Origin of the sequence: Nonomuraea sp. NPDC049684 (assembly GCF_044465345.1) — a bacterium.
Taxonomy (GTDB): domain Bacteria; phylum Actinomycetota; class Actinomycetes; order Streptosporangiales; family Streptosporangiaceae; genus Nonomuraea.
Genome location: NZ_JBITLO010000026.1, coordinates 1 through 55659, shown reverse-complemented (window position 1 = coordinate 55659; position 55659 = coordinate 1). Strand labels below are relative to the sequence as shown.

General features: G+C 71.0%; 56 protein-coding genes, 1 tRNA gene, 1 pseudogene and 1 riboswitch (1 of these 59 only partly in view). Of the genes and pseudogenes, 28 read left to right on the top strand and 30 right to left on the bottom strand.

Annotated elements, in window-relative coordinates; all coding sequences use genetic code 11:
- Both ACIBST_RS47195 and ACIBST_RS47190 read right to left on the bottom strand, forming a co-directional pair.
- Nucleotides 1-112: the 5' end (the start) of a hemolysin family protein gene (locus tag ACIBST_RS47195; RefSeq protein ID WP_397179992.1), read on the bottom strand. It extends 935 nt beyond the left edge of the window; only the first 112 of its 1047 coding nucleotides appear in the window; its start codon is at nt 110-112; its stop codon lies beyond the left edge, outside the window.
- Nucleotides 109-1455 carry a hemolysin family protein gene (locus tag ACIBST_RS47190; RefSeq protein ID WP_397179991.1) on the bottom strand — a complete coding sequence of 449 codons (1347 nt, stop codon included), beginning with the start codon at nt 1453-1455 and terminating at the stop codon, nt 109-111. Before ACIBST_RS47190 ends, ACIBST_RS47195 begins: the two co-directional genes overlap by 4 nt.
- A 244-nt stretch (nt 1456-1699) precedes the next feature.
- Here ACIBST_RS47190 and ACIBST_RS47185 point away from each other — a divergent pair, with 244 nt between their 5' ends.
- A complete protein-coding gene (locus tag ACIBST_RS47185; RefSeq protein ID WP_397179990.1) occupies nt 1700-2962 on the top strand; it encodes an LCP family protein in 1263 nt (420 codons plus the stop codon).
- Nucleotides 2963-3008: 46 nt separating this feature from the next.
- Here ACIBST_RS47185 and ACIBST_RS47180 read toward each other — a convergent pair whose 3' ends face one another.
- Nucleotides 3009-3659: a GPP34 family phosphoprotein gene (locus tag ACIBST_RS47180; RefSeq protein WP_397179989.1), complete on the bottom strand. Its 651-nt coding sequence runs from the start codon at nt 3657-3659 to the stop codon at nt 3009-3011.
- Between the two features lie 22 nt (nt 3660-3681).
- Here ACIBST_RS47180 and ACIBST_RS47175 point away from each other — a divergent pair, with 22 nt between their 5' ends.
- The 4 genes from ACIBST_RS47175 to ACIBST_RS47160 all read left to right on the top strand — a co-directional run bounded on the left by ACIBST_RS47175 (nt 3682) and on the right by ACIBST_RS47160 (nt 7081).
- Nucleotides 3682-4287, top strand: coding sequence for a TenA family protein (locus tag ACIBST_RS47175; protein WP_397179988.1), 606 nt, complete (start codon nt 3682-3684; stop codon nt 4285-4287).
- Nucleotides 4288-4324: 37 nt separating this feature from the next.
- Complete coding sequence (locus ACIBST_RS47170) at nt 4325-5203, top strand: Fpg/Nei family DNA glycosylase (RefSeq protein WP_397179987.1); 879 nt, start codon at nt 4325-4327, stop codon at nt 5201-5203.
- Between the two features lie 26 nt (nt 5204-5229).
- Nucleotides 5230-5553, top strand: coding sequence for a rhodanese-like domain-containing protein (locus ACIBST_RS47165; protein WP_352363287.1), 324 nt, complete (start codon nt 5230-5232; stop codon nt 5551-5553).
- Between the two features lie 86 nt (nt 5554-5639).
- Nucleotides 5640-5753: riboswitch (TPP riboswitch) on the top strand.
- Nucleotides 5744-7081 carry a purine-cytosine permease family protein gene (locus ACIBST_RS47160; RefSeq protein ID WP_397179986.1) on the top strand — a complete coding sequence of 446 codons (1338 nt, stop codon included), beginning with the start codon at nt 5744-5746 and terminating at the stop codon, nt 7079-7081. It overlaps the preceding riboswitch by 10 nt.
- Here the strand turns inward: ACIBST_RS47160 and ACIBST_RS47155 are convergent.
- Nucleotides 7067-7639 carry a methylated-DNA--[protein]-cysteine S-methyltransferase gene (locus tag ACIBST_RS47155; protein WP_397179985.1) on the bottom strand — a complete coding sequence of 191 codons (573 nt, stop codon included), beginning with the start codon at nt 7637-7639 and terminating at the stop codon, nt 7067-7069. The two genes, ACIBST_RS47160 and ACIBST_RS47155, sit on opposite strands and share 15 nt — an antisense overlap.
- Nucleotides 7640-7734: 95 nt before the next feature.
- Here ACIBST_RS47155 and ACIBST_RS47150 point away from each other — a divergent pair, with 95 nt between their 5' ends.
- Both ACIBST_RS47150 and ACIBST_RS47145 read left to right on the top strand, forming a co-directional pair.
- Nucleotides 7735-9603 carry an ATP-binding protein gene (locus ACIBST_RS47150; RefSeq protein WP_397179984.1) on the top strand — a complete coding sequence of 623 codons (1869 nt, stop codon included), beginning with the start codon at nt 7735-7737 and terminating at the stop codon, nt 9601-9603.
- A 151-nt stretch (nt 9604-9754) separates the two neighbouring features.
- Nucleotides 9755-10180 (top strand): ATP-binding protein, encoded by a 426-nt coding sequence (locus tag ACIBST_RS47145; protein WP_397179983.1) that lies wholly within the window; start codon nt 9755-9757, stop codon nt 10178-10180.
- Here ACIBST_RS47145 and ACIBST_RS47140 read toward each other — a convergent pair.
- From ACIBST_RS47140 to ACIBST_RS47130, 3 genes are all read right to left on the bottom strand, one after another.
- Nucleotides 10177-10818 (bottom strand): YidC/Oxa1 family membrane protein insertase, encoded by a 642-nt coding sequence (locus ACIBST_RS47140; RefSeq protein WP_397179982.1) that lies wholly within the window; start codon nt 10816-10818, stop codon nt 10177-10179. The genes ACIBST_RS47145 and ACIBST_RS47140 overlap by 4 nt on opposite strands.
- Nucleotides 10819-10894: 76 nt before the next feature.
- Nucleotides 10895-11095 (bottom strand): DUF6412 domain-containing protein, encoded by a 201-nt coding sequence (locus ACIBST_RS47135; RefSeq protein WP_397179981.1) that lies wholly within the window; start codon nt 11093-11095, stop codon nt 10895-10897.
- The gene (locus ACIBST_RS47130; protein WP_352363275.1) at nt 11092-11265 is read right to left on the bottom strand and encodes a hypothetical protein; all 174 of its coding nucleotides are present in this window, start codon (nt 11263-11265) and stop codon (nt 11092-11094) included. The genes ACIBST_RS47135 and ACIBST_RS47130 overlap by 4 nt, the downstream gene beginning before the upstream one ends.
- 106 nt (nt 11266-11371) lie before the next feature.
- Between ACIBST_RS47130 and ACIBST_RS47125 the strand changes: the two genes are divergently transcribed.
- Nucleotides 11372-12070: a response regulator transcription factor gene (locus tag ACIBST_RS47125; protein WP_397179980.1), complete on the top strand. Its 699-nt coding sequence runs from the start codon at nt 11372-11374 to the stop codon at nt 12068-12070.
- Nucleotides 12067-13191 (top strand): sensor histidine kinase, encoded by a 1125-nt coding sequence (locus ACIBST_RS47120; protein ID WP_397179979.1) that lies wholly within the window; start codon nt 12067-12069, stop codon nt 13189-13191. Before ACIBST_RS47125 ends, ACIBST_RS47120 begins: the two co-directional genes overlap by 4 nt.
- Nucleotides 13192-13274: 83 nt before the next feature.
- Here ACIBST_RS47120 and ACIBST_RS47115 read toward each other — a convergent pair whose 3' ends face one another.
- Entirely contained in the window at nt 13275-13700 is a 426-nt protein-coding gene (locus ACIBST_RS47115; protein WP_352318255.1) for a hypothetical protein, read from the bottom strand.
- Nucleotides 13701-13860: 160 nt separating this feature from the next.
- On the opposite strand from ACIBST_RS47115, the gene ACIBST_RS47110 reads away from it, so the two are divergent.
- From ACIBST_RS47110 to mptB, 3 genes are all read left to right on the top strand, one after another.
- A complete protein-coding gene (locus ACIBST_RS47110; RefSeq protein WP_352318253.1) occupies nt 13861-14208 on the top strand; it encodes an STAS domain-containing protein in 348 nt (115 codons plus the stop codon).
- Complete coding sequence (locus ACIBST_RS47105; protein WP_397179978.1) at nt 14205-14936, top strand: glycosyltransferase family 2 protein; 732 nt, start codon at nt 14205-14207, stop codon at nt 14934-14936. Before ACIBST_RS47110 ends, ACIBST_RS47105 begins: the two co-directional genes overlap by 4 nt.
- Before the next feature lie 122 nt (nt 14937-15058).
- Nucleotides 15059-16675 (top strand): polyprenol phosphomannose-dependent alpha 1,6 mannosyltransferase MptB, encoded by a 1617-nt coding sequence (gene mptB, locus ACIBST_RS47100; RefSeq protein WP_397179977.1) that lies wholly within the window; start codon nt 15059-15061, stop codon nt 16673-16675.
- Here the strand turns inward: mptB and ACIBST_RS47095 are convergent.
- Nucleotides 16560-19010, bottom strand: coding sequence for a hypothetical protein (locus ACIBST_RS47095; protein ID WP_397179976.1), 2451 nt, complete (start codon nt 19008-19010; stop codon nt 16560-16562). The two genes, mptB and ACIBST_RS47095, sit on opposite strands and share 116 nt — an antisense overlap.
- A gap of 123 nt (nt 19011-19133) precedes the next feature.
- On the opposite strand from ACIBST_RS47095, the gene ACIBST_RS47090 reads away from it, so the two are divergent.
- The 4 genes from ACIBST_RS47090 to serS all read left to right on the top strand — a co-directional run bounded on the left by ACIBST_RS47090 (nt 19134) and on the right by serS (nt 23156).
- Entirely contained in the window at nt 19134-20324 is a 1191-nt protein-coding gene (locus ACIBST_RS47090) for a glycosyltransferase 87 family protein (protein ID WP_397179975.1), read from the top strand.
- Between the two features lie 22 nt (nt 20325-20346).
- Nucleotides 20347-20769: a DUF4446 family protein gene (locus ACIBST_RS47085; RefSeq protein WP_397179974.1), complete on the top strand. Its 423-nt coding sequence runs from the start codon at nt 20347-20349 to the stop codon at nt 20767-20769.
- A gap of 73 nt (nt 20770-20842) precedes the next feature.
- On the top strand, nt 20843-21763 hold the full coding sequence (gene pheA / locus ACIBST_RS47080) for a prephenate dehydratase (protein ID WP_397179973.1): 921 nt from the start codon (nt 20843-20845) through the stop codon (nt 21761-21763).
- A 130-nt stretch (nt 21764-21893) separates the two neighbouring features.
- The gene (gene serS / locus ACIBST_RS47075) at nt 21894-23156 is read left to right on the top strand and encodes a serine--tRNA ligase (protein WP_358290963.1); all 1263 of its coding nucleotides are present in this window, start codon (nt 21894-21896) and stop codon (nt 23154-23156) included.
- On the opposite strand, the gene ACIBST_RS47070 is transcribed toward serS, so the two are convergent.
- Complete coding sequence (locus ACIBST_RS47070) at nt 23120-24487, bottom strand: hypothetical protein (protein WP_397179972.1); 1368 nt, start codon at nt 24485-24487, stop codon at nt 23120-23122. The genes serS and ACIBST_RS47070 overlap by 37 nt on opposite strands.
- A 377-nt stretch (nt 24488-24864) precedes the next feature.
- Complete coding sequence (locus tag ACIBST_RS47065; RefSeq protein WP_080043977.1) at nt 24865-25068, bottom strand: cold-shock protein; 204 nt, start codon at nt 25066-25068, stop codon at nt 24865-24867.
- A 250-nt stretch (nt 25069-25318) separates the two neighbouring features.
- Here ACIBST_RS47065 and ACIBST_RS47060 point away from each other — a divergent pair, with 250 nt between their 5' ends.
- The gene (locus ACIBST_RS47060) at nt 25319-26098 is read left to right on the top strand and encodes an HAD family hydrolase (RefSeq protein WP_397179971.1); all 780 of its coding nucleotides are present in this window, start codon (nt 25319-25321) and stop codon (nt 26096-26098) included.
- Here ACIBST_RS47060 and ACIBST_RS47055 read toward each other — a convergent pair.
- Together ACIBST_RS47055 and ACIBST_RS47050 are read right to left on the bottom strand one after the other, a co-directional pair.
- Nucleotides 26089-26601, bottom strand: a complete 513-nt coding sequence (locus tag ACIBST_RS47055; RefSeq protein ID WP_352318235.1) for a bacterial proteasome activator family protein — start codon at nt 26599-26601, stop codon at nt 26089-26091. The genes ACIBST_RS47060 and ACIBST_RS47055 overlap by 10 nt on opposite strands.
- Nucleotides 26602-26606: 5 nt before the next feature.
- Nucleotides 26607-27563, bottom strand: a complete 957-nt coding sequence (locus ACIBST_RS47050) for an NAD(P)H-quinone oxidoreductase (protein ID WP_397179970.1) — start codon at nt 27561-27563, stop codon at nt 26607-26609.
- 114 nt (nt 27564-27677) lie between these two features.
- On the opposite strand from ACIBST_RS47050, the gene ACIBST_RS47045 reads away from it, so the two are divergent.
- Nucleotides 27678-29819, top strand: coding sequence for an AAA family ATPase (locus ACIBST_RS47045; RefSeq protein WP_397179969.1), 2142 nt, complete (start codon nt 27678-27680; stop codon nt 29817-29819).
- 1 nt (nt 29820) lies between these two features.
- On the opposite strand, the gene ACIBST_RS47040 is transcribed toward ACIBST_RS47045, so the two are convergent.
- A tRNA-Ser gene (locus ACIBST_RS47040) sits at nt 29821-29907 on the bottom strand.
- A gap of 36 nt (nt 29908-29943) precedes the next feature.
- On the opposite strand from ACIBST_RS47040, the gene ACIBST_RS47035 reads away from it, so the two are divergent.
- The gene (locus ACIBST_RS47035; RefSeq protein WP_397179968.1) at nt 29944-30279 is read left to right on the top strand and encodes an STAS domain-containing protein; all 336 of its coding nucleotides are present in this window, start codon (nt 29944-29946) and stop codon (nt 30277-30279) included.
- Here ACIBST_RS47035 and ACIBST_RS47030 read toward each other — a convergent pair.
- Genes ACIBST_RS47030 through ACIBST_RS47005 form a run of 6 tightly spaced genes read right to left on the bottom strand, consistent with a single transcriptional unit; the run spans nt 30276 to nt 34859 of the window.
- Nucleotides 30276-31130 carry an NUDIX hydrolase gene (locus ACIBST_RS47030; protein WP_397179967.1) on the bottom strand — a complete coding sequence of 285 codons (855 nt, stop codon included), beginning with the start codon at nt 31128-31130 and terminating at the stop codon, nt 30276-30278. The genes ACIBST_RS47035 and ACIBST_RS47030 overlap by 4 nt on opposite strands.
- A gap of 11 nt (nt 31131-31141) precedes the next feature.
- Entirely contained in the window at nt 31142-31876 is a 735-nt protein-coding gene (locus tag ACIBST_RS47025) for a M15 family metallopeptidase (RefSeq protein WP_397179966.1), read from the bottom strand.
- Between the two features lie 29 nt (nt 31877-31905).
- The gene (locus ACIBST_RS47020; RefSeq protein ID WP_397179965.1) at nt 31906-32391 is read right to left on the bottom strand and encodes a universal stress protein; all 486 of its coding nucleotides are present in this window, start codon (nt 32389-32391) and stop codon (nt 31906-31908) included.
- Nucleotides 32392-32404: 13 nt separating this feature from the next.
- Nucleotides 32405-32641, bottom strand: coding sequence for a hypothetical protein (locus ACIBST_RS47015; protein ID WP_397179964.1), 237 nt, complete (start codon nt 32639-32641; stop codon nt 32405-32407).
- Nucleotides 32638-33063: a hypothetical protein gene (locus ACIBST_RS47010; RefSeq protein ID WP_397179963.1), complete on the bottom strand. Its 426-nt coding sequence runs from the start codon at nt 33061-33063 to the stop codon at nt 32638-32640. Before ACIBST_RS47010 ends, ACIBST_RS47015 begins: the two co-directional genes overlap by 4 nt.
- Nucleotides 33060-34859 carry an MDR family MFS transporter gene (locus tag ACIBST_RS47005; RefSeq protein WP_397179962.1) on the bottom strand — a complete coding sequence of 600 codons (1800 nt, stop codon included), beginning with the start codon at nt 34857-34859 and terminating at the stop codon, nt 33060-33062. Before ACIBST_RS47005 ends, ACIBST_RS47010 begins: the two co-directional genes overlap by 4 nt.
- 99 nt (nt 34860-34958) lie before the next feature.
- On the opposite strand from ACIBST_RS47005, the gene ACIBST_RS47000 reads away from it, so the two are divergent.
- From ACIBST_RS47000 to ACIBST_RS46990, 3 genes are all read left to right on the top strand, one after another.
- Nucleotides 34959-35519 carry a TetR family transcriptional regulator gene (locus ACIBST_RS47000; protein ID WP_387672102.1) on the top strand — a complete coding sequence of 187 codons (561 nt, stop codon included), beginning with the start codon at nt 34959-34961 and terminating at the stop codon, nt 35517-35519.
- Nucleotides 35520-35674: 155 nt separating this feature from the next.
- Nucleotides 35675-37009 (top strand): glycoside hydrolase family 6 protein, encoded by a 1335-nt coding sequence (locus ACIBST_RS46995; protein ID WP_397179961.1) that lies wholly within the window; start codon nt 35675-35677, stop codon nt 37007-37009.
- Nucleotides 37010-37139: 130 nt separating this feature from the next.
- Nucleotides 37140-38135, top strand: a complete 996-nt coding sequence (locus ACIBST_RS46990) for an LLM class flavin-dependent oxidoreductase (RefSeq protein ID WP_397179960.1) — start codon at nt 37140-37142, stop codon at nt 38133-38135.
- On the opposite strand, the gene ACIBST_RS46985 is transcribed toward ACIBST_RS46990, so the two are convergent.
- The 3 genes from ACIBST_RS46985 to ACIBST_RS46975 all read right to left on the bottom strand — a co-directional run bounded on the left by ACIBST_RS46985 (nt 38132) and on the right by ACIBST_RS46975 (nt 40125).
- Nucleotides 38132-38590: a hypothetical protein gene (locus ACIBST_RS46985; RefSeq protein ID WP_358290937.1), complete on the bottom strand. Its 459-nt coding sequence runs from the start codon at nt 38588-38590 to the stop codon at nt 38132-38134. The genes ACIBST_RS46990 and ACIBST_RS46985 overlap by 4 nt on opposite strands.
- Nucleotides 38574-39281 carry a PAS domain S-box protein gene (locus tag ACIBST_RS46980; RefSeq protein WP_397180044.1) on the bottom strand — a complete coding sequence of 236 codons (708 nt, stop codon included), beginning with the start codon at nt 39279-39281 and terminating at the stop codon, nt 38574-38576. Before ACIBST_RS46980 ends, ACIBST_RS46985 begins: the two co-directional genes overlap by 17 nt.
- A 265-nt stretch (nt 39282-39546) precedes the next feature.
- Nucleotides 39547-40125, bottom strand: a complete 579-nt coding sequence (locus ACIBST_RS46975) for a shikimate kinase (RefSeq protein ID WP_397179959.1) — start codon at nt 40123-40125, stop codon at nt 39547-39549.
- A 74-nt stretch (nt 40126-40199) separates the two neighbouring features.
- Between ACIBST_RS46975 and ACIBST_RS46970 the strand changes: the two genes are divergently transcribed.
- Both ACIBST_RS46970 and ACIBST_RS46965 read left to right on the top strand, forming a co-directional pair.
- A complete protein-coding gene (locus tag ACIBST_RS46970) occupies nt 40200-41225 on the top strand; it encodes an ATP-binding cassette domain-containing protein (protein WP_397179958.1) in 1026 nt (341 codons plus the stop codon).
- Entirely contained in the window at nt 41222-42058 is an 837-nt protein-coding gene (locus ACIBST_RS46965) for an ABC transporter permease (protein ID WP_397179957.1), read from the top strand. The genes ACIBST_RS46970 and ACIBST_RS46965 overlap by 4 nt, the downstream gene beginning before the upstream one ends.
- Nucleotides 42059-43738: 1680 nt before the next feature.
- On the opposite strand, the pseudogene ACIBST_RS46960 reads toward ACIBST_RS46965, so the two are convergent.
- Together ACIBST_RS46960 and ACIBST_RS46955 are read right to left on the bottom strand one after the other, a co-directional pair.
- Nucleotides 43739-44977: pseudogene (locus tag ACIBST_RS46960) on the bottom strand (ATP-binding protein); the annotation flags it as partial.
- Between the two features lie 374 nt (nt 44978-45351).
- The gene (locus ACIBST_RS46955) at nt 45352-45711 is read right to left on the bottom strand and encodes a bacterial transcriptional activator domain-containing protein (protein WP_397179956.1); all 360 of its coding nucleotides are present in this window, start codon (nt 45709-45711) and stop codon (nt 45352-45354) included.
- A gap of 87 nt (nt 45712-45798) precedes the next feature.
- Between ACIBST_RS46955 and ACIBST_RS46950 the strand changes: the two genes are divergently transcribed.
- Nucleotides 45799-47460 carry an FAD-dependent monooxygenase gene (locus ACIBST_RS46950; RefSeq protein WP_397179955.1) on the top strand — a complete coding sequence of 554 codons (1662 nt, stop codon included), beginning with the start codon at nt 45799-45801 and terminating at the stop codon, nt 47458-47460.
- A 33-nt stretch (nt 47461-47493) separates the two neighbouring features.
- Here ACIBST_RS46950 and ACIBST_RS46945 read toward each other — a convergent pair whose 3' ends face one another.
- Nucleotides 47494-48114 carry a DedA family protein gene (locus tag ACIBST_RS46945; protein WP_397179953.1) on the bottom strand — a complete coding sequence of 207 codons (621 nt, stop codon included), beginning with the start codon at nt 48112-48114 and terminating at the stop codon, nt 47494-47496.
- Between the two features lie 277 nt (nt 48115-48391).
- Entirely contained in the window at nt 48392-49102 is a 711-nt protein-coding gene (locus ACIBST_RS46940) for a hypothetical protein (protein WP_397179952.1), read from the bottom strand.
- Between the two features lie 69 nt (nt 49103-49171).
- Between ACIBST_RS46940 and ACIBST_RS46935 the strand changes: the two genes are divergently transcribed.
- Entirely contained in the window at nt 49172-49978 is an 807-nt protein-coding gene (locus ACIBST_RS46935) for a TetR/AcrR family transcriptional regulator (RefSeq protein WP_397179951.1), read from the top strand.
- Between the two features lie 409 nt (nt 49979-50387).
- Here ACIBST_RS46935 and ACIBST_RS46930 read toward each other — a convergent pair whose 3' ends face one another.
- Nucleotides 50388-51233 (bottom strand): hypothetical protein, encoded by an 846-nt coding sequence (locus tag ACIBST_RS46930; protein ID WP_397179950.1) that lies wholly within the window; start codon nt 51231-51233, stop codon nt 50388-50390.
- Nucleotides 51234-51733: 500 nt separating this feature from the next.
- Nucleotides 51734-52138: a hypothetical protein gene (locus tag ACIBST_RS46925; protein ID WP_397179948.1), complete on the bottom strand. Its 405-nt coding sequence runs from the start codon at nt 52136-52138 to the stop codon at nt 51734-51736.
- Nucleotides 52139-52310: 172 nt separating this feature from the next.
- Here ACIBST_RS46925 and ACIBST_RS46920 point away from each other — a divergent pair, with 172 nt between their 5' ends.
- Nucleotides 52311-52766, top strand: coding sequence for a hypothetical protein (locus ACIBST_RS46920; RefSeq protein ID WP_397179947.1), 456 nt, complete (start codon nt 52311-52313; stop codon nt 52764-52766).
- A gap of 658 nt (nt 52767-53424) precedes the next feature.
- Here the strand turns inward: ACIBST_RS46920 and ACIBST_RS46915 are convergent.
- A complete protein-coding gene (locus tag ACIBST_RS46915; protein ID WP_397179946.1) occupies nt 53425-54141 on the bottom strand; it encodes a hypothetical protein in 717 nt (238 codons plus the stop codon).
- Nucleotides 54142-54732: 591 nt separating this feature from the next.
- Between ACIBST_RS46915 and ACIBST_RS46910 the strand changes: the two genes are divergently transcribed.
- Entirely contained in the window at nt 54733-55422 is a 690-nt protein-coding gene (locus ACIBST_RS46910; protein ID WP_397179945.1) for a hypothetical protein, read from the top strand.
- Nucleotides 55423-55659 lie beyond the last annotated feature (237 nt).

Here is a 55659-nt window from a genome sequence, read left to right as displayed (position 1 = left end):
CCGAGGCCATCTCCTCCAGACGGTGCCGCCTGGCGGAGACGAACGCGAACTCGGCGGCCACGAACAGCGCGTTGAACAGCAGCAGCGCGAGGCTGACCAGGATCATCGTCATCGGGACGCCTCCGCGTGCTGCACGGGCGCGAGCCGCACCCATTCGGGCACCCGGCGGTTGAGCGACATGACGGTCAGCTCGGCCAGGTGCTCGGCCGCGTCGTCGGCGAACGGGTCGGCGTCGCCCTCGATCGGGACGGTCACCACGTCGCCGGGGTCGGGCATCCGGCCCAGCCGGGCCAGCACCAGGCCGGCGAGGGTGTCGTAGTCGTCGCTCTCCGGCAGCGCGACGCCGGTCGCGCGCTCGACCTCGTCCAGCCTGAGCCAGCCGGGCACCTCCCAGACGCCGCCGGGCCGCTCGACGGCGCCGGCCGGCTCCGGGTCGTTCTCGTCGACGAGCTCGCCGACCAGCTCCTCGGCCAGGTCCTCGACGGTGAGCACGCCGGCCAGGCCGCCGTACTCGTCGATGACGCAGACGATGTCGTCGTCGGCCGCCCGCATCCGGTCGAGGACGGCCGGCAGCGGCAGCGAGTCGGGCACCAGCAGCGCGGGCCGGGTGATGCTGCCGACCAGGCCCTCGTCCAGGCCGGACGCCAGCAGTTCGCGCACGCCCGTCACGCCCACCACGTCGCCGTCGTGGCCGATGACGGGGTAGCGGGAGTGGCCGCGTTCGCGCATGACCTCCAGCAGCTCGGAGATGGGCTGGGAGTCGCGCAGCGCCACCACGCGGGGGCGCGGCACCATGATCTCCTCGGCGCTGTGGTCGCCGAACTCCAGGGCGCGCTCCAGCAGCTCCGACAACCTCGGGGGCAGCTCGCCCGCCTGGGTCGACTCCTCGATGATCCGGGAGAGCTCCTCGGGGGTGGCCCCGTGCTCGACCTCCTCGACCGGCTCGATGCCGACGCGGCGGAGCAGCCCGGTGGCGGCCGAGTCGAACAGCTTGACCACCGGCCCCACGACCGCCAGGTAGACCAGCGTGGACCCGGCCAGGAACTTGGCCACCGGCTCGGGCCTGGCGATGCCGAGGTTCTTCGGCGCCAGCTCGCCGAGCACCATCTGCACCACGGTCGCCACGAACACGCCGGCGGCCACGGACAGCCCCGTGATCGCCGCGTCGGGCAGGCCCGTGCCGTCGAGCCAGGGCCGTACCAGGACGGAGATGGCCGGCTCGGCCAGGAAACCGACGAGCAGGGCCGTGACGGTGATGCCGAGCTGGGCGCCCGAGAGCATGAACGAGAGCCGGGAGGTCACCTGGAGCGCCTTTTCGGCCTGGGCGTCACCGGCGGCGGCCTGCTCGCGCAGGAGGCCCCGGTCGGCGGCGACGAAGGCGAACTCCTGGGCGACGAAGTACCCGGTGGCGGCGGTGAGGAGGAAAAGGGCCAGCAGGCCGAGATAGGCGCTCACCGGGGTGAGCCCTCAGAGGAACCCGTGCCGAGGCACGGGCCAAGACTCCACGAGTCCGGAGCGGACACGATCATCCCTTCGATAGAGGTCGTCCATAACGCTAACGACGCAGTCCGCGTCTATGTTTCCGCAGTGACTCTCAGCTAGTTGTGTGTACTTGTCCGTGGGAGAAACTTGGTGAGATGTCTTCACTGCCAGGGGGTTGGACGTAGCGTCTATGGCATACCGAAGGGAAGAAGGCGAAGTGTCTGAGGACGACCGTACGCGGGCCATGCGCTCGCCGGGCGACGGCCGCCCGCTGCCACCGAGGCCCGGCGACGGGCAGCGCTCCGGTGGCGCACCCGCCCACCGGGTCCCGCCGGGCGTGCCGAACGCGGCCACGTCCAAGCTGCCCGCCTACTCCGACGAGCAGCAGTCGCCGCCGCCTCCACCGCCTCCCCGCTCGGGCAAGGTCTACGGACGCGAGCGCGCCGGGAACACCCCGGTCAAACCGCTCAGGGCGGCGGGCGAGCCCGCGCCGAAGGAGCCGCGCGGGCCCAGGGGGCCGCGGGTGCGCGGCCGGACCGTCCTGAAGATCGTCGCGGGCCTGGTCGCGCTGCTCCTGGTGGCGGCCGTGGGCCTGTTCTTCTGGATCAACTCCAGGCTGGCGGGCATCGACGGGGTGCTCGACGAGTACGCGGGCCGGCCCGCCGACACCCCCGGCACCAACTGGCTGCTGGTCGGCTCCGACAGCCGCAAGGGCCTGACCGCGGCCGAGCGCAAGAAGCTGGCCACCGGGCGCGCGGTCGGGCAGCGCACCGACTCGATGATGCTGCTGCACATCTCCGACAACGGCGACAAGCCCACCCTGGTCAGCCTTCCGCGCGACTCGGCGGTGACCATTCCGGGGCGCGGGCGCGACAAGCTCAACGCGGCGTACGCGGCCGGCGGGCCGAAGCTGCTGGTCCGCACGGTCGAGACCGTCACCGGCGTGCACGTCGACAACTACATGGAGATCGGCTTCGCCGGCTTCGTGGACATCGTGGACGCGATCGGCGGCGTCGAGATCAACGTGCGGGCCGACGTCGACGACCCCAAGGCCGGGCTCAAGCTCAAGAAGGGCAAGCAGGTGCTCAACGGCTCCCAGGCCCTCGGCTACGTACGCACCCGCAAGGGCGGCGCGCTGCCGGACTTCGAGCGCACCAAGCGGCAGCGGCAGTTCCTCGGCGCGGTGGTGAAGAAGGCGGCCAGCCCGGGCGTGCTGATCAACCCGTTCACCTCGATCCCGCTGGCCATGAGCGCCACCGACGCGGTCGAGGTCGACTCCGGCACCGGCGCGTTCGACATGCTCTCGCTGGGGCTGGCGATGGGCGACAGCCCGGTCACGACCGTGGTGCCGTTCGGCGGGAACGAGATCGTGGCCGGCGGCGGCGCGGCGATCAAGTGGGACCGGCTCAAGGCGCTGGCCCTCTTCGACGCGCTGAAGGCGGACAAGCCCGTGCCGAAGGAGATCGTGGACGCCGGCTGACCTGCCCCGCGAGGCGCGAGCCTCGCGGGGAGCGCCCGTGCCCGGCTCAGGTCGTGGTGGCGGCGACGACCGCGGCGGTGGAGGCGGTGACGGCGACGGCGGCGGTGATGGCGGCGATGGTCTTGGCGACCGCCTGGCCGGCCCACTCGCCCTCGGCGATCTCCTTGACGCGCTCGCGGTCGGCGCCGGGGAAGGCTTTGCGGTCGAGCTTCGCCGCGTGCATGATCGCGATCAGCGTGGCGGTGCGCTCGTCGGGGTCGGCGCCGGCGAGGACGGCCGTGACGCGCTCGCGCACGTCGGCCTCCACCTGGGGGTCCGCCTCCGGCCAGCGCGTGGTCGGGAAGATCCCCAGGATCCGGCCGCGCTCCTCGGTCAGCACGCCCGCCTCGGCGAGCCTGGTGAGCAGGCGCCTGCGCAGCTTGTCCGACTGCAGCCGCTGCACCCACCACGCGGGCTTCCTGGCCTTGCCGTCCTCGGCCATGCGGGCGAGGGCGGCGTCGAGCTCCGCGTCGCCCAGCGGGGTGGGGTCCTTCACCGTCACCTTGTCGTCGGCCAGCTCGACGCGGCCCGCGGCGGCCAGCTCGGCGAGGATCGCGCCACCGAGCGCGGGGTGGAGCTGGACGCCCCCGATGAGCTGTTTGCCTTCTTCCTCGTCGTGGGCGAGGAGGAGGAGTTCTTCGGCAATCGTCACGGTCATGTCCCGACACTAACCTCCCAGCATGAGCATTTCGGAAAGACTTCACGCGATCGGCCGCCCCCTGCTCCAGGCGCAGCTCGACCATCCCACGGTGGCCGGCATCGGGCGTGGCGACCTGCCGGAGCCGGTCTTCCGGTCCTGGCTGGAGCAGGACTACCTGTACCTGCTCGACTATGTGCGGGTGTTCTCCAGACTGGCCTGGCAGGCGCCGGACGGGCATCTGGGGGACCTGGTGGATCTGGCGTACGCGACGTACCACGACGAACTGCGTCTGCATCGGTCGTTGTCGGCGGAGTTCGGGGCCGATCTGGACAATGCGGTGAAGGGGCCGGCGTGCGTGGCGTACACGACGTTCCTGCTGGAGGCGGCGGGGTCCTACGGGGAGGGGTTGGCCGCGCTTTATCCGTGTATGTGGGGATATTCGAGTCTTGGGAAGATCCTCGCCGAGAACCCGCCCGCCGAGCCGCGGTACCGGGCCTGGGTGGACACCTACGCCGACCCGGCGTTCGCGGCGCTGACCGTACGGATCGGGCAGATGATCGACGAGGCCGACCCCGACCCCGTACGGGCGGAGGCGCTGTTCGCCGAGGGCATGGCACACGAGCTCGCCTTCTGGGACGTGCCGTAGTCGCGTGCCGGCCCGGCGCTCGCCATACCCTGGGGGCATGCCGGAACTTCCCGAGGTGGAGTCGCTCACCAACTTCCTGCGCGAGCGGGCGGTCGGCCGTTCGATCGCGGGCGTCGACGTCGTCGGCTTCCAGGCGCTCAAGACGTTCGATCCGCCGGTCACGGCGCTCGGCGGGCTCACCGTCACGGGCGTGTCGAGGCACGGCAAGTTCCTCGACCTCGACTGCGACGGCCTGCACCTGATCATCCATCTGGCCCGCGCCGGCTGGCTGCGCTGGCGCGACGACCTGACCGGCGCGCGGCCGGTGCGGCCGGGCAAGGGGCCGCTGGCCGTCCGCGTACGGCTGGCGCCCGGCGACGACGGCCTGGCACCCGGGTTCGAGCTGACCGAGGCCGGCACGCAGAAACGGCTGGCCGTCTACGTCACCGACAAGCCGGAGGACGTGCCCGGCATCGCCGCCCTGGGCCCCGACCCGCTCGACGACGCCTTCACCGTCGAGGCGCTCAAGCGCATCGTGGGCGGCAACCGCACCCAGATCAAGGGGCTGCTGCGCGACCAGAAGGTGATCGCGGGCATCGGCAACGCCTACTCCGACGAGGTGCTGCACGCGGCGAAGATGTCGCCGTTCAAGATCGCCGCGACGCTGACCGACGCGCAGATCGCCGACCTGCACGAGGCCATCGTGACGACGTTGCGCGACGCCGTCGAACGGGCGCACGGGCTGGCCGCCAAAGACCTCAAGGCGGAGAAGAAGTCCGGGCTGCGCGTGCACAACCGGGCCGGACAGCCGTGCGACGTGTGCGGCGACACGATCCGCGAGGTGTCCTTCGCCGACTCCGCGCTCCAGTACTGCCCCACCTGCCAGACGGGCGGCAAACCGCTGGCCGACCGGCGGATGTCGCGCCTGCTCAAGTAGGGTCCCGGGCGCGGGATGATGGAGGCATGACCGTTCCAGAGATCGACGTCACCGCCGTTCCCGACGACGCCTACCTGCTCGACGTCCGCGAGCAGGACGAGTGGCTGGCCGGCCACGCCCCCGAGGCCGTGCACATCCCCATGTCGCAGATCCAGGGCCGGGTCGAGGAGGTGCCCGCCGACCGCACGGTCTACGTGGTGTGCCGGGTCGGCGGCCGGTCGATGCAGGTCACGGCGTGGCTCAACCAGCTCGGGCGCGACGCCGTCAACGTGGGCGGCGGCATGCAGTCGTGGGAGTTCGCGCGCCGTCCGATGGTCAGCGAGACCGGCCAGGAGCCCTTCGTGGCCTGAATGTCCGCCTGGATGTCCGTCTGAATGCCCCCCGAATGCCTCACTGTGGCGGTTCCGCCGCCATTGAGGCATGATGAGGGCGCCAACTGCATAGTCGCGGGAGCTCGGGGTGCCGGGCTGAGAGGGCAGCAACACAGCCGCTGCCGACCGCCTGAACCTGTCCGGGTAATGCCGGCGTAGGGAGTGTGCGATGACGCATGTCGTCGACGAAGTTCCGCTGACCCTTGACGGCGCGCCCCCCAAGACCCTCGGCGTCCTCGACCAGGGCGCGCTCTGGGCCAACCTCGGTGTCAGCCTCCTCGGCTTCTCCGGCGCGCTCGTCCTGATCGATCCTCTGGGCAACGCGCCGCTCAGCCTCGTGGCCGCGCTCACGGCCGCCGTGGTCGGCAGCCTCATCGGCACGGCCATGGTCGGCCTGTCGGCCATCCCCGGCACGCAGACCGGGCGGCCGGCGATGGTGCTGCTGCGCGGGCTGTTCGGGGCGAAGATGTCGTACGTCCCGTCCGTGCTGAACATCGTGCAGATGCTCGGCTGGGGGGCCTTCGAGCTCTGGGTGATCGCCAAGGCCGCGAACGCGATCTTCGGGAGCGTCCCGTACCAGGTGTGGGTGGTGGTGGCGGGGGTGCTGACCACCGCGCTCGCCGTCTGGCCGCTCGGGTCGATCAGGCTGCTGCGCCGGTACGTGACCGCGGGCGTGATCGTGTCGCTGATCTGGTTCACCGTGTCGTTCATGGGCGAGGCGCCGACGTACACGGGCGGGTCGTGGACGGCCTTCGCCCCGGCCGTCGACTACGTCATCGCCCTGTCGGTGTCGTGGGTGCCGATGGCCGCCGACTTCGCCAGGCACTCGCGCTCCAGCCGGGCCGCCTTCACCGGCGTCGTCGGCGGCTACACCGTCGCCCAGGTCGCCTGCCTGGCCCTCGGCGTGTACGCGGTGGCCATCGCGGGCGCCCAGGCGGTCCAGGCCGACGGCATGGTGGTGTTCCAGCCGTTCGTCGCGGCGCCGCTGGGCGCGCTGTTCTTCGGCATCCTGGTGCTGCGCGAGACCGACCAGTCCTTCGCCAACGTCTACTCCACCACCGTCTCGCTGCAGAACCTGATGCCGAAGGTCGACCGGCGGATCGTCTCCACGGCGATCGGCGTGCTCACCACCGCGATCGCCCTGGTCGTGGACGTCACCTCATATGGCGCGTTCCTCGGGGTGATCGGCGCGGTGTTCGTGCCGATGTTCGCGGTGCTGGCCGTCGACTACTTCGTGCTCGGCGGCGCCGCCCGCTGGAACACCGCCGAGGACGCGCCCTCGCGCTGGCTGATGCTGCTGCCGTGGGCGCTGGGCTTCGCCGCCTACTGGTTCACCACCTCGACGCCCACGGTCGCCGGCTGGGACGACTTCTGGGCCTCCGCCCGCGACGCCGTCGGCTTCACCCGGGAGCCGTGGATGAACGGCGCGCTCGGCGGCGCGCTGGTCGCGGCCCTGGTGACGCTGCTCATCGGCGTGCTCGGCCGGCGCCGCTCAGCGGCCCGCTGAGGCCCGGCGTTCGACGTTGAGCAGGTGCTGCTTGGCGGCCACGCCTCCGGCGTAGTCGCCGAGCTCGCCGTCCTCACGGACCACCCGATGACAGGGCACGATCACGCACACGGGGTTGGCGCCGACCGCGTTGCCGACCGCGCGAAGGGCGCGCGGCCGTCCGATGCTCGCGCCGATCTCCTCGTACGTCGTGGTCGTGCCGTAGGGCACGGCCATGGTCTTCTGCAGCACGGTACGGGCGAACGGCGTGGCCAGCGCGAGGTCGACCGGCGTGGCGAAGGTGCGCAGCCGGCCGGAGAAGTAGGCGTCGAGCTCCCGGCGCACCGGGTCGAGGCGGCGGGCGTCGGGCCCGATGAACGTGCCGACCTCCTTGGCCACCCGCTCGAACACGGTGTTCTCGGCCTCGAAACTGCAGGCCGCGATCCCCTTACCGGTCACCGCGAGCACCAGCCTGCCCACCGCGCCGTCGTAGGTGCCGAACGCGATCTGCGGCGGCCCCTCGCCCTTGTAGGTGCTGGAGGTCACTCTCAGCAGGGCATCGAGGTCGCTGCTCGACATGCCTCTCACCCGTTTCAGCCACCGGAATCTTCGTGAGCGCAGCGTATCGGACGGATCGCCCGTCAGACCCACCACGCCACGTGCACTATGGAGGTGTGGGATACGCATGGGTCGGCAGTGACGAGGAGATCGCTCGCGCCGTGCTCGCCGGGTCCCCCAACGCCGTGGTGGCGCTCGACCGCGACCAGAGCGTGCTGGTCTGGAACGCGGCGGCCGAGCACCTGTTCGGCTGGACGGCGGACGAGATGCTGGGGCGCCGGGCGCCGATCGTCCCCGACGAGCTGGCCGCCGAGCACAACGCGGTGCTGGAGCGCGTGCGCACCGGGGGCCAGGTGTCGCTGCGCACCAAGCGCGTCCACAAGGACGGCAGGTCGCTCGACCTGCGGGTGGACATCAACGCCCTGCGCATGGGCAACTCCGTGGTCGGCTACGTGCTGGCCCACCATCCCGCGCGGGCCGACGAGGTCGCCGGGCTGCGCATGGAACGCCGGGCCCGGCTGGTGCGCCGGCTCACCGACGTGGTCGGCGACATCAACTCCGAGCTGGAGCTGCCGGCCGTGCTCGACCGCATCTCGGCCAGCCTCACCGAGCTGACGGGCGCGGACGCGGGCGGGTTCGTGCTCATCGAGGGTGAGCGGCTGCGGCTGGTCAGCACGTACCGGCTGCCGGAGACGCTCAGGGGCACCACCACCGGCCTGCGGACGAGCCTGGTGGACAAGCTCTTACGCACGGGCAAGACCGTCATGCTGGAGTCCCAGGGGCTCGGCGACCTGGTGTGGGCAAGGCTCAACGGGCTGCACACGATCGCGCTCGGCCTGGCCGCGGTCGGCGGACGCCCCTACGGCGCCCTCTACGCGCTGTTCGCCGGCCCCGCCCCCGGCCACCTGGAGCTGGAGCTGCTCGAACTGCTGGCCGGGCACGCCGGCATCGCGGTCGGCAACGCGGTGGCCTACCAGGAGGCGGTGCGGCAGCGGGCGCACGAGCGGGCCGTCTTCGACGCCAGCGCCGACGGCATCGCCGTGCTGGACGACGCCGGCCGGGTCGTGCGCTGGAACCCCGCCGCGGCCGAACTGACCGCCTTCCCCGCCGACGCGGTGATCGGCGGCCCGCCGCCGTTCCCGCTGCCCAGCCCCGGCGAGAAGCTGACGTTCCAGATGGAGAACGGGCGCTGGCTGGACGTGGTGAGCGCCCGGATCGAGGAGACCGGCGAGATCGTCATCGACTTCCGCGACGTCACCCAGGCCAAGGAGCTGGAGGAGGCCAAGGACCTCTTCCTGGCCACCACCAGCCACGAGCTGCGCACCCCGATCACGATCGTGCGCGGGTTCGCCGGCACGCTCGACGCGCGCTGGGACAAGATGAGCGACGCCGAACGCCGCTCGGCCGTGCACACGATCGCCGAGCGGGCCGGATCGCTGGGCCAGCTCATGGACCACCTGCTGCTGGGGGCCAGGGCGGGCGCGGACGAGCTGGCCGTGCGGATCGAGACGTTCGACCTCGCGGCCCGGATCCACGCGGCCACGCTCGGCCTGCCGGTGCTGTCCGACCGCCACCGCGTCGAGGTGCGCATCCCGGACGGATTGCCGCCGGTGCTGGGCGACGCCCTGGCAACCGACATCGTTCTGGGGCAATTGCTGGAGAACGCGTTTAAATATTCCCCAATGGGTGGATTGATCTGTGTTGAAGCTTGGCCCGAAGACGACGGCGTGGTCGTAGTGGTGGATGACGAGGGGGTCGGAATCTCACCGCCTGACCGCGAACGGATCTTTGAGCGCTTCGTCCAGGTGGACAGCGGGGACCGGAGGCGCTTTGGTGGAGTGGGGCTCGGCCTCTACATCGTGCGCAGTCTGGCCAGGGCACAGGGGGGAGAAGTGAGTGCTCAACCGAGGCCCGGAGGGGGTACGAGGATGCGGTTGGTCCTGAGGCGCGCTTCCACTATCCGATCCGACACACCGATGCGGTAACGAGGTGGTCACAGTTGAGCTGATCTATCGTCCAATGTGTACAAGCTGTGATCGAGATGCGGTTTCTGCGATTGGCTAACGGGGCATTTCGGTCGTACCGGGGAGTGTTCCCGCGGGGGGCACAGGGAACGGGGAGGTGGGTGTGTCAAGCGTGGTGCTGCTGCCGTACGCGCCGTCCAGCGTCGCCGTCGCCCGCCAGCGTCTGAGCACTGACCTGCAGGATTGTGGGGTCTACACCTCCGCGATCGACGATGCGGTGCTGGTGGTGAGCGAGTTGCTGAGCAACGCGCTGCGGCACGCGCATCCGCTGCCTTCAGGCATGGTGAGGGTCGCCTGGATGCGTAGCGACGATCACATAGAGGTGGCGGTCAGCGACGGGGGTGCGGCGACAGAGCCGCGGGCGGGCCGCCCGACCCTGTCTTCGCTCGGGGGCCGGGGGCTGGGGATCGTCGAATACGTGGCTGAGAGCTGGGGGGTTCGTCACGACGGTGACACGACGACGGTGTGGGCCATCCTGCCCGCACCCAACGGGGCGGCGGTGAACGGGCAGGTCGCGGCCCTGAAGGAGGCCGGTTAGGCGGTCCTGGCCGCCAGTACGGCCCGTTCGGTGACGGCCCACGCCGTGGAGGCCAGGAGGTACAGGCCGGCCGCCAGGGGGAGCACGAGCACGGCCAGCGCGGAGCCGTACGGCAACAGCGGCATGACCTTGCGCAGCAACTCCGGCTGCCCCTCCGGCACCTTGATCGAGCGTGCCGACAGCCATGCCAGCAGCACGAGCCCCGCGATGACGACGACGAAGACCGAAACCGGCCAACTGATCAGACCGAAATGGGCCACCACGCCCGCGAGCTGCTGTCCCAGCGGCGCCCCGAACAGAGTGTGACCGGCCAGTGCCGTCGGATGCGTGGCCACCCTGAACATCAGCCACAGGAACGGCAATTGCGCCAGCATCGGCAAGATCCCCGCGAACGGTGACGTGCCCTCCCGGGCGTACAGAGCGGTCAGCTCCTTGGACAGCCGCTCGGGATCGCGCCCATGGCGCTCGCGCAGTTCCTGGAGCTTCGGCGCGAGCCGCTGCCGGACCTGCCCGGCCCGCGCCTGGCGGACGTTGAGCGGCAGCAGGACCAGGCGTACGGCGAGGGTGAACAGCACGATGGCGAGCGCGGCGTGACCCCCGGACACGCCGATGACGAACGTGACAAGTGAATCGATCATGAGCCCTTCAGACATGACGACGGACCAGGGCTCATCACATGACGATGAGCCCCGCTTTGACGGAAGCGGGGCTCGCCTAAGGCGCTCGTGGACGCGGGCGTCCGGCCGCGTCGGGATCGCGCATCCGCTGGAAGGCCGTGCGGCGCGCGTAGGTCAGCGGGAAGCCGGGAGACTCACCGCCGGGGGTGGGCAGCGAGGTGGCCGCCCACGTGGCCAGCAGGAGGATCGCCATCATGGTGATCCCCACCAGCCACGGATCGAACAGAAGCGACGTCACTGCGACGAACGGGACTTACCGACGACGGTGACCGCGATGAAGACGATCAGGGCGACGACCCCGACGATCAGGACGAGCTTGAACAGGCCTGCCAGCAGGGGCAGGAGGAAGTTGAACAGCACGAAGAGACCGAGAAGGGTCCCTAAAACGAGCATCACGACTCTACTCATGAGGCCACCGTACGTCCTCCGAGCATGATCCGCGAGGCTTACGAACCTGTGACGTACATGTCCGCCACCATGTCCGCCACGTGGGGCTCGGCCGTACGGTGAGACGGTGAACACCCGCATCCTGGTGGTCGACGACGACCCGACCGTGTCCGAGGTCGTGGCCCGCTATCTGGAGCGCGACGGGCACGAGGTGGAGTGCGTGGGCGACGGCGCCGAGGCGCTGCGCAGGGCCCTGGCCGACCCGCCCGACCTCATGGTGCTCGACCTGATGCTGCCCAGGATCGACGGGCTCCAGGTGTGCAGGAAGCTCAGGGAGCGGTGGCCGGTCCCGGTGATCATGCTCACCGCGCTCGGCGAGGAGATCGACCGGGTGGTGGGCCTGGAGACCGGGGCCGACGACTACGTGACCAAGCCGTTCAGCCCCCGGGAGCTGGCGTTGCGCGTGCAGTCGGTGCTGCGCCGGGCGCGGGGGGCGTCCGTCACGGCCGGCACCGGCGTGCTGCGCGACGGCGACCTCGTCGTGGACGTCGGCGCCCACGAGGTGCGGCTCGGCGGCGCGCCGGTGATGCTGACGGCCAGGGAGTTCGACCTGCTGGCCTACCTCATGCGCAACCCGCGGCAGGCGTTCAGCCGGTCGGCGCTGCTCGACCAGGTGTGGGGGTGGTCGTTCGGCGACTCCTCGACCGTGACCGTGCACGTGCGGCGGCTGCGGGAGAAGGTCGAGGCGGACCCGACCGAACCGCGGCGGATCGTCACGGTCTGGGGCGTCGGCTACCGGTACGAGCCGATGGAGAGCGCGGGGTGACGCCTCCCGATCCCATGGTGTCGGTGAGCGAGCTGCCCATGGTCGTGGCCGTCTCGGCGGGGCTGGGGCTGCTGGTCGCCGCCGCCGGCGTATGGGCCATGGGACGGCTGCGGACCAGGTCGATCGGGGTGATGCTGGCCGTCGTGGTGGTGGTCGCCGTGGCGGCGACGCTGGCGGGCGTGGTCGCCATCACGATGAAGATGATCATCGAGGGGGCGGTCAAGGACTTCGTGCTCAGCGTGGTCGCGGTGGGCGGCCTGGTGGGGCTCGGAGTGGCGTTCGTGCTGGCCAGGCGGGTGGTGGGGGAGAGCAGGCGGCTGGTGGCGGCCGTGCGCGACGTGCCGTTCAGGGCGCCGCTGGGGTTGCCGGCCGAGCTCCAGGAGATCGCGAGCACCCTTGAGGAGGCGTACGCGCGGGAACGCGCGCTCGAAGGCGCGCGCCGGGAACTGGTCGCCTGGGTGAGCCACGACCTGCGCACGCCGCTCGCCGGCCTGCGGGCCATGGCCGAGGCCCTGGAGGACGGGGTGGTGGCCGACCGCGAGACGGTCGCCCGCTACCACGGCCAGATCAAGCTGGAGGTCGAACGCCTCTCGGCCATGGTGGACGACCTGTTCGAGCTGTCGCGCATCCACGCGGGCGCGTTGCGGCTCTCGCGGGCCAGGATCGGGCTCGCCGACCTCGTCGCGGACACGCTGGCCGGGGTCGAGCCGCTGGCCAGGGCCAAGGGGGTGGTGCTCACGGCGGAGGCGGCGGGGGCCGTGCCCGTGGAGGCCGACGCGGCCGCGCTGGGCCGGGCCCTGCGGAACCTGGTCGTCAACGCCATCCGGCACACGCCCTCGGAACGGGCCGTGGTGCTGCGGGCCGGGGTGGACGAGCAGGGGATGGCCTGTCTGTCGGTGGCCGACGGTTGCGGGGGGATTCCCGAGGAGGATCTGCCTCGGGTGTTCGAGGTGGCGTTCCGGGGGGAGGCCGCGCGTACGCCCACCGCCGACGGCGGCGCCGGGCTCGGGCTGGCGATCGCCCAGGGGATCGTCGAGGCGCATGATGGGATGATCGGGGTGGTCAACGAAGGACCGGGGTGCCGGTTCGAGATCCGGTTGCCCCTGGTGTCCGGAAGCTGACGTTCCCGCACGGTGTCCTGCCTCGATCTTCCGCTGTGGTCTCGCTTCCTCGGTCGTGGGCCGCCCGGGTCTGGGCGCCCGGGTCAGGCGGGTTCGGGGAGCGCGGTGTCGCGTTGCCCGAACGATTCCGACATCGCCCGGAACGTCGGGCAGGGCCAGCGCCACATGCAGCTCCGGCACCGCAGGATCGGGTTGGCGGTGTCGCTCGTGATGCCACCCGCGTCGCGCGGCTGGTGCAGGTCGAGCAGCCGCAGCCCGAGCTCGGCGAACCTGAGCAGGTCGGCGCGGGAGCCGGCCAGGAAGTCGAGGTCTTCGCTCGCCAGCCTGGTGCGGATCGGGACGTAGCCCTCGTGGTTCAGCAGACCGCGCAGGCGCGCTGCTTCGTCATGCCATGAGGTGGCCTTTTCTGTGCGGATGAGGATGGTCTCCAGACGTTCCCGGAGCCCCTGACGCTGTGGATCTTCAGGTTTCTCTGCATTCATCGATACGAGGCCCATGGGGCGGGCCACAGCCCCTCCTTCTCCGTGAAGCGTTGCCGGTTCCGGTGTCACGCTGTCAAGCTTCGCGTACTCTCCGTTTTGATGGAGCCCAAACGGAGGACAAAAACCTGTCGTTCCCCTCTCGGCGTGACAACGTGACCGGAAGCCTCCGCGCCGCTAGCCTGCCCATGTGGAGCTCAAGGTCTCGACTCGATCACATGCCGGGTGCGCACTCGTTGCCATCACCGGAGAAATCGACCTCTATACGGCGCCTCACCTGCAGGCCGAGTTCACTCGGCTGCTGCAGGACGAGCCCAGCCGGGTGGTCATCGACATGTCCGCCGTGGATTTCTGCGACTCCACGGGGATGAACGTGCTGCTCTCGGCGCTCAAGCGCATGAAAGAGCGGGGAGGTGTGCTGGAGGTGGCCGCGCCGCGTCCGGCCGTCCGCAAGATCCTGCAGGTCACGGGGCTCGTCTCGGTGTTCACCGTGCACGACGAGCTGCCGCAGGAGTTCCTCATCACCGAGGGATCATGACGCAGGCTGACACGGCTGTCGTCATTCCCGCGGTGAACGAGGGCGACCGCATCGCCGCCACCGTCGCCGCGGCGGCCGGCCTGCCGGGCGTCGATCTCGTCGTGGTCGTCGACGACGGCTCGACTGACCGCACCGGCAAGGTGGCGCGGGCGGCGGGCGCGCGGGTGGTCCGCCACAGCCGCAACCGCGGCAAGGCCGCGGCCATGGAGACGGGCGCGGAGGCCGTACGCCTCCTCGACGAGGACCGTGCCCCTCGCCACCTGCTCTTCCTCGACGCCGACCTGGGTGACACGGCGAGCGCCGCGGCGCCGCTGGTGGAGCCCGTGCGCGAGGGCAAGGCCGACATGACGATCGCGCTGTTCGGCACGCGGGTGAAGCTCGGCGGCCATGGGTTAGTCGTGCGCGTGTCCAAGGACGGCATCCGCCGCGCCACCGGCTTCGAGGCCGCCCAGCCGCTCAACGGCCAGCGTTGCCTGACCAGGGCCGCCTTCGAGGCCGCCCGGCCGCTGGCGCACGGGTTCGGCGTGGAGACGGCGCTCACGATCGACCTGCTGCGCAAGGGGTTCAGGGTCGTCGAGGTCGAGGTGGAGATGTCCCACCGGGCCACCGGCAACGACTGGCGGGCCCAGTTGCACCGCGCCCGGCAGTTGCGGGACGTCGCCCTGGCTCTGGCGAGCCGGGAGCCGGTGGTCGTCGAAAATCTCGGCAAACTCCTTCCTAAGCGGTGATTTCGGCCTCCGGGTTATCCACAGGCGTGGATGATCTGGGGCTGGGGCCGTGACGAGTGTGCTGGAATTTGCGGGTGACTTCGGAGAGACGCCGCAAACAGGCACAAGCCCCACCTTTCTGGGTGGCATCGCTGCGGCTTCCGTGGTCTGCCGCCGACCGGCGCCGGTTCCCGGCGGGCGGCGGCGGGGTCGCCGCGTGGGGTGCGCGGCCGGTGTTCGCCCGGGCCTCCGCGGCCGGTGGGCGGGCGGCGGCGCCTCGGCCGGGGCGGCTCGCCGACGCTGTCCGGGCGCGGCTCGCGGTTCCCGGGCTGGTGATGATCGCGGTCTCGGTGCTCCTGACGATCACGATCGGGTTGCTCGGGCCTTCTCCCATGGTTCCCGCGCTGGGCGGGCCGGGGTGGCAGCCGCCGTACTGGGTGGACGCCCGTCCTGATCCTTATGCGGTGCTCGTCCTGGCCGCCGCCGCCTTGCTCATCGGCGGGGCCGGGCTGCTGGCGGCGCTGGCCGCCGGGCCGCGTCCCGGGCTGCCGGTCCGGCCGCTGGTGCTGCTCGGTTGCCTCGCCGCGGGGGTGCTCGCGTTCCTGCCTCCCTCGGGCTCCGGCGACCATCTCAACTACGCCGTGTACGGCCGGATGGTCACGCTCGGCCTCAACCCCTACACGCACGGCGCCGTCGACCTGCCGGGCGATCCCATCGCCGACGCGGTCGAGCGGCCGTGGCGCGAGGAGCCCAGCGTCTACGGGCCCGTCGCCACCGCCCTCCAGGCATTGGCGAGCTGGATCGGGGGCGACTCGCTCCGGCTGACCATCTTCGTGCTGGCGGTGTTCAACGCCGCCGCCTTCGTCGTCACGGCCCTGCTGATCGACCGCTTCACCAGGAACGACCCCGCCCGGCGGCTGCGGGCCGCGCTGTTGTGGGCGGTCAACCCGCTCCTGCTCTACCACCTGGTCGCGGGCATGCACGCCGACACCCTGGCCATCGCCTGCATGGTGGCCGCGCTGCTGGCCAGGGCACGTCCGGCGGCGTCCGGGGTGCTGCTCGGGCTCGGGGTGGCGACGAAGCTCAACGCGGGGCTGGTGGCGCTGGGCCCCGCGTGGGAGCTGCGTCGCCGTCCGGGGCGGCTCGCCGTCATGGCGGCCGCCGCGCTGGCCGTGGTGGTCGTCGGCTACGCGGTCGTCGGGCCCGAGGCGATCACGCCGGTGACGACCACCAGCAAGGCGATCTCGCACGCCTCGTTCTGGAAGCTGGTGCAGGGGTGGCTCTGGGCGCTGGTGGGCACCGGGCGCGCTTACCGGGGCGAGATCCAGGTGGGCGCGCTGGCGGTGCTCGCGGTCGTCGCCTGGTCGTTGCTGCGGCTGGCGTCCCGGCGGTCCGCCTTCCGCGAGGGGGCCTCCGGAGGGCTGGAGGCGCCGGTCGTGGCGGCGGCGCTCGTCGTGGCCTACCTGTTCGCCACGCCGTACATCCTGCCCTGGTACGACGGGCTGGCGTTCGGCATGCTCGCCCTGGTGGGCGCCTCGGCCGTCGACGGGTTCATGGTCGCCCACCTGCTGATCCTGTCCCTGGCCTACCTGCCCGCCCGGGTCGACGGGCAGCCGCAAGGGGCCGAATGGCTCAGTGGCGTCCTCAGGCCTCAGATCGCGTGGGCGCTGCTGGCGTTGACCGTTCTGCTGGTGGGGTGGGCGTGGCGAGCTGCAGGGCCCGTACGCAGGCCGCGAGCGTCAGCGGCACCGCCACCGTGAGCGCCATGGCCGGGATGGCGATGCCCGAGTCGTTCATCAGGAAGCCGATGAAGGCGCAGGTGAGCGTCCCGAACAGGCCGGCCCTGAGCGGCGGGGCCAGCGCGTACGCCTGACCCAGCGCCGAGGCGCCCCACCTCGACGGGCGGGCCAGCACCAGGAACAGGAACGCCAGCGCGACCACCGAGAGCAGGGTCAGCGGCCAGTTGCCCACGCTCACCCCGATCATGGCCCCGAACTTGCGTCCGACGACGGTCCACGCCTGGCCGTCGATGATCTGCTGCACGAACGCGCCGAGATGCGTGCGCCTGTCGGCCGGGCGCATCCAGTCGAAGACCGAGATGGCGGCGATCAGCGCGACCGCGCCCACCCCCACGACCAGGAGTTTCACCACCGACACGCGCCTGCCGGACAGCAGGATGAGGAAGACCGCCACCCCGATCACGAACGCCGGCACACCGCCGAAGTCGGCGCCCCACGAGGGCGAACCGTCCGCGAAGACGGCGAAGGCGCCGTACAGGCCGCACAGCGCCACGACCACCGTCCTGGAGACGCCCCTGCCGAGCAGCCAGTGGGCCACCCCGGCCAGGCCGAGGACCGTGCCGGTGGCGTAGACGGCGAAGGCGATGTTGCTGAAGCCGTAGAAACGTCCTCCGGTGACGGGTTCGTAGCCGGTCACGGCGTTGACCTGGAGGGCCGAGCCGGTCATCACGTCGATGAGGAGGGCGAGCGAGGTGACGGCCGCGACCACGGTGAGCGGGCCCAGCACGTGCGCGCGCCACGGGCCGGCGAACGCGAGGCCGGTGATCAGGGCGGCGATGGCCAGGATCGTCACGATCACCGAGACCATCGGCATCGGCAGGCTCCACCACGGCACGAGCTGGGCCAGGAACGTGGAGACCGCGATCGCGCCGCTGACGGTCGCCACCACCTGGATGGCGGCCAGCAGCTTCGAGGCGTCGGCCGGTTCGCCGCCCGTGGCCGGGGCGGGGTGGCCGTTCGCCTCGGCAGCGCCCGTCACGGCGGCGGCCGCCGGCGGCGTGCGGTCATCGGCGGCGCCGGACGCGGGCGGGGCCTGCCGGACGCGGGAGGAGCGGCGGCGGCGCAGCGCCAGGGCGGCCAGGGCGTAGAAGAGCAGCTGGACGCTCACCAGGACGGTGAAGAAGGGCCCGCGTACGTCCCGCAGCACCTGGCTGGCCAGGTCGCCGTCGGCCAGCCGGGTCACCGTGGCGGCGGCCGGCGCGGTGGCGTCGCCGCCGGGCTGCCAGGCGCGGCCGACCACGTCGCGGGGGGCGGTCAGGCCCAGGAGCTGGATGGCGGTGGCGGTGAGGTCGGTGATGGTGACCAGGCCGTCCTGGCGGGTGGAGGAGGCGGTGAGGGAGCCGCCCGGCGGGTACGGCTGCCCGCTCGTGGACGGCCCGGTGGCGAGGGCCGCGTGGAGGTGGGCGTTCGGGCTGAGGTCGGAGATGCCGGCGAGCAGGACGGTGGTGTTCGGGGGCACTCTGCCGATCAGGGCGGCGATCTGCTGGTCCGCCCTGGCCGCGGCGGCTTGACGTTCGGCGGCCGGGAGGGAGACCGGGATCCCGTGGTCGTCGAGGGGGCCGCGGGCCCAGGCGGTGGTGAGGTCGGCGGCTTCGAAGACGATCAGGTTGTAGGGGGTCAGGTCGTTCAGGGCGTCGAGGGTGGGGGCGTATTTAGTGATTTTTCCGGTCTTGTCGGCGGCGGCGAGGGCGGCGCCGGGGCCGATCGCCGCCACCTTGCCCCCGCCGTCCGCCACCAACTGGCCGAGCGTGCCGATCTGCGCCGCGTAGCCGGTGTCGGCCTGGAAGGCCACCAGCTCCCGCCACCCGGGGACGGTGGCGCCGTCCCCGGCGGGCTGGGGAGGCGTCGCGGCGGGGCAGCCCTGTCCGGGCGTGCCGGCGCGCTGGCCCGCGGAGACGGTCAGCCAGCCCGCCATCGGGCAGGTGAGGCCGCGGTCCTTGGGCGGGACGGCGCGGGTGGACAGCGACGCCGAGCTGCCCTGGGCGGCGAGCTTCCACAGGGTGGGCGTGCCCGACTCGCTGAAGTCGCTCCACTGCAGACCTGGGACGCCCACCACCACGACCCGCCGCCCTTCGGGGCCGCCCTGCCCCGGGACGCCGCTGCCCGAGGCCGCCGCGGCGCCCGGCGCGGTCATGACGCCGGAGTGGATCATCGCGGCACCGCCCTGGGAAGCGGCGGCCGCGGCGGAGGCGGGAAGGAGGAGGGCGGCGAGCATGAGGCCGAGGAGCACCGTGACGAGCCGGCGGCGCGCCCGAGGCGCCGCTGTCCTGAGGTGCCGCAGGCGGGAGCCGGTCACGGCGCTCGGGGACGCGGGGCGTACGCGACGCGCTTGGTGCCCGCCCCCGAGCGTGGCGTAAGGCATGTACGGAACCCCCAGTGTCTGCGCCCTCGATCAACAGCCACGGTAACGTGCCACATCGTGACAAGAGGCGAGGTGCGAGTGATCCGGCGGCAGTGGTGGGCGTGGGCGGTGGTGGCGCTCGTCGTCGCGGCGGCGGCCGCGCCTCTCGTGCACACATGGCTGACCAACCCGGACGACCAGCGGCTCGTCGACCTCGACGTCTACCGTACCGGCGGCCAGATGCTGCTCGACGGCCGTCCGGTGTACGACTTCTTCACCCCGGCGCCCCAGTTGCTGCCGTTCACCTATCCGCCCATCGCGGCGATGCTGGCCGTGGCGCTGGCCGAGATGTCCTGGGGCACCGCCCAATGGGTGTGGACGGCCGGCATCTTCGCGGCGCTGGCGGTCACCGTCTGGTTCGCCTTCCGCCAGGCGCTGCGGGCCTACGTGCCGTGGGTGTTCGGGCTGCTCATGGTGGCCTGCACGTACCTGATGCCGATCCGGGACCAGGTGCGGTTCGGGCAGGTGGACATCCTGCTGGTCGCCCTGTGCCTGGTGGACTGCCTGGCGCGGCGGCCCTGGCTGCCCCGGGGGTTCCTGGTCGGGCTGGCCACGGCCGTCAAGCTGACTCCCGGCGTCTTCCTGATCTACTTCCTGGTCACCAGGCAGTGGCGGACGTTCTTCATGGCGGCGTTCGTGGCGGCCGTGCTGACGGTGCTGCCGTTCGTGGTGATCCCGCAGGACGCGTCCGCCTTCTGGTTCTCGGCGCTGCTCGATCCGGAGCGGCTGGGGGCGAACACCGCCACGACGAACCAGTCGATCCGGGGCATGCTGCTGCGGCTGTACATGCCGGAGTCGCTGACGTTCGTGATGTGGGCCGTGATCGTGGCGGCCGTGGCCTGGTACGGGTTCCGGGCGGCGCGGGCGGCGTACCAGGCGAAGGACGAACTGACGGCGGTGGCACTGACGTCGCTGATGGCGGTGCTGCTCTCGCCGGTCGCCTGGATCCACCATCTGGCCTGGGTGGTCGTGGTGCTCGGGGCGATCGTCGGCGACGGGCGCGATCCGGTCAGGCTGCGGGTGGCCGCGGGGGTCTGGCTGTTCTACGTGGTGCCCGTGCCCTGGTGGGGGGTCTCGCTGATCGCCGCCGGGATCCCGGGGGTGAGCCTGGTGCTGGGGAAGATCGTGCAGGACGGGTTCGGGCTCGGGGCGCTGGTCCTGGTCTGGCTGCTGGCGTCCTGGTTGCCCAAACGGCGGCAACTGGCTTGACCGAAGTATTACCCTCTGTGGCGTGCTCGTTACCGCTTGGGTAGTCGTGGGCCTCGTGGCCGGGGTGAGTGGCGTGTTCATCGGCTACATGGGCCTCAGGCAGGCCAGGGCCGCCGTCGACGACTGCCTGCGCAAGGTGGCCAGGCAGACCAGCGAGGGCGCGGGCGACCTCAAGGCGATCAGAGACGTGGCCGTGTGCCGCTACGACGCGCTCGCCGAGATGAGCGGCAGGCTGTCGTTCTCGGTGGCCATGATCAACGGGCTGGGCGACGGCATCGTGCTGACCTCGATCAACGGAACCAGCGAGACGCGCACGTACGTGCGTCCGGTGGTGGGCGGGAAGGGGCAGCAGCCGCTGTCGCCGGAGGAGGAGCAGGCGGTGCGGGCGGCCCGGCTCGGGCTGGGGCCGCTGGTGCCGCCGCGGGTCCTGAAGGGTTCACGCTGAGTGTCCGTACGGGTGCCGTACGCGGTCGGCGAAAGGGCGGCGTGCTGCGACCACCTGCGGATACTCTGGATGCATGCCCAGACTCGCCTATCTCGGACCGGAAGGGACCTTCACCGAAGAGGCCCTGAGGCTCCTTGATCCCGCCGCCGAGCGGCTGCCCTGCGCCACGGTGAGCGCGGCGCTCAACGCCGTCCGCTCCGGTGACGCCGACGGCGCCGTCGTGCCGCTGGAGAACTCCATCGAGGGCGCGATCACCACCACGCTCGACGAGTTCGCCTGGGGCGAGCCGTTGACGATCACGGCCGAGCTGCTGCTGCCGGTCCAGTTCTCGCTGCTGGCCAGGCCCGACACCGAGATCGCGCACATCAAGCGGGTCTACACCCATCCCGCGGCCATCACGCAGTGCCGCGCCTACATCGCCCGCGAGCTGCCCGACGCCGTGGTGGTCGCCGCGCCTTCCACGGCCGCCGCGGCCCAGGAGGTCTCGCTGCCGGGCTCGCCGTACGACGCGGCCATCGCCGCGCGCATCGCCGGCGAGCACTACGGGCTGGTCGCGCTGGCCGGCGACATCGGCGACCGGTCCGACACGGTGACCAGGTTCGTCAAGGTGAGCCGTCCGGGGCCGCTGCCGGAGGCGACCGGCTCCGACCGCACCACGCTGGTCGTCTTCCTGGCCGACGACCACCCGGGCGCGCTGCTGGAGATGCTGACCGAGTTCTCCGTGCGCGGGGTCAACCTGACCCGCATCGAGTCCCGGCCGACGGGCGACGGCATCGGGCGCTATTTCTTCCACTTCGACTTCGAGGGGCACATCGCCGATGCGCGGGTGGGCGAGGCCGTCGCCGGGCTCCACCGCATCTGCGGCGAGGTGCGCTTCCTCGGCAGCTACCCCCGCGCCGACGGGGTGGCCCCGCAGATCAAGAGAGGCACGGCCGACACCCAGTTCGCCGAAGCCGCCGACTGGCTGACCCGCATCAGATCCGGCCGGCTCTGACCACGGAGAGGCCCTTCACATGGGCCTAAGCGCTCCGGGGGGTGTCGGCGCGAGTCCGGCCGTGGCCGCCCACCGAGCGGAGCGGGGAATGCGGGGGCGGGGTGGGGGTGGGCGCCGGTAGCCTTTCCTTGTGATTGACCTGCGTACCCTTCGTGAGGATCCCGACCGGCTACGGGCGTCGCAGCGTGCCCGCGGTGAGGACGACTCCGTCGTCGCAACGCTGCTCGACCTCGACGAGCGCCACCGATCCGCGCTGACCTCGTTCGAGTCGATGCGCGCTGAGCAAAAGAGCATGGGCAAGTCGGTCTCCAAGGCGCAGGGCGAGGAGAAGGCCGCGCTGCTCCAGCGGGCCAAAGACCTCGCGAGCCAGGTCAAGGCCGCCGAGGCCGAGGCGGAGAAGCTGGCCGCCGAGCTCGACCAGCTCATGCAGACGGTGCCGAACATCGTCGAGGAAGGCGCCCCTCCGGGCGGCGAGGACGACTATGTCGTCCTGGAGACGTTCGGGGAGCCGCGCCAGTTCGACTTCGAGCCGAAGGACCACCTGGAGCTCGGCGAGGCGCTCGGCGCGATCGACATGGAGCGCGGCGCCAAGGTGTCCGGCTCGCGGTTCTTCTTCCTCAAGGGCGTCGGCGCGCGCCTGCAGCTCGGCCTGCTCAACATGGCGATGCAGCAGGCGATCGAGGCCGGGTTCACGCCGATGATCACGCCGGTGCTGGTCAAGCCGGAGACCATGCAGGGCACCGGCTTCCACGTGGCCCACGACAAGGAGATCTACCGCCTGCCGGAGGACGACCTCTACCTCGTCGGCACCTCCGAGGTGGCGCTGGCCGGCTACCACGCCAACGAGATCGTGAGCGGCGACGAGCTGCCGCTGCGCTACGCGGGCTGGTCGTCGTGCTTCCGCCGCGAGGCCGGCTCGTACGGCAAGGACACCCGGGGCATCATCAGGGTCCACCAGTTCGACAAGGTGGAGATGTTCTCCTACGTCCGTCCGGAGGAGGCGCACGAGGAGCACCAGCGGCTGCTGGCCTGGGAGAAGGACATGCTGGCCAAGATCGAGGTCCCCTACCGGATCATCGACACGGCGGCGGGCGATCTCGGCATGTCGGCGGCACGCAAGTTCGACTGCGAGGCGTGGATCCCGACCCAGGGCCGCTACCGCGAGCTGACCTCGACCTCCAACTGCACCGAGTTCCAGTCGCGCAGGCTCGCCGTCCGTTATCGCGACAAAGACGGCAAGCCGCAGCATCTGGCCACGCTCAACGGCACGCTGGCCACCACCCGGTGGATCGTGGCGATCCTGGAGAACCACCAGCAGGCCGACGGCTCAGTGGTGGTTCCCAAGGCGCTGCGTCCCTACGTGGGGCTCGACGTGCTGGAGCCGTCCAAGTAGGAGTGGCGGCGGGCGTCGACCGCGATGACGGCGACGCCCGCGATCACGATCAGGCCGGTCAGCAGGGCCGCGAGCGTGACGGCGGTCCCGTGGGTCTCGGGCGTGCCGTGTGCCCAGCCCTGGAAGGGCAGGTAGACGGCCGCGTAGACCAGTGGCGCGGCCACCACGCCGGTCAGCGCGCTCACCGGCTGCGGCTTCCCGTCCCAGGCCAGTACGAGGCACGCCAGCCCGGCCGCCAGGGCCACCGCCCAGCTGAACATGGCGGTGAGGTCGACCAGCACCGCCTCGCCGCTCTCGCTGTCCAGCGCGACGAACATGGCCAGCGCCCCGATCGCCCCCGATGCCGCGAACGCGCCCTGATACCGGCGCATCCTGGCGCCGACGCCGCCCAGCAGCATGCACATCGCCAGGAACAGCGCGACGTTCCGCTCGGGGCCGAGGTCCACCTCGTCGTCCTGGACGTCGTCGAGCGTGTAGGACCAGCCGAGGCGACGCCAGGCGCCTGAGACGTCCCTGACCAGGATGCCGTCCACGCCGTTGGCGACGACCACGACGTGTCCTCCGGGCCTTGCCTGGACCGCCAGGTCGTAGGACACGAGCATGCTCTCGTCCTCGCCGTGCTTCCTGGCCAGCCGGAGGCGGGTGTCGGGGGACGGTTCCCAGGAGGGCCGCCAGGTGAGGCCGCCGTCGTCCGACTGGTCCACGCCGAGGTGGTTCTGGCGGACGCGGTAGCAGCGGGTCGCCTGGCCGGGCACGCACTGGGCGCTGATCGACGTCCGGGGGGAGGCGGGGGCGGTCGCGTCGGTCCAGGTCGTCCCGCCGTCGTCGGAGAGGCGGGAGCTCTGTTCCGTGCCGGTCGTCCCGACGACGATCTTGCCCGATTCGGTCACGTCCACGGACAGGGCCGCCGATGCCGGGACGGGCCCGGCCGTGGCGGTCACGGCCAGGACGGCCAGCGGCACGGTGACCATGATCCGCCGGCGCGGGGAGTCGGCGCCGGCGCTGCGCTGCCGTACCCACCAGGCCAGGGCGAGGGCGGGCAGGGCGATCAGGTCCGTGGGGTCGGCCAGGACGCGCGAGGGCCCGGCCACGAGGCTCCAGCCCTGGGAGGCGAGATCGGCGCCCGTCTCCGTGGTCTTCATGAACGTGAACAGCAGACCGGTCAGGACGGTGGCCGCCAGGTCGGCGCGGCGTCCGAGGAGCAGGGCCATCAGGGCGGGGGCGACGACGAGTCCGGCCAGGTCACTGAGCTTGCCGGTGAGCAGGCCGGGCCAGAGCGGCTTGAAGAGGTGGTCGTTGAGCAGGAGCAGGATGACCCCGGTGATGGTCACGGGGTGACATAACCACGCGTACCTCATATACGGGTGGATGGCGGGAGACGGAGGGAAGTTGGGCCGCGCCCGAGGCCGTGACTGATTTGTGAACCTCCCCTTTGTCCACAGGAAGACGTCCGCCTGTGGACGGCAGTCCGCGCGGGCGCTTCAGACGGCCTCTGGCGCGCGAGTACATGTCCGGACATGAGAAGGGGCCGCAGAGGGCCTCCCAGGGCCGTGACGGCGTCCTGGAGGCTCTGGCGAGGGGCCGGCAAAGGCTCTGGGGCGTCGGGCTGAGGGCTCCGGAGGCTGGCCTGGGCTTCGGCGGGAAGCACAAAGGCCGGAGTCCGCTGGAATGCGGACCCCGGCCTTAGTTGCGAACTACGAACTACAGGTCAGAGGGCACGGACCTGGGAGGCCTGCGGCCCCTTCTGTCCCTGCGTGATCTCGAACTCGACCCGCTGGCCGTCTTCAAGGCTGCGGTAGCCGTTGCCGACGATCTCGGAGAAGTGCACGAACACGTCCGGCGCACCGCCGTCCGGGGCGATGAAGCCGAAGCCCTTCTCAGCGTTGAACCACTTGACGGTTCCCTGAGCCATAAAAGCTCTCCCTCAGGATGTGAATCTATGGGACCCACACCTCGTGGATCCCGGTGTGTCGTACAGCAAGCACCCGGGGTGGCTCAGACAAAGTCATGCTGGTTTTCACTACGGGATCAGCTAATACAACGCCATCACATCTAACACCATTCTGGCGCGTTGGTGTTCCCGTCCCTACGAAGATTTCTGTCAGGCGGCATCACCGGGCAAACTGGAACCTGTTATGCAGAGCCTTGCACCGCCGCGCCTAGTGGCCACCGACCTCGACGGCACCGCCCTGCGCGCCGACGGAACCGTGTCTCCCCGGACGGCTGCGGCCTTCGCGAAAGTCGAGGAATCCGGGGCCGCGCTCGTGTTCGTGACCGGACGTCCGCCGAGGTGGATGAGGGAGGTCGCGGGCGCCGTACGGCACCGTGGCCTGGCCGTATGCGCCAACGGCGCACTGATCTACGATCTGCATACCGAACGGATAGTGGAATCTCACCTCATCGACGCCCGCGTACTCGGGGAAGTCGTCGCTCAGCTACGAGCGAACGTGTCCGGTCTCGCATTTTCGGTCGAGTATGAAGGTGGGTTTGCGCACGAGTCCGATTTCCGGCTCGGCGGCCTGGATCGCAAGGGTGTCGGAGTTGTCCGGATTGACCGAGACGCACTGACCGCCCGGCCCTGCGTCAAATTGCTCGCCCTCCATCCCGACATGGGCGCCGACGAGCTGCACGCGACCGTGCACGACCTGGTGGGCCACCTGGTGACCGCGACCCACTCCAGCCACGGCGGCCTGGTCGAGATGAGCGCCCAGGGCGTGACGAAGGCCACGGCGCTGGCCACGCTCGCCGGGCGGCACGAGATCAAGCCGGCCGAGGTGGTCGCCTTCGGCGACATGCCGAACGACCTGCCCATGCTGAGCTGGGCAGGCACGTCGTACGCCGTCGCGAACGCCCATCCCGACGTGCTGGCGGCGGTCGATCACGTGACCGCGTCCAACGACGAGGACGGCGTCGCTCAGGTGCTGGAGCGGCTCTACAGGTAGGGGCCCGACCCGCTCGGCGGCCGGTGGCCCTCGTCACCCGGCACGCCGGGCAGCGCCCTGCGCATCTGCTCCAACTGAGCCCTCGCCGCCATCTGCTGGGCGAACAGGGTGGTCTGGATACCGTGGAACAAACCCTCCAACCAGCCCACGAGCTGGGCGTGCGCGATGCGCAGCTCGGCCTCGCTGGGGGGCGTGCCGTTGTCGTCGGTGAAGGGGAGCGACAGCCGTTCCAGCTCGTCGACCAGCTCCGGCGCCAAACCGTCCTCAAGCTCCTTGATGGAGGACTCGTGGATCTCCTTCAAGCGCTTGCGGCTGGCCTCGTCGAGGGGGGCGGCGCGCACCTCCTCCAGGAGCTGCCTGATCATGCTGCCGATGCGCATCACCTTGGCGGGCTGCTCGACCAGGTTGGTGACCGAGCGCTCTTCATCACCGCTATCGCCCTGACCTTGGAAGTCGGGGCCCACCACCACGATGTGAGGGGTGTTGTTGTCCTCAGCATTCATAACACTCACCGTACTAGCAGGATCTTGCCGACGTGCTCTCCCGAATCCAACATTCGGTGTGCATCGGCTGCCTCCGCCATGGGCACCCTCGCGTACACCACCGGACGTACGGCACCCGCCTCGACCAGCGGCCAGACGTTGTCCACGACGCTCCGGACGATGACGCCCTTCTCGTCGACCGGACGGGCGCGCAGCGTGGTGCCATGGACGGAGGCCCGCTTGGTCAGCAGCGCGCCGAGATCGAGCTCGGCCCTCCCGCCGCCCTGAAGCCCGATGATCACTAGCCGGCCGCCGGTGCGCAGCGCCCGTACGTTGGCCGCCAGGTACTTGGCGCCCATGATGTCGAGGATGACGTCGGCCTCCACCCGGTCGGCGAAGTCCTCCTCGCGGTAGTTGACGACCTCGTCCGCGCCCAGCTTCCTGACCTGCTCGGCCTTCGCCTCGGACCCGACCGTGGCCGCCACCCGCGAGCCGAGCGCCTTGGCGAGCTGCACCGCGAACGTGCCGATGCCGCTGGCCCCGCCGTGCACCAGCAGCGTCTCGCCGCGCCGCAGCCGGCCGACCATGAACACGTTCGACCACACCGTGCACGCCACCTCGGGCAGCCCCGCCGCCTCGGCCAGCGGCACGCCCTGCGGCGCCGGCATGACCTGCTGCCAGGGCACCGCCACGCGCTCGGCGTAACCGCCGCCGGCCAGCAGCGCGCACACCTCGTCGCCGGCCTTGAACTGCTCGACGTCCGCCCCCACCGCGGCCACCACGCCCGAGACCTCCAGCCCGGGGTACAGGGGCGCGCCGGGAGGCGGGTCGTAGAAGCCCATCCGCTGGTGGACGTCGGCGCGGTTCACCGCGGAGGCCGCCACGTCGATGAGCACGTCGCCGCGTCCGACGGCCGGATCGGGCACCTCACGCCATTCCAGGACCTCTGGTCCGCCCGGCTCGGTGATCTCAATGGCTCGCATGCGATCCACGGTAGCCGGGCAAAGAAGTTGTGGGTTGCCGGGCTGCGCGGGAACGCGTGGCGTTAACCTGCAAAGTATTTGCTGCCCCTTTAGACCCACCCGAGGGGGAACACGGTGGCAAGACACGATCGAGAAGAATCTCTCGAGGAACAGCTGGCCTGGCTGGACGCGATCAAGGAGACGGAGGAGACGCCCGTCTCCGTCGGAGCCTCGTCCGCGTCGGCGGACGAGCCGGTCGCTTCGCCGTACCCCAAGGACCCGTGGCTGCTCGTGCCCACGCCGCACGACACGCCGACGCCGCCGCTGTTCCGCGCCGCCGTCGACTCCGTTTACGGCCACGCGGCGGCCGAGGATCTGCCCGAGGCCGAGAGCGAGGCCGGTGAGTGGCTGGACAGGGCCGCCACGCAGGAGAGCGGCCGGGGTCAGGAAGGCGGCAGAGGGCAGGAGAGCACGGCCGGTGAGCCGGCCGCGCCGCCGGTGAGCCTCGGCCGGTCGGAGGACCCGTTCCTGGCGCCCCTCAAGCCGTTGCCGCGCCCTGACGACACCGACAGCTACTCCTTGACGTTCACGCCGCCCGAGCGGGCGGGGAGCGGGGAGAAGGACGCCGAACAGGCCCGGGAGCAGGGCGAGAAGCCGAGCCAGGAGCAGGGCGAGGAGCCCTTCCAGGAGCGGGGGCGGCAGCAGGGCGAGGAGTCGTTCCACGAGCGGGGGCGGCAGCAGGGCGAGGAGTCGTTCCGGCAGCAGGGCGGCGAGCAGGAGCGCGAGAGCGAGGAGCCGGGCTGGCCGTCGCTCGGCGACTGGCCGCGGCCCGCCGAGCAGTCGAACGAGACGCAGCCGATGATCACCGAGCTGCCCGAGGCGTTCGACGCGCCGGCCCGTACCGAGCCGGCCACGATGTTCGACATCCCGGCCCGTACCGAGTCGCGCAGGACATTCGACGAGCCCGCCCGTACCGAGCCCGGCCCGGTCGAGCCTGCCGAGGCCGCCGAGCCCGCTCCCGCCGAGCCGCCGCGCGGGTTCGAGGAGCCCGTCCACAGGGAACCTGAACGCGAGGAGCCGCCGGCCGACGAGCGGCCCCGCTGGGACGAGCGGCCGCAGTGGTCCGACACCTCCTTCCGCGAGGGCCGCCCGCAGCGGCCCGACCTCGCGCACGGCGAGGCGCCCGCCCCCCAGGAGGCCGCGCGGGACGAGCGCCCGCGGTGGAGCGACCACCAGGAGTGGCGGCCGGCCGAGCGGGAGATACCGCCGCCGCACGAGCGCCGGCGGCGTCCGGCGCCCATCCCCGTGTTCACCGCGCCGCAGCGCCCGCCGCTCACCGGCAGGCCGACCGCCGACAGCCTCGACCCTGAGTCGCTGCTGCGCGGCAGGCGCAACGCGCCCTCCAAGGGCTGGCGGCGGCTGGTCTACAAGGCGTCCGGCGGCTGGATCAAGCCGGGCGAGGCGCCGGAGGTGCGCCGCCGCCGCGAGCTGGTGACCAGGGCGCGCACCCCCGTGACCACCGGCCACCACCGGGTGGCCGTGCTGAGCCTGAAGGGCGGCGTGGGCAAGACCACGACCACGGTCGGGCTCGGCGCGACGCTCGCGCAGATGCGCGGCGACCGCGTCATCGCCGTCGACGCCAACCCCGACCGGGGCACGCTGTCCGACAAGCTGGTGCTGGAGACCTCCGCCACCGTGCGCGACCTGCTCAACGAGCGCGACCAGGTCAAGCGGTACGTGGACATCAGGGCGTTCACCTCGCAGGCGCCCTCGCGGCTGGAGGTGCTGGCCTCGGACCGCGACCCCTCGGTGTCGGAGGCGTTCAGCGGCGCCGACTACCAGGCCGTCTCCCAGGTGCTGGAGAACTTCTACTCCATCTGCATCACCGACTGCGGCACCGGCCTGCTCCACTCCGCCATGGGCGGCGTGCTCGGGCTCGCCGACCAGATCGTGCTGGTCAGCAGCCCTTCCGTGGACGGCGCCAGGGCCGCCTCGGCCACCCTCGACTGGCTGGAGGCCCACCACTACGCCGATCTGGTGAAGAACGCGACCGTGGTGCTGTGCAGCGTCCGGCCGCGGTCGAAGTCGGCGGTGGACATCAGAAAGCTGGAGGCCCATTTCGCGGCCAGGTGCCGCGCGGTGATCAGGGTGCCGTACGACCCGCACCTGGAGGAGGGCGCGGAGATCGACCTCGACCGGCTCCAGGAGGCGACCAGGGAGGCCTACCTGCAGCTCGCCGCCAGCGTGGGCGACGGGTTCGCGGGGGTGCGCGAGTGAGCGGAGGGTGTGGGATTCGAACCCACGAGGCCATCGCTGACCTGGCCGCTTTCAAGGCGGCTGCACTCGTCCACTATGCGAACCCTCCTGTGCGGACACCACGATAGCGGCTGTGGTGGCAGGGGTGTACGTTCAGGAGGTGGCGGATCTCGGCATCGAGGTGGAGCGCGGTCCTGGCGACGCGACGGTGCGCCTTGCCGGAGACCTCGACAAGGTCACGGCGCCCCTGCTGAGGCGGCGGCTGGCCGAGCTGTCCGCCGAAGGGCTCGTGGATCTCGCGATCGATGCCCACCACCTCGACTTCTGCGACTCCAGCGGCCTGTGGACGCTGGTGGAGCACCAGCGCGCGGTCGCCGGGCAGGGCGGCTCGTTACGCCTGGTCGGCGTGCACGGCGTGCTGCGACGGGTGCTCGACGTGACCGGCCTGACGGCCGCCTTCGACGAGGTGCTGCCCGTCTAGAGGCGGCTCGGGCCGAGCTGGGACAGGAGCCAGCGGGGGCCCTCGGTCTCGGCGCCCAGTTCGGCGACCCGCTCCCGGAGCCCGCGGTCGGCCGTGACGACGAGCACGCGCTCCCACGGCTTGGCCCGGGCCACGACGTCGACGATCGCGTCGTCGCCGCTGCCCGTGGCCGCGACGACCTGCAGCCCGGGGATCTCGGGGGTGCTCCTGGCGGCGCCCTCCACCACCGCGACCACCCGCGGGAACCACTGCGACAACACCGGATGGAACAGCCTGAGCTCCGCCACGTCGGTGAGCAGGCGGGTGGCCGCGCCCAGCCGGTCGTTCCACCAGCCGTGCTCGGCCCGCGCGCCGATGATGTTGGCGACGTCGAGCACGATCGTCTCGGGACGGATGGCGGCCTGCACGCGGTCCCAGGTCGCGGCGAAGCCGGGATGCAGCTTGCGGCCGGCCACCTCGGGCAGCGGCAGCCAGCGCAGGTCGGTGCTCTCGCTGTTGGCAGGCTTGGCCGGCATCAGCTCGGCGGACTCGGCGATCACCGTCTCGAAGGTCCAGCCGCCGTGGTCGTCGAGGTAGACGCCCTGGACGCGGAACCCGTCGCCGCCGAGCGCGGCCTCCTCATGGGCCTCGCGCAGCGCGCTGGTGACGGCGTCCTCGTGGCTGTCGCGGGCGCCGCCGGGCAGCCCCCAGGTGCCGCCGTGATGGCTCCACCAGGAGCGCTTCTGCATGAGCACGTGGGGCACGCCGAGCGGGTCATGGTGGACGAGCAGCAGGCCCGACGCTCCGTGGATGCCCCAATGTCTGTGTCCGAGCCCGCATTCGGCCCAGCCGTCGCCGTCCTTAGCCGCCATGAGGGATTGTCTCAGCCTCCGCCCTTACTGAAATGCTGCAGGTCCTTGGCGCCCGTCCAGTAGCCGCCCCACTCCCATCCGACGTCGGCGAAGGCCCTTACGACCTTGTCTCCAGGGTTTACCACACCTTTACCCTTCATTGGGCGCTGGGTGTACCTCTTGGCATTTTGGTGCGCTGTGCCACCGCTTGCAGTGACATATGGGTTCTCGCGTGGATTGATGTCAATCGCTTGGCCGTACGCGTGGTTCGACCAATTGGTGGAGCCGGTCGCGCGACGGCAGTTGAATGCCGAGGTGTTGTCGGCCTCGATGGAGGCGAAGTCGTCGCCTTTGAAGACGTCGACGAGCTTCATCTGCCGGATGGGCCAGCGCCAGTCGTACAGCTTGCGGAAGACGGTCTCGATGTCGTCGGTGACCGTCTTGCGGACGACCAGCTCGCCGGTGTGCGGCTTGTCGTCGAAGCCCCAGAACGACATGGTGACCAGCCGCAGGTCCTGGTAGGACACCGGGCAACCGGGCCGCCACGAGTACGGCAGCCGCTCGCGCGACACCTTCGTGACCTTCGAGGTGAACGGCGGCGGAGCCGCCGGGCTCGGCTCGCTCGTGGGCGAGGTCGTGGGCGACGTCGTCGTCCCGGTTGCGGGCGCGGAGGGCGTGGGCGTGGCGCCGGACGAGGCGACGGGCGCCTGCCCTGCGCACGAAACGGACGTGAGCACCACGAACGCGATGGCGGCTGTACGTTTCATCTGGCCACCATATGCGACGTCATGCCAGGTCAGGGGACTATCAGCACGGTACGGCGAGCCCGTTTCGCCAGGCCGACGGCCACCGAGCCGCCCAGGGCGTGCCAGGAGGAGCGCGACCTGCCGACCACGATGGCGTCGGCCCGGTAGGAACCGGCGAGCGCCTCCAGCTCGCGGGCGGTGTCCCCGCGGGCGCTGACGAACTGCCAGGGCACGCCGGCGCCCCTCAGCTCGTCCCGGAGGTCGTCGGTGAGGTCGGCCGCGCTGTCCGGGATGATCGGGGAGCCGGCGAAGAACCACAACGTGGTGCTGTTGATCGGCTCCACGAAGACGACGAGCAGCGCGGCGGCGTCGCGCCGGGCCAGGCCGGCCGCGTACGCGAGCGCGTTGCGGCTGGGGTCCGACCCGTCGAAGCCGACGACCAGCAGCCCGGCGCCGTCCTTGCCGATCTCGAACTGCCCCGCCGGGAGCCGGCCTTCCAGTGGCTCCCAGCCGGGGTCTGTGCTACCGCCGAACACGGCACGACTCGCGTCAGACGTCCGCGTGCTTGCCGCGGCGGGCCAGCTCGCGCAGGGAGTCGGCGGCGTAGATCACCAGGGCGACGAACGAGACCGCGGCGAGCCCGCCGCCGACCCAAAGGTCGTTGACGGTCGCGTCCGCGTACACGGCGCCCCGGGGCTGGTAGCCGACCGCGAACGGCGCGGCGACCAGCCACAACCCGGTCAGGAACAGCAGGACGAGGGCGGAAATGCCCAGCTTGGCCTTCATCGGGACTCCTCCAGACCCACCAGGGTGGCCTTGCCGTTCTGACGGTGCTCGCCGCCGCGGCTCGGGTTGTGCATGTCCTCGCGCAGCGCCTCCACGAGCGGGGCCAGCAGGCTCGCCAGCTCGGCCGAGGACGCCTGCGGCGCGGCGGGCACGGGCTCGGGCTCGGGCTCCGGCTTCACGCGCTGCTTGACGGTCACCAGCCCACGGATCACGAGCTCTTCGTAGATGGCCAGGACGAAGCCGACGACGCCCACGAGACCGAAGACGGTCACGCCCAGGCCCGAGAAGAACTCGGTCGTGGTGGGGTCGGTCCAGTCGGCGTTCTCGGGCTGCGTGCCGAGGGCGAAGGGGGCGATCATCAGCCACAGGCCGGCCATGACCGCCAGGGCCGCCGCTACGGCGCCCACGAACTTGCGAATCATTGTGAGACTCCTCCGGATACGAGGTCTTGCTGCGCCGGCGTGGCCTGCGCGATGAGGGCGCGCGAGGTGGGCCGGAGCACGTTCTGGGCGACCGTCCAGGCGCGTTCGCGCTCGGGACGGCCGTCGGGCGGCGCCATCCTGGCGACCGCGGAGAGCAGCGCGGACGGCTGGCCGTTCGACCGCTCGACGCGCTGGGCGATGAGCTCCAGGAGCAGCCCGGCCAGGACGAGGTCGTCCTTGCCGAGGGGCTTGGGGCCGGCCGGCATCGTGGTGCCGCGCAGCGGCAGCTCCTTCAGGAACAGGGCGGCGAGGAACCCGAGCAGGGCGATCGGCACGCCGACCAGGAACACCGTCTCCAGGGCCCGGGTGAAGGACTCCAGGATGATGCCCTTGATCGGCTCGGGCAGGCGCTGGATGGCGGCGGGGCTGCCCAGCTTCTGCCCGGTGCCGGGCAGGTGGAGGCGGGCCTGGGCGACGAGGTCGGCGAACTCGCTCGCCTGCCGGTTGGTCAGGATCGCGCCGAAGCCCGCGACGCCCATCGCGCCGCCGAGCGAGCGGAAGAACGAGACGCCGGCCGTGGTCGAGGCCATGTCGCGCAGTTCGGAGCCGTTCTGGGCGGCCAGGATGAGCATCTGCATGGACAGGCCGAGGCCGATGCCCAGGACGCCCACGTCGAGGCCGATGAGCCATTCGCTGGAGTCGACGTGCAGCCGGGAGAGCAGGAACAGGCCGACGGCCACGATCACGAGCCCGGCGACCGGGAAGATCTTCCACTTGCCGGTGTTCGTGACGATCTTGCCGGAGATCACGCCCGCCAGGAACAGCGCCACCACCATGGGCAGCGTCATCAGGCCCGAGTTCGTCGGGCTCAGGCCCTTGACGATCTGCAGGTACTGCGGCAGGTAGATCATCGCGCCGAACATGGCCATGCCGACGAACAGCGAGGCCGCGCTGGTGAGCACGAACGTGCGGTTCCTGAACAGCCGCGGGGGCAGGATCGGGTTGCGGGCCGTACGCTCGGCCAGCACCGCCAGGGCCAGCATGAGCACGGCGAACGCGGCCAGGAAGTACGTCCAGAACGAGTTCCACTCGAACTCGTTGCCGCCCAGCGTCAGCAGCAGCATCAGGGAGGCCGCGCTGGCCGTGATGGTGGTCGCGCCCCAGATGTCGATCGAGGTGTTCCGCTTGACCTTGGGCAGCCGCAGCACCTTCTGCACCACCGCGAACGCGACGATGGCGAACGGCACCACGACGTAGAAGCACCAGCGCCAGCCGAGCCAGTCGGTGTCCACGATGAACCCGCCGAGCAGCGGCCCGGCGACGGTGGAGATCCCGAAGACGGCGCCCATGTAGCCGGAGTACCGGCCGCGCTCGCGCGGCGAGACAATGTCTCCCAGGATCACCTGCGCAAGTGCCGACAAACCACCCACGCCCAGGCCCTGCACGGCACGTGCCGCGATGAGCTGACCCATGTTCTGCGACAGACCGGCCACCAGTGAGGCCGCCACGAACAGACCGAGAGCGGTCTGGAAGAGCAGTTTCCGGCCGAACAGGTCGGACAGCTTGCCCCACAACGGTGTCGAGACCGTCATCGTCAGCATGGTGGCGCTGGCCACCCACGAGTACTGGTCCTGACCGCCGAGTTCCCCCACGATCGTCGGCAACGCGGTGCCCACCACGGAAGTCGAGATCATCGACGTCAGCATGGCGAGCATGAGCCCGGACATGACTTCGAGGATCTCGCGGTGGGTGTACTGCCTTCGGGCGGGGGGCGCGGCCTGTGCCTGGGCTACCAAGACACCACATCCCCTTCGTACGCACTTGTCCAATGTTGAGTATACGCATGTTTACTAGCCGCGCGGCAAGTGACTTTATTCCTGAGTAGAGTTCGGAACATGGACGCCCCGACGACGGACGCCCGGCCCCGCGGACGCGAGGCCACCCGGCAGCGCATCCTTGACGCGGCACGCGTGCTGTTCGGCGAGCACGGATACGAGCAGGTCACCGTCCGCATGATCGCCGCGGCCGCGGAGGCCAACATCGCCCTGGTCGGCCGCTATTTCGGCTCCAAGGCCGGGCTCTTCGGCGCGGTGCTCGAAGGCGAGCCCACGTTCGTCGCCCTGCTGGCCGGCGATCACGGGAGCCTGCCGCGGCGCCTGGCCGAGTACGCGGCCGAGCGCATGCACCACGACCCCGAGAGCCCGGTGCTGCGCACCCTCGAACGCTCGGCCGCCCATCCGGAGATCCAGGACGTCGTGCGCGAGCGCCTGCGCACGTCCATCCTCGATCCGCTGGCCGCGCAGCTCGACGGGCCCGACGTCCAGGCGCGGGCCAGGATGGCGACGGCGGTCTTCCTGGGCATCGGCGCGATGCGCCGCCGGCTGGGCCCGGAGCAGCCCACGGCGGCCGACGTTGACCGGCTGACCGCGGTGTTCGAGGCGTGCCTGGCGGAGTGAAACTTTCATCGCCCTCACCGGTCCTGGCCTGGGGAAAGCCGGAGGAAAGCCGGTTCGCAACGGTCGGATGTCTTTCTGCGGCCGGGCGGGCTCCCTACCATCCGGAGAGAGCCGTGGGAGCGCTCCCACTCCCACTCTACGGACGGAGTAACCTCATGTCTCGCAGAAGGCCCGCGCTCGCGGCGCTGCTCGCCGCCACCGCCATGGCCGTGGCGGGGGCGGTCGTCCTCGCCTCGTCCACCGCCCAGGCCGCCGACTCCGCTTTCTACGTCGATCCCCAGACGAACGCCGCCAAATGGGTCGCCGCCAACCCGGGCGACAGCCGTACGCCGGTGATCAGGGACCGGATCGCCGCCGTGCCGCAGGGCCGGTGGTTCGCCAGCTACAACCCCACGACCGTGCGCGGCCAGGTGGACTCCTACGTGGGGGCCGCCGCCGCGGCGGGCAAGATCCCGATCGTCGTCGTGTACGACATGCCCAACCGCGACTGCGGCGGCGCGAGCGCGGGCGGCGCGCCCGACCACGCGTCCTACCGGGCGTGGATCGACCAGATCGCGGCCGGTCTGGGCGGGCGGGCGGCGACCGTCGTCCTCGAACCGGACGCGCTGGCCATCATGACCAACTGCATGAACGCCGCGCAGCAGGCCGAGGTGAAGGCGTCCATGGCGTACGCCGGCAAGAAGTTCAAGGCGACGTCGTCGCAGGTGAAGGTGTACTTCGACATCGGTCACGACGCCTGGTTGTCGGCGTCGGAGGCCGCGTCCAGGCTCAACGGCGCCGACGTCGGGGGCAGCGCCGACGGCATCGCGCTCAACACCTCCAACTACCGGGCGACGCCGGGACTGGTGTCGTACGCCAAGAGCGTCATCGCGGCGACCGGCGTGTCCAGGCTGAAGGCGGTCATCGACACCAGCCGCAACGGCAACGGCCCGGCGGGCAGCGAGTGGTGCGACCCCGCCGGCCGGGCCACGGGCATCTGGAGCACCACGAACACCGGTGACGCGGCGATCGACGCCTATCTGTGGGTCAAGCCGCCGGGCGAGGCCGACGGCTGCATCGCGGCGGCCGGGCAGTTCGTGCCGCAGCGGGCGTACGACCTGGCCATGGCCGCGCCCTCACCCACGACGAGCCCGACCGTGACCCCCACCGTGACCCCGACGGTCACCCCCACCGTCACCCCCACCACCGGCCCGGCCGGCTGCTCGGCCGCCTACAAGGTGACCAGCCAGTGGCAGGGCGGCTTCCAGGGCGAGGTGACCGTGAAGAACACCGGCTCGGCGCCGACCGCCGGCTGGAAGGTCCAGTGGACGTTCCCCGGCGGCCAGACGATCAGCCAGCTCTGGAACGGCAACCTGTCCGGCAACGCCACCGTCACGAACCTGAGCTGGAACGGCGCCCTGGCCGGCGGCGCGACGACCACGTTCGGCTTCCTCGCCAACGGCGACGCCGCGACCAGCACCCCGCCCGCCCTCACCTGCACCGCGTCCTGACGCCTCCAGGGCGCCCCCGCGCGGGGGGCGCCCTGACCACGAGCCCGGCCACGAGCCCGGGAAATAAGCGGAGAGCCGTTACGGTTGCACTGCCCGATGGCCACCGTCCAGGCGAAAGGGCTCGTTCCCCATGACTGTTCCACTCTCCATCCTTGATCTGGCGCACATCGGCGACGGAGAGACGGCGAGCGAGAGTCTGGCCGCCAGCGTGGGCCTGGCCCAGCGGGCCGAAGAACTGGGATACCACCGCATCTGGTACGCCGAGCACCACAACATGCCGAGCATCGCCTCCTCGGCCACCAGCGTGCTCATCGCCCACGTGGCCGCTCACACCAGGACGATCCGCCTCGGAGCGGGCGGCATCATGCTGCCCAACCACTCCCCGCTGACCATCGCCGAGCAGTTCGGCACCCTGGAGACCCTCCACCCCGGCCGCATCGACCTCGGCCTCGGCCGCGCCCCCGGCAGCGACCAGCCGACCATGCGCGCCCTCCGGCGCACCCCCGGCGCCGCCGACACCTTCCCCCAGGACGTCCTCGAACTGCAGGGATTCCTCACCGGCGAGTCCCGCATCCCCGGTGTGGACGCCACGCCCGGCAAGGGCACGAACGTGCCGCTGTACATCCTCGGCTCGTCGCTGTTCGGCGCCCAGCTCGCCGCCGCGCTCGGGCTGCCGTACGCGTTCGCCTCGCACTTCGCGCCCGACGCGCTGGAGGAGGCCGTGGCGCTCTACCGGCGCGAGTTCAAGCCGTCCGAGCAGCTCGCCGAGCCGTACGTGATCGCCGGGGTGAACGTGATCGCCGCCGACACTGACGAGGAGGCGCAGGAGCAGCTGCTGACGGCCAAGCGGTACCGGGTGAGCCGGTTCCTCGGGCGCGGGCGCACGTTCACTCCGGAGGAGGCCGACATGGTGCTCGAATCGCCGGGCGGGCAGCAGATCCTGCGGATGATGCAGTACTCGGCCGTCGGCACGCCCGCCGAGGTGGAGGACTACCTCACCCGCTTCGCCACGCACGCGCAGGCCGACGAGCTGATCGTCGTCTCCTCCGCGCCCGACAGGAAGGCGTGGCTGCGCTCCGTCGAGCTGCTGGCCGCCGCCCACGGCCTGACCCGCGACGCCTCCTAATCGGCCGAGCGCTGCGGCCGCAGCAGATGCGGCCCGGTCAGGTCGGACGGCGGCGCCGGTGACAGCCCCGCGTCCACGAGCTGGGAGCGCAACGCGAGGACCGTGCGTTCCAGGGCCCGGATCTGGGCCTGCAACCGGCGGATCTGGTCGCGCATCGCCACCGAGCTGCTCTGCTCGTTGACCAGCTCCGCGCCGAGCTGGCTGGCCTGGCCCTGCATCCGGGTCATCTGCTTCTCCATCTGCGCCAGGGCGTCCTCGTAGATCGTCTTGGCGCGGATGAAGGCTTCGGCGTCGACCTTCGAGCGTTCGACCTCGGCCTGGTGCTCGACCTGGAGCAACGCGCTCTGCTGGGACTTCTTGCTGGCGTCCGTCGCCGAGCGGAAGGCGAGGTAGGCCACGCCGAGCGGCACGATGCCGACGCCGAGCTGGACCAGGATGTCACTCAGAGCGGACATGGCGGCCCCCCAATGGACGGATCACCCCTGTGTAGGTGACGCCGTCGTCGCTGTGCCAGGCGTTGACCGTCAGCGCGATCGGGAACTCGCTGCCGTCGCGATGCAGGCCGACCAGCGGGATGATCCGGCCGGCCAGGTCGGAGTGGCCGTCGGAGAGCACCCGGGCGAGCCCGTCGGTGTGCGGGTCGCGGAAGCGCGGCGGCATCAGGATCGTCAGCGACCTGCCCACCGCCTCGTCGGTGTCCCAGCCGAACAGGGCCTTGGCCTGCGGGTTCCACGACTGGATCGTGCCCGAGGCGTCGGCCACGATGACGGCCGTCGAGGACGCCGCGCGGCCGCCCGGCAGGCGGCCCAGCACGACGGCCTCGGGCCAGGTGGCGATCAGCGCGATCCAGCCGCCGAAGGCCAGCCAGACCGCCCCGCCGACCCAGCCGCGCGGGTTGTCGCCGGTGAAGGTCGAGATCAGATAGATCAGCCCGTACGTGAGGAGCAGCGCGGTCGCGGCGGCGAAGGCCACCCGGTCGGACCGCATGAACGCCTGCGCCAGGCAGAGCATGCCGAGGGCGCACCAGACCGCCGCCCAGGCGGGCAACGGCGCGATGACGGCCAGCGACGCGTAGCCGGGCGTGCCGCGCTGGTTGCCCGGCACGAACGCCAGCGAGGCCGCGATGGCCAGGCTCAGCAGGCCCACGAACGTCAAGGAGGCGCCCCGCCTCCCGACGCGGCGGAGGACGCGGGTGAGGGTACGGCGAAGCGGGGGCGTACCGACAACGTGTCCATTACTCACAGTCGTCAGATTAATGCATTTAGTTATTGTCCGATGAGATTATCTGGCTGGTCGGCCCGGCGTGGCGGCCGTACGGGAAACATCGGGGAAACCCCGTGACCGGTTCCATGCCTTCCTGGACCCGTCCGAGAAACCTGCTGAACCGCCAGCGGCAGGCCGTCCTGGAGGGCTAGCTGGTTCCGCACGTGGTCAGGAGGTGGGTGAGGGTTTCGGCGGGGGTGTGTCCGGCGGTGTGCAGGACGGTGGTGGCCAGGGTGCGGTTGCCCGGGGCGCGCACCCACTCCGCGAGGAAGTCGTGGCCGTCGGCGCTGATCCAGTCGGTGCCCTTCGCGGCCAGGCTGCGCCGCCGCAGGACTTCGACGGATCGCTCCTCGTCGGCGCAGGGCAGCACCAGCACCACGTGCTCGACGGCGGCGAGGGCGGCCCGGACGCGCAGGAACAGCTCCGGCCGCGTGTAGTGGCTGTGGCCGGCCCCGAGGGCGACGATCGCGTCCGGATGGTCGGCCACCGCGCGTTCCACGGCATGGGCGCGGGCCGGTTCCCACTCCCGTTCGGCCGCGACCCGGCCGACGGCCCGGATCCGGGCGCGCAGCCGGTCCATGTCCCAGCCCGTCTCGGCGTAGTAGCCGGCGCCGATCGCGTCGATGTCGACGAAGCGCCGGCCCGTCGCCGCGGCCATGCCCTCGCCCAGGGTGCTCTTGCCCGCTGCGGCGGGACCGATGAGGATCATCCACGGCGCTGCACGCATCCGTACATTCTCCTCGGCAACCGGTGAAACCTTGTCGAGGGCGTCATGAAACCGGCGTCCCCGACAGTGGAGACATGAGCATCACAGAACTCGGGCAGACCGGGGTCGGCCCGCCCCCCAGAGCGGCCACCGAGCCGGCCGTACGCGCCGAAGGGCTGGTGAAGACGTTCGGCGCACACCGGGCCGTGGACGGGATCGACCTGGACGTACGCACCGGCGAGATCTTCGGCGTCCTCGGCCCCAACGGCGCGGGCAAGACCACCACCCTCCGCATGCTGGCCACCCTCCTGAAGATCGACGCCGGCCGCGCCGAGATCTTCGGGGTCGACGTGGCCGTCAACCCGCACGTGATCCGCCAGCTCGTCGGCGTCACCGGCCAGTACGCCTCCGTCGACGAGAACCTGACCGCCCGCGAGAACCTGTGGCTGTTCAGCCGCCTCCAGGGCATCGCCAAGCCGCGCGCCCGGCGCATCGCCACCGAGCTGCTGGGCCAGTTCGGCCTGGAGGACGCGGCCGACAAGCCGATCTCGCAGTTCTCCGGCGGCATGCGCAGGCGCCTGGACCTGGCGGTCAGCCTGATCACCAGGCCACCGCTGATCTTCCTGGACGAGCCCACCACCGGCCTCGACCCCCGCACCCGCGGCCAGATGTGGGACGCCATCCGCGACCTGGTCTCCGACGGCTGCACCGTGCTGCTGACCACCCAGTACCTGGACGAGGCCGACCAGCTCGCCGACCGCATCGCCGTCATCGACCACGGCCGCAAGGTCGCCGAGGGCACGCCCGACCAGCTGAAGAGCGCGGTCGGCAACTCGACCCTGCAATTGCTGCTCGCCGACCCGGCCGAGGTGCCGGCCGCCGTCGAGGTCGTGCGGCGCGTGCTCGGCTCCGACCCGGTGCTCAGCCCGGAGCAGGGCCGCCTCAACGTCGCGCTCGACCAGGCGGACCTGGCCGCCGAGGTGCTGATCGCCCTGCGCACCGCCGGGGTGTCGATCTCGTCGGTGAGCGTGGCCAAGCCCAGCCTGGACGAGGTGTTCCTCGTCCTGACCGGCCACGGGACGGACGGCGACGCCGCGACCGGCACGGAGGAGAACCGATGAGCACCATGATCGCCCCCACCCGCGAGACGGTACGGGCCGCCGACCGCGTGGAGGCCGCCCGGCGGCGCGTGACCCTGGCGGAGACCGTCGCCCAGACCCTGTCGATGGCCTGGCGGGCGCTGAAGAAGATGCGCCGCAACCCGGAGCAGTTCTTCGACGTGGCGCTGCAACCCCTGCTGTTCACCGCGATGTTCGCCTTCATCTTCGGCGGCGCCATCGCCGGCGACGTGCAGAGCTACCTCCCGCTGATGATCCCCGGCATCCTCGCCCAGACGGTGCTGACGACGTGCATGGCGACGGGCACGCAGCTCCGGGAGGACATGGAGAAGGGCGTCTTCGACCGGTTCAAGTCGTTGCCGATCGCCCGGATCGCGCCGCTCGCCGGCCCGATGGTGGCCGACCTGCTGCGTTACACGATCGCGGCCACGCTCACCTTCGGCATGGGCCTGGTGATGGGCTACCGGCCGGGCGGCGGCGTGGGCGGCGTGCTGGCCGCGATCCTGCTGGCCATCTTCACGGGCTGGTCGCTGGCGTGGATCTTCACCTGGGTCGGCACGATCGCCCGCAGCGCCCAGGCCGTGCAGGGCATCTCGATGATGATCCTGTTCCCGCTGACGTTCCTGTCCAACGCGTTCGTCCCCGTGGAGACGCTGCCGGGGTGGCTGGCCGCGTTCGTCCGGGTCAATCCGGTCTCACACCTGGTCACGGCCACCCGGGACCTCGCCAACAACGCCCTCGTCAGCGGCGAGGTGGCCTGGACCCTGCTGGCGTGCGCGGTCGTCATGGTGATCTTCGCGCCCCTGTCGGTGCGCAGCTACAAGCGGCACATGTGAGCGCCGCCGGTCCCGGCCGAAGACCTGCTCGACGTGCCGCCGGGCCTCGTCGAGCAGGTCGGGGCCGCGCCGGTCGCCGTACTCGGCCCGGATGGCCGCGAGCGTGCCGGGCGCGGCCCGTTCCGCGTGCGGCTCGATCAGCTCGAAGTGCATGCTCGGCATCGTGCCGTTGTACGCGAACCGCTCGGCCAGCACCAGCAGCCTGATCGCGTCGCGCGCCCGCATGGCCTGCCGCAGCAGCCCCCACGTCCCGAGCGCGAACAACATCGAGCCGCACACCGGGAAGTCGAGGACCGGGTTCGTCACGATCAGCAGGTCGTAGCTCTGCGCGGCGGCGAACAGCTCCGCGCCGTACCGGGCCTCCCGCGGCCCGGCATGATGGGCGTACGCCGTCAGCGCGGTCGACTCGGCGACCACCGACCAGGCCGTGGCCCCCTCGTACGGAAACCCAGGCGGACGCAGGTCGCGCGCCCGCTCGACCGCCCTGCGGTAGTGCACCAGCGCCGCGGCCGTCTCCCCGCGGGTGAGGGCGATCTCGGCCGCGCACAGCAGGTCGATCGCCGCGCTGCCGAGCACGGTCTCACCCTTGCTGATCCCGTTGATGCCGGCGAGCTCGGCCTCGGCGGCGTCGAGATCGCCGTCGGCCAGCGCCGAGATCAGCAGGACCGAGCGGAGCTGGGCCTCGTCGTCGGCGGCGCCGAGCCGGCGCATGACCGGCAGGGCGGTCCGCGCGTGGCCGACCGCCCGCCCGCGGTCGCCGAGCTGCATGAACAGGTGGGCCAGCACGGCGTGCGCGACCGCGCCGATCCACGGGCCCTCGCCGCCGCGGAGCAGCGACAGGGCCTGCTCGGCGGCCTCGATCGCCTGGTGCACCTCCCCGACGTTCTCCAGCACGTGGATGCTCGCCTGCGCCGCGGCCAGCGCCACGTCGCGGTCGGCGCTGCGGCGCAGCTCCAGGAGCGTGCGGTGGGCGTCGTCCCGGTCCCATGCCAGCGCCACCGCCGTCATGGCCACCAGGCGGGGGTCGGTCTCGCCGGTCTCCGGCAGGTCCTGCAGGAGCAGGCGCAGGGGATCGTGGGCGCGGTCGGTGACGGCGATGGTGTTCATCAGCGTGATCAACAGGGCGACCCTGGTCACCTCGACGAGCGGCGGCGGCGGCACCCAGCCCTTGATCGCCTGGCCGATCGCCTCCCGGTGGACGAAGATCCGGGTGTGGTCGCCGCGGATGGACCACAGCGAGCCCACCCCGGCCAGCAACTGGACCGCCGCGGCCGGGTCGGCCTCGCCGAGCGCCTGCCGGAGCAGGTCGGCGAGGTTGCCCTCCTCGGCGTGCAGCGCGTCGGCCGACTCGTACTGGGCCGGGCCGAAGAGCATGTAGGCGTGCTGGAGGGCGTACGCCGTCGCCCACTTCCGCTGCGCGGCGCGGGCCGCCGTCTCCTCGCCGGCCTCCTTCAGCCGCAGCCGTCCGAACTCCCTGACGGTCTCCAGCATCCGGTAGCGCAGGCCGTACGCCGTCTCGCGGACGCCGACGATCGACTGCTCGGTGAGCGCGTCCACGACGGCCAGGGCGTCCGGGCCGAGCACGTGCTCGGCGGCGGTCAGCGTGAACCCGTCGCCGAACAGCGACAACCAGCGCCAGGCCCGCCGTTCGGGCTCGTCCAGCAGGTTCCACGACCAGTCGATCACCGCGAGCAGCGTCTGGTGGCGGTCGGGGGCCGTCCGGTTGCCGCCGCGCAGCAGGGCGAACCGGTCCGCCAGCCGCCGCGCGATCTCCTCGACCGACATCACCCGTACCTTGGCCGCGGCCAGCTCGATCGCGAGCGGCAGCCCGTCGAGGCGGGCGACGACCTCGGCGACCGCCTCCTCACCGATCCGCACCCCCGGGCGGGCGGCGGTGGCGCGCTGCCGGAACAGCTCCGCCGCGTCCTCGGCGAGCAGCTCGCCGAGCAGGTAGACGCGTTCGGCGGGGATCGACAGCGGGGCGCGCGAGGTGGTCAGCACCCGCAGGTCTCGGGTCGTCACGGTCAGGAACGCCACCAGGTCGGCGACGGCCTCGATCACGTGCTCGCAGTTGTCCAGGATGAGCAGCGCCGGAGCCTGGTCGAGGTGCTGGGCGATGCGGGCGCGCACGTCGGCGCGCTGCCCGGCGGTCAGGATACGGCGCCCGCTGACCGAGTCGCGGACCCCGAGCGCCGAGCCCACCTCGCCCACCACGCCCTCCGGCGAGGAGACGCCGACCAGCTCGATGAAGTGCACGACGGGCTGCGCGGCGTTCCGGCCCGCCACATGGGCCAGCCGCGTCTTGCCCAGGCCGCCGGGGCCGACGACGGACACCACCCGGTTGGTCTGCAACAGGGCGTGGACGGCGCGGATGTCGTCCTCGCGGCCGAGCAGCGAGGAGCCGTCGAACTGGAGGCCGACGCGCACCGGCTGGTCCGCGGCGAGGAGTTCGGCGTACACGCGGGCCAGCTCGGGGCCGGGTTCGGTGCCGAGCCGGGCGATCAGGCCCGATCGGTGGCGTTCGTAGCGCTCCAGCGCGGCGGCGGCGCCGCGCACGGCGGCCTCGCTGCGCAGCAGGCAGGCCAGCAGCTCCTCGTCCTGCGGCCGTTCGGCCGCGGCCTCCTCCAGCAGCGGCAGCGCGGCCTCGTGCGCGCCGCCGCGGGCGGTCGCGATAGCCGCCACCCGCCGGGCCTCGGCCGCCTGCCGCGCCGCGACGGCGCGCAGGTCGGCCGGCGCGCCCGAGGCGCCGTCCGGGCCGCCGCCCACGACCAGGTCCAGGGCCTCCTCGGCACGGCGGCGGGCGAGCGCCGCGTCGTCCCGGCCCAGCGCGGACCGCGCCTGCTCCACCAGCGTCCCCAGCAGCAGGACGTCGACCTGGTCCGCGGGCAGCCCGAGCCGGTAGCCGCGCGGGACGCGCACGACGACGTCGGGGCCGGTCGCGGCCCTGGTCCGGGAGACGACCACCTGCAGCGCCTTGGTCGGGTTGGCCGGCGCGCCGTCGGGCCACAGCTCCTCGACCAGCCGCTCGTCGCCGACGCCCGCGCGCCCGTGCAGGGCGAGCACGGCCAGCAGGGTGTGCGCGCGGTCGCCCACGACGCGCGCGCCGTGCCAGCGGACGCCGTCGAGGAGGACCAGAGCGGGAGACACATGCTCAGCTTACGGACGATTCACCGGCCCGTGCCGCCTCTCGCACCCGCCCCGCCGCAACGCTTCGGCCGACCGGCTTTCCCGCGGCCTTCCTCACGATTGGAGCGCCTTGGCCGGTCGCGCTCAGACCGCCTTGGCGGTCGCGCTCAGACCGCCTTCACCCGGCCGGCGCCGAAGGGGGAGAGCTGCTGGATCACCGCGACGATGTCCGGCGCCGGGGGCACCCCAAGCTCCCGCAGCAAAATCCCGCTGAACTTCTCGTACTGGCGCAGCGCGCTGCTGGGGTCGCCGCGGCGCGCGTGGATCTCCAGCAGGATGCGGTTCGCGCTCTCCGACCACGGCTCGGTCTGCACGGCGGCCAGCCCGTACGGCAGCGCCTCGGCGGGCCGGCCGAGGGCCAGCAGCCGGGCGGCGGCGCTCTGCAGGGCCTGCGCGGTGAGGGTGCGCAGCCGGTCACGGAGATCGATGACCCGGTCGTCCATGAACCCGCACAACGGGCCGGCCACTGCGCGCCCGGCCTTCCTGCCGATGATGGGCCTCGTCGAGCGACCTCCTGCTTACGATGAGGCGTGGATCGGCTGCGGAGCGTCCCCATGGCGGAGGGCGAGGTGGAGGTGCTGATCGTCGGCGGCGGGCCGGTCGGGCTCACCGCGCGGGCGCTGCTGGAACGCTGGGGCGTGCGGGTCCTGCTGGTCGAACGGCACCGCGAGCCGTCGCCCTTCCCGCGGGCCCGGCTGGTCAACGTGCGGTCGATGGAGATCTACCGCGGGCTCGGGCTCGCCGCCGGGATCACCGCCCGCGCGTTCGCCCCCGAGTACGGCCGCATCCGCTTCCGCGACACCATGCGCAGCCGCGACTTCGCCACGGCGGCGATGACCGGCATCGACGCGCCGGTGGCCGAGAGCCCGGTGACCGGCGTGGTCACCTCGCAGGACCGCCTGGAACCCGTCCTGCTCGCCGGGGCGAGGTCGCCGGTCCGCTTCGGCGTCGCACTCGCCGGGCTGTCCATCGGTGATCTGCCCCTCGCCGGTCTGCCCCTCGTCGGCCCGCCCCTCGGTGACCTGGCGCTCGGTGACCTGGTGCTCGCCGGTCTGAGCGAGGAGGCGGACGGCGGCGTGGCCGTCGTGCTCCACGGCCCCGGGCGCGGCGAGCGCACCCGGCTCCGGGCCCGCCACGTCCTCGCCGCCGACGGCGCGAACTCCACCGTCCGGCGCCTGCTGGGCATCGGCGTCACCGGCCCCGGCAGCATGGGCGGCTTCACCACCGTCGTGTTCGACGCCGACCTCCGCCGCTGGTGCGCCCACCAGCCCGCCGGGGTCTACTTCACCGCGCACGGCCTGTTCGCGCCGCTGTATCCGGAAGGAGGCTGGGCCTGGTTCGTCCCCACCCCGGACGACGGCCCGCACGCCGACTGGCCCGCCCTTCTCTCGCGCGCCCTCGGCGACGTTCCGGCCGACGTCGTACGGGTCCAGCACTGGGAGAGCGACGCGTTCGTCGCCGAGCGCTTCCAGCACGGACGGATCCTGCTGGCCGGCGACGCGGCGCACGCCATGCCCATCGTCGGCGGGCTGGGCATGAACACCGGCATCGCCGACGTGCACAACCTGTGCTGGAAACTGGCGGGCGTCCTGCGCGGGTGGGCCGCTCCCGGCCTGCTGGAGACGTACGAGGAGGAGCGGCGGCCCGTCGCCTGCCGGACGCTGCGCCAGGCGGTGGCCAACACCGAGCTCATGCTCGACGTGCAGAACCGGCGCCGCGCCCAGCTCCGGGCCGGCCGGGCGGCGCCGGACCACGTCGAGCTGCCCTGGTCGGAGCGGTACTTCGCGCAGCTCGGCCTGGTGCTCGGCGTCACGTACCGCTCCGGCGCCGTCCTCGCGGACGAGGGACCCGCGCCGGAGCCGCCGGGCGCGGACTACGCGCCCAGCGCGGAGCCAGGCCGCCGGATGCCGCACCTCTGGCTCGCCCGCGACCGCTCGACCCTGGACGCGTTCGGCGAATGGTTCACTGTGCTCACCCCGGACCCCGCCGCCTGGGCGCCGCAGGCGACGCCGTGGCCGCTGCGCGTCGAGCGCCTTCCCGCGGAACACGCCGCGTCCTGCGGGCTCAGCGCGTACGGGGCGGTGCTCGTCCGGCCCGACGGGCACGTCGCCGCGCGCTGGCCCGGCCCGCCCCCGGCCGCCTCCACCCTCCTCGACGCCCTCACCGCGTTGACCGGGCTGGACACCCGAGCGGTCCGTCGCGCAACCCCTCCGTGACGACCGGCCCGCGCCGTCATCCCGCCTGCGCCGTCATCCCGCCTGCGCCGCATGCCGTCCCTTGCGCCGCTCGCCCAGCCGGACGCCCACGAAGACCAGCACGGCCAGCAGCACCGCGGCGATGACCGCGTTGGTGCCCAGCCCGACGTAGGACTCCACCAGCGACCAGTTCTCGCCGAGCGTCCAGCCGGCCAGCACGAACGCGGTGTTCCAGAGCAGGCTCCCGGCCGTGGTCAGGAGCGTGAAGACGCCCAGCGGCATGCGTTCCACCCCGGCGGGAACGGAGATCAGGCTGCGGAAGATCGGGATCATCCGGCCGAAGAACACCGTTTTGCGCCCGTGCCTGAGAAACCACGCCTCGGTCCGCGCGATGTCGGAGACCTTCAGCAGCGGGAGCCGGGCGGCCAGGGCCAGCGTGCGCTCGCGGCCGAGCACCGCGCCCACCCAGTACAGCGCCAGCGCCCCGATCACCGAGCCGGCCGTGGTCCACAGCAGCACGGCGGCCAGGTTCATGGTCCCCTGGGAGGCGGTGAAGCCGGCCAGCGGCAGGATCACCTCGCTGGGGAGGGGCGGGAAGAGGTTCTCCAGCGCGATCGCGATCCCCGCTCCCGGCGCGCCCAGCAGCTCCATCAGGTTGATCAGCCATTCCGTCATGCGTCAGAGACTAGGAACGATCGGGGGGCGGCCACCATGAGGCGGGTGGCCGTTCAGGGGTGCGGGAAACCACACCCCTCCGCTTTCCTCATGGGGGCTGATCACCGGTGCGCCACTCTTCGCGCGAGTTCGGCGCGCGGGAGGTCAGCGGACCTGCTGCAACCGGCATCCGACCCGCTTCAGCGGTATCCGACCGGTTTCGGCGGTATCCGACCCGCTTCAGTGGGAGCCGACCCGCTGAACTCGTCGCGCGTACGTGCCCCGTGCGTCGCCGCCGTCAGACGAACCTCGCCGTCGGCATGACCCTCTTCCTCAGCGCCGCGACGCCGACGGCCGCCACCCAGATGGCGGCGATGCCGTTGAACATCGCGACCGCGCCCCAGCCGTTCGAGGCGTAGAACTCCGAGGAGTTGAAGCCGAAGAACATCGACGGCACCCCGGCCAGGTGCAGTGCGGCGATGCCGAACGACGACCAGCCGACCCACCGGGACAGGGCGCCGGTGCGCAGCACCGCGTACCCGAAGGCGACACCGAAGACGACCAGCATCAGGTGGCTCATGGAGCCGTAGAGCAGGTAGGTGGGCACGGTGCGGGTCGGGTCGATCTCCTCGACGGCCTTGATGGCGCTGCTGCCCTCGATGCCCTTGGCGACCATGTCGATGATCGTCCACGCCACCCCGGCGGTGCCGGCGACCGCCCCGAACCATTCGTAGCGGGCGTCGGCCCGCGTGATGAGCGACCGGACGCCGCTCATGAACACCAGGAACAGCGTCAGCGCGCAGAAGTTGAACAGCGTGCGGGTGAGGATCAGCCAGTCCGGCATGAGGGCGCCGGTCTCGACGCTGCAGGCCGGAGGGTCACACGCGGGCACGACGAAGTAGAGGGGGAGCTCGGCCATCGCGAAGACGGCGCCGAGGATCGCGGCCACGCCGATCCAGCGGCGAGCCGTGTGCGGGAGCTGAATCTGTGTAAGCAATGAAGTGTTCATGGCATGCACAGTAGCAACAACTGTGTAAGCCGTCTACTATTTCCTTCAGATCTTCGAGAGGATGCCGGCATGACCCCACGCAACAGCTCCGGACGCGACCTCACGCGAGACCGCGAGCCCGCGCCGGATCCCGCGCCCGACGCCGACCTCGATGCGCTGCCGCCGGGCCTGGCCGCCGCCTGGGGCGTCGTCGACACCGGCGGGCGGCGCGGCCCCAAGCCGGCGCACAGCGTCGAGAAGATAATCGCGGTCGCGACCGAACTGGCCGACGAGGAGGGCATCGCCGCCGCCTCCCTGCCGAAGGTGGCCGCCCGGATCGGCGTGACCGCCAACGCGCTGTACCGCTACGTCAGCTCCAAGGAGGAGCTCATCGTCCTCCTGGCCGATCGCGCCTGGGGCGACCCGCCCGAGCTGCCCGACGGCGACTGGCGGGAGGCGGCCGCGCTGTGGTCACGCCGGCTGTTCGAGCGCTTCCTCTCCCGCCCGTGGCTGCTGGACGTGCCGACCACCGTCTCCCTGACCCCGCACAACGCGGCCTGGCTGGACGCCCTGATCACCGCCCTCGGGCCGACCGGCATGGAGTCGCAGCTGATGCTGAACTGCGCGTACCTCCTCGACAGCCACGCCCGGTACGGCGCCAACCTGCGACGCAACACCCCGACACCGGCCGCGTTGCGCCGCGCGAACCCCGACCAGCAACGGGCGGTCCGCGCGGTCCGCGTCTTTCTGGACGACCAGCTCCGCTCCCGCAACCTGAACGCCGTCGCGGACGCGATCCAGGACCCGATGTTCCTCGCCGACGAAACTCCACTCGACGGCTTCGAATTCGGCCTCGCCAGAATCCTCGACGGCATCGAGGCGTACGTCCAGCCGTAGGAACACCGCAGCAGAGGGACGCCGTACCAGCCGGCCTGCCGCAACAGCCGGCCCGCCGCAACAGCCGGCCCGCCGCAACAGTCGGCCCGCCGGACGAAGGCCGACGGCGCGGGCTGTGACGGCCGAGCTGGTCGCGTGGAGTGCGCGACCCGCGAGCCGTCACGCTGCCATGGGCCGGAATGGCTCCCGCCCGACTCATCGCGAGGCCACGGACTGGGCTGCCGTGCCTGTAGGGCCCGTCCCCTGACGCGCGAGCCGGCGGGGTCCAGATCGGCGACCGCAACAGCGTGGTCGGCGACGTCGACGCCAATGTCGTCCAGGCCCGATCGATCCTCGGCCACGTCCTCGCCAAAGGCCGCAAACTATGGCCACTCGACTGACACAGACACCGCACGCGCCGTTCGCTCGCTCACCCTGACGCCAGGTCCTCGAACCCCACCTTCAACCAAGCAGCCCCCACGACGACGTGCAGCTCACCGCCTCGCCCCAGCACGGCCGCCGTCCTGGGAACAGGCCGTCCGTCGGGCATCACCAGCCGGGTGGGACGATCCACCGACAAGCCTTCTCCCTTGATGCTCCCAGCGACCACCCGGCGCCGATGATCTGCATAGCCGCCGACAAACGCCACCCGGTCGCCGGCGACGACGAGCGCATAGGCGCCCCTGACCGGCGTGGACCAGCCGGCGACCGCGCCGCCTCGAACCCGCACAAGCGGAAAGTCGGTGTAGTAGTAGGCCCACGCGTCATTTCCCGACACGTTCAGCGCGTAGCAGTCGGAGATCGCGCCGAACTCGCCGTCGTACGGATATCGCCACGCGGGAGCCAGGTCGGCCCCGAAACGGATCAGCCCGGGGGAGCCGATGGGCGCAGGACTGCCATTTTCTCCCCAGCCGAAGTTGCCGAACACGCCTTCGTCGAAATAGCTCACCCATATGTCACCGGAAACCGTCGTCTGGACGTCGGCGATTCCGTCTCCCAGCACGCCCCTTCGCAGGAGTTTTCCATCGGCATCGTAGACGGCGGCATTGGATTCGGCCGCTCCGTCGCGCAAACGGCACCGCGCCCCCACCAGGAGCACGGCCCCGTCCGGCAGCGGCTGGACGTGGTTGTGCGCCTGTGAGTGCCGGGCGATGGAAACCGACCCCGCCAGATGGGGGCAATAGGTGGCGACATGTAGCGGGACTGGCGCAGCCGTACGTGAACAGGGAAAAGAAGCCCCATCGGAGGCGACAGTCCGGGCGGTCAGCGCATCCATGTTCTCCTGCGCGGCCCACACGACGACGAGTTCTCCCTCGGGACCTGCCGCCGTAGTCACCATCTCCGCGCCCCGGGATGGCGGTGCCAGGTCAGCGTGACGGCGCAGCCTCACAACGTCTGTCTTCCGGCGTCGCATGGGAGACAACCTTATTGATCGCATAGCGGAATCGCGCCTGAAATAAATTCCAGCCAGTGCCTGCGCCGTCCTGGAGCCCGCTTTGGGGCCGATCTCCATATCGCAGCACGTCACCGGCGAGCCGGTGGTGCACACGAACCACATGACCAGCCGTCGTACCGAGGCGACGCCCGCCACGCAGCCAAGAACGGCTCCCGGACTGGGATTCTGGGGAGAAGCCCACCCCCGCCTCTGAAACCGCCATGCCATTGAGCACGACCCGGCCGCGCGCCGCGCCGATGCCCGGCCGCGCGCCGCGCCGATGCGCGGCGGCTGCGGCAGGACGGTCGGCGATGCCTTCGGAGACGAGGCCGTCCGGGGGTTCAGCGACGGGCTTTGCGCAGCCCGGTGATCTGCAGCTCGGCGAACAGCCCCACGACCAGGGCCTGCGCGATGCCCCAGACGGCCCCGAGCGTGCTGAACTCAAGCCCGCCCGTCACGACCGCGGCCACACTGCCCAGGGTCCAGACGATGTTCAACGCGATGACGGCCCTGACCGCGTTCTGGCTGATCGTGGGACGCGCGGCCACCAGGCCGACGGCGGCGCCGTACACGAGAAGGAAAATCCCGATCTCGCGCAGCAGCCCCGCGCCCGGCCCGAGCAGGTCGCTCACGAGGCTTGCCAGGCCCAGGTAAACAAGCCCATTGACGCCGGTGACGACGGCGTCCGCAACAAGAGCGAGGCGCAGGAACTTGGTCCGGTCGGCGGTGATGGTGAGGGCGGTCATCTCTGCTCCTTCAAGTGCTCGTTTCGACACCTGAACAATGGCAGCGCGACGTAAGGACCGCGATTACGCGCCAGGTAATGAGAACGGCGACCAACCAGTGCGGGCCCTTCACATGGATGCGGCCGGCGGCCCTCGACCCCCGTTGTCAGTCCCAACGCCTACTGTCCACCGCATGGCAGTCCCCGAGATCATCCCCATCGTTCACGAACCCGGCTACCACACCGACACGATCGGCCATTGGGAAGGCGGCCAGTTCTTCGGTTCCGTCACAGCCGCCTTCCAGGGGGACTACACCCACACCGACGACTGGCAGAAGCACAAGCGCTGGTACGCCGTTCTGCACACCTTCGACGCCGCCGGCCACCACCTCGGCTCCCGCATCGAACACACCGGAACCGACGAAGACCACCACTCGGCCGTCGCCCTCGCCGAAGAGCGACTGAAACACTGGCTCGACAATCTCACGGGCCTCCGCTTCGACGACATCGCCATCCGACCCTTCCAGCACACGTTCGACGGAGTACTGTTCGGCCTCGTCATCGAAACCTTCGAAGGCGAAGAACACGCCGAGTTCCACCCGAACAACATCGGCTTCTACGAACCCTGGGACGGCCTGTACGACACCTGAGCCATAGGCAAGCGCGGACGCCTCATCAACGGCCTCTTGCCAGCCCCAAAGGCAAATGCGAGTCGGTGGAAAGTGACCCTGTAACCGGTGGCCGGGGCGTCCGCCGATCTCGACTGATTGTCGGTACGGCCTGCCACCATGTCTCGCGTGACGACACCCGCCCCCGTGGCACCGTGCCGATCACCACAACCGGCTACCGCCAGCGCCGAAGTGAGCGATCGTCAGGGCCACCACCACGACGACATCGGGAAAGGACTTCCTTGTGTCACAAGTTCTGTCGTCGGATGATCGAAGGCGGGTGGGTGACGCTGGGCCCGACCGACCGAAGATCCGCAGCGCGGCCGGCGACCGCCCACGGGCGGCGGGTCGCCGCAGGCGCCCCGCCCTTGCAGTCGTGGAGAAAGTCCTCATCCACTCAGCAACCACAGCCTTGATCTAGGGACATGTCAGATCGCCCATCGTGCCGGGCCAAAACCATGCCGATGGTCTCGGTCCTCAACCGATGTGCAGGCCGCCGCTTGGAGGTAGCGGTGCCTGCATACCCACAGGCGTCGTGATCTCCACCCTTCGCAGCCGATTGGGCTGGGACCGTGCTGGCGTACGGGTTCCGCGGGCCGCGGTATACAGGAGATCAGGTCTCGAAGACCATCGGGATCGGTCAAGCGCGCACCTGGTGTTCCACGCGATGACGGATGTACTCGTCTGGATGCGAGCGGGCGATCGACACCGCCGCGTCCACAAGGTCATGCAGCTCCGGTGGGTACGCGGATCGCCAGAGTGGTAGTCCGGGGATGAGGCATCGCCGCACGTTCAAGTGCTCATTACTCACGAACTCTTTAAGTGCTGCCTGGTGCCAGTCCTGAGTCAGGAGCGATGGGTCATCCGGCTCTGTCTGCCCCTCAGCGGTCGGAGTCTCTGCTCGCACTTGGTGGAGCTGAAGCGGTAGAGCCGACCAGTACCACGCTCGCGCAGCGCCGGCCCGCTCCTCGTCGGTGCCCGTCAGCAGATGGTCGAGCAGCGCCGCTCGGACGCGCCAACGTCCGAATGCGTTCAAAGCTGGCTCGATGAACTGACGGTTGAAGCTCGGGTCCGGGTCGTGGACGGCCGCCTTGATGAGTACATCGAAGGACGCATCAGACAATGTCAGGCCATCACGGCAGGCTTTCCGGAGTGCCGCCCGCGCCCGCTGAACCCAGCGCCGCTGATCGCCGGAATGCGGCTCGGGCACCACCTCGATCCCCAGCAGGTCAACCACGGCCACCAAGCATTGTCGGAACGACGCCATGCCGTCATCCGTTCGCGCTGGCAGCGCCATGAACATCTGCTTCGCACCCACTGTGTCCTTGCCGGCCGTTCCATTCTCACCTGTCGTCAACGGTCTCTCCAACGTTCAACTCTGGTCAGTTAGGCGCAATTGTCCTCGTCGCTGCGGCGGATTACCAGAACAGCGCTCATAATTTCTCACCAGCTCACGAGAGTCGGCTGCCGGCTCCTTGTCATACTTGTGCCTCGCTTCGGTTCGCCTCGACGTTCACCCGCGCGTGGCAATGCTCATCCTGCGCCACTCGCAGATCTCGATGACCATGGACATTTGCACTCAAATCCCAGCCTCAAAACTCGTAAGGTGCTTGGCCGGCTGGATCAGAGTCACGACCGTTCAAGCGAGACATAACTAATCTCGCGGTACTACACATAGGTCCTCTGGGGGTATCCCAGAGGACCTATGTGTGTGCAGAGGATCTAGCCATAACCGAAGGGATATGTCGGACTGGCTACGGTGGCCATTTCGCTTTCCGCTGCTTGTGGTTCAAAAGAATAGGGCTTCCAGTGAGGCGCCAGTCCACTTCCTTTCGGACGTAGCGGAGGGCGAATGACGCATCCTGTGGTCTGCGAGCGGGCAAAAGGGCATTACTGTGGATGTTCCGCGTGCGGTGGGGCGCAGCACGGCTGGACCAACGCTCTCTTGTTGGCCCGAGACCCCTCTCCCGTTGCTCGTCAAGAGGCAAGAGGTCGCAGCGACGTCGCCTGGACCGCAACTCGGCCTCCCGTAGGGCGACGAAAGCCATCCAAGGACAGACAGGCAGCAGCCACCGACAGCGCCACGGTCGATCTCGTTGACTGGCTATCCGAAAACCCCGACACCATCGACCGCATCCAGGAAATCGGAGACATCCTGGCCGGTCCCGTCATCCAGGAGCTGGACAAGAGGTTCGGCGGGAGCAAGCCTCGAGAAGCCAGAAGGAAACTCACCGATCATTTCTGGTGTGATCTTCTCGTCACGGTGGCTGAGGCCATAGAGAAATTCTCGAAAGCCATGGACCGAATCCCGGAGTACGTGACGACGGTCGTCCTGCAGTCCCGCAAGGCCCAGGGCCACAGCGTTCTCCTCGATGCGCTGGTGCGTCATGCCGTACGGACGGCGTGGGAACCCATCAGAAGCATGATCCACACGACGGGGATCGAGGAGCTTCAACGATCATGCCGGATCCTCGCCGTCCTGATCTGCCCGGCACCCGAGGATCACAAGGCCGTCCAGGACGGCGCCCTTCTTCCCTTGGCGAAGGAGGGGCTGTTGGAGACCAGCAGGGAGCGGCTTGAGCAGGTCTTCCCCGCGGATTGGGTCCAGCGTCTACGAGAGGGCCTCGGCGGTGCCTGAGTAGAGCGGCCAGCGTCCCGTCGGCAGGAGCTGTACGCGTGGGACCGGCTGTGTCGGGCTGCGCTGTTGTACGCCCACGAAAAGGGCCCTCTGGGATGATCCCGGCGGGCCTTTTACCTGCTGTGCGGCCGGAGGTACTCTAAGAAGTCCTAACAGAATGATCAGCGGTTGAGGCGTCGCCAGCAGATGATCGCGGCGGCGAGGGTCATGAAGGCCTCGTGGATGTCGTCGCGGATC

Bases quoted from the DNA above. Each gene is read 5' to 3' on its own strand.
- ACIBST_RS46930 (WP_397179950.1), bottom strand. From the start codon at position 51,233: ATGGATGCGCTGACCGCCCGGACTGTCGCCTCCGATGGGGCTTCTTTT.
- pheA (WP_397179973.1), top strand. From the start codon at position 20,843: ATGCCCAGACTCGCCTATCTCGGACCGGAAGGGACCTTCACCGAAGAG.
- ACIBST_RS46925 (WP_397179948.1), bottom strand. From the start codon at position 52,138: ATGACCGCCCTCACCATCACCGCCGACCGGACCAAGTTCCTGCGCCTC.
- ACIBST_RS47170 (WP_397179987.1), top strand. From the start codon at position 4,325: ATGCCGGAACTTCCCGAGGTGGAGTCGCTCACCAACTTCCTGCGCGAG.
- ACIBST_RS47105 (WP_397179978.1), top strand. From the start codon at position 14,205: ATGACGCAGGCTGACACGGCTGTCGTCATTCCCGCGGTGAACGAGGGC.
- ACIBST_RS46935 (WP_397179951.1), top strand. From the start codon at position 49,172: ATGACCCCACGCAACAGCTCCGGACGCGACCTCACGCGAGACCGCGAG.
- ACIBST_RS47140 (WP_397179982.1), bottom strand. From the start codon at position 10,818: ATGATCGATTCACTTGTCACGTTCGTCATCGGCGTGTCCGGGGGTCAC.
- ACIBST_RS46990 (WP_397179960.1), top strand. From the start codon at position 37,140: ATGACTGTTCCACTCTCCATCCTTGATCTGGCGCACATCGGCGACGGA.
- ACIBST_RS46995 (WP_397179961.1), top strand. From the start codon at position 35,675: ATGTCTCGCAGAAGGCCCGCGCTCGCGGCGCTGCTCGCCGCCACCGCC.
- ACIBST_RS47000 (WP_387672102.1), top strand. From the start codon at position 34,959: ATGGACGCCCCGACGACGGACGCCCGGCCCCGCGGACGCGAGGCCACC.
- ACIBST_RS47065 (WP_080043977.1), bottom strand. From the start codon at position 25,068: ATGGCTCAGGGAACCGTCAAGTGGTTCAACGCTGAGAAGGGCTTCGGC.
- ACIBST_RS46940 (WP_397179952.1), bottom strand. From the start codon at position 49,102: ATGAACACTTCATTGCTTACACAGATTCAGCTCCCGCACACGGCTCGC.
- ACIBST_RS46975 (WP_397179959.1), bottom strand. From the start codon at position 40,125: ATGCGTGCAGCGCCGTGGATGATCCTCATCGGTCCCGCCGCAGCGGGC.
- ACIBST_RS47180 (WP_397179989.1), bottom strand. From the start codon at position 3,659: ATGACCGTGACGATTGCCGAAGAACTCCTCCTCCTCGCCCACGACGAG.
- ACIBST_RS47160 (WP_397179986.1), top strand. From the start codon at position 5,744: ATGACGCATGTCGTCGACGAAGTTCCGCTGACCCTTGACGGCGCGCCC.
- ACIBST_RS46985 (WP_358290937.1), bottom strand. From the start codon at position 38,590: ATGTCCGCTCTGAGTGACATCCTGGTCCAGCTCGGCGTCGGCATCGTG.
- ACIBST_RS47050 (WP_397179970.1), bottom strand. From the start codon at position 27,563: ATGCGAGCCATTGAGATCACCGAGCCGGGCGGACCAGAGGTCCTGGAA.
- ACIBST_RS47175 (WP_397179988.1), top strand. From the start codon at position 3,682: ATGAGCATTTCGGAAAGACTTCACGCGATCGGCCGCCCCCTGCTCCAG.
- ACIBST_RS47130 (WP_352363275.1), bottom strand. From the start codon at position 11,265: ATGAGTAGAGTCGTGATGCTCGTTTTAGGGACCCTTCTCGGTCTCTTC.
- ACIBST_RS47030 (WP_397179967.1), bottom strand. From the start codon at position 31,130: ATGGCGGCTAAGGACGGCGACGGCTGGGCCGAATGCGGGCTCGGACAC.
- ACIBST_RS46965 (WP_397179957.1), top strand. From the start codon at position 41,222: ATGAGCACCATGATCGCCCCCACCCGCGAGACGGTACGGGCCGCCGAC.
- ACIBST_RS46945 (WP_397179953.1), bottom strand. From the start codon at position 48,114: ATGACGGAATGGCTGATCAACCTGATGGAGCTGCTGGGCGCGCCGGGA.
- ACIBST_RS47010 (WP_397179963.1), bottom strand. From the start codon at position 33,063: ATGATTCGCAAGTTCGTGGGCGCCGTAGCGGCGGCCCTGGCGGTCATG.
- ACIBST_RS46920 (WP_397179947.1), top strand. From the start codon at position 52,311: ATGGCAGTCCCCGAGATCATCCCCATCGTTCACGAACCCGGCTACCAC.
- ACIBST_RS46950 (WP_397179955.1), top strand. From the start codon at position 45,799: ATGGCGGAGGGCGAGGTGGAGGTGCTGATCGTCGGCGGCGGGCCGGTC.
- ACIBST_RS46970 (WP_397179958.1), top strand. From the start codon at position 40,200: ATGAGCATCACAGAACTCGGGCAGACCGGGGTCGGCCCGCCCCCCAGA.
- ACIBST_RS47025 (WP_397179966.1), bottom strand. From the start codon at position 31,876: ATGAAACGTACAGCCGCCATCGCGTTCGTGGTGCTCACGTCCGTTTCG.
- ACIBST_RS47055 (WP_352318235.1), bottom strand. From the start codon at position 26,601: ATGAATGCTGAGGACAACAACACCCCTCACATCGTGGTGGTGGGCCCC.
- ACIBST_RS47155 (WP_397179985.1), bottom strand. From the start codon at position 7,639: ATGTCGAGCAGCGACCTCGATGCCCTGCTGAGAGTGACCTCCAGCACC.
- ACIBST_RS47165 (WP_352363287.1), top strand. From the start codon at position 5,230: ATGACCGTTCCAGAGATCGACGTCACCGCCGTTCCCGACGACGCCTAC.
- ACIBST_RS47015 (WP_397179964.1), bottom strand. From the start codon at position 32,641: ATGAAGGCCAAGCTGGGCATTTCCGCCCTCGTCCTGCTGTTCCTGACC.